The sequence below is a fragment of the Geodermatophilus sp. SYSU D00867 genome (assembly GCF_054050315.1).
On sequence record NZ_JBJGZC010000028.1, the window covers coordinates 1 to 57,671 of the forward strand.

The following is a 57,671-nucleotide window of genomic DNA, read 5'->3' on the forward strand; positions in this document are numbered from 1 at the left end:
GACGCCGCAGGCCGCGACGTCGACCACCGCCTCCCCCGGCCCCGGATCGGGCACCAGGACCGTCTCGACGCTGACCGGTTCTCCCTTGCCGCGGGCGACGACGCCCCTCACCTCGTAGGCCATGCCGATGGTTCCTCTCGGGATGTGCGAAGCGGACGCGGTGGTTCCTGCTGTGCGGGTCGCGGGCGATCGGGGGAGTGGCGGGACATCCGCCCCCGGTCGCCCCTTGACCCCGCGCAGCGCCGACCCTACGGTGTTGCACGACTGATATACCAGTCCTCAGCGTCATTTCCTTACAGGAGGGACCCGGCATGGTCGTCCAGGTCGACGCAGCGCCCCAGGCCCCGACCGTTCCCGACTGCGTGCTCGACCGGTCGCTTGCGGACACCGACCCGCAGGTCCACCAGGCCGTCTCCGCGGAGCTGGTCCGGCAGCAGACCACGCTGGAGATGATCGCCAGCGAGAACTTCGCGCCGGTGGCGGTCATGCAGGCCCAGGGCTCGGTGCTGACCAACAAGTACGCCGAGGGCTATCCGGGCCGGCGCTACTACGGCGGCTGCGAGCACGTGGACGTCGTCGAGCAGCTGGCCCTCGACCGGCTGAAGGCGCTGTTCGCCGCCGAGTACGCCAACGTGCAGCCGCACTCGGGCGCCCAGGCCAACGCCGCGGCGATGGCGGCCCTGCTGCACCCCGGCGACACCATCCTCGGGCTGGACCTGGCGCACGGCGGTCACCTGACGCACGGCATGAAGCTCAACTTCTCCGGCAAGCTCTACGACGTCGCCGCCTACCACGTGCGGCCCGACGACCACCGCGTGGACATGGCCGAGGTCGACCGGCTGGCCCACGAGCGCCGACCCAGACTGATCATCGCCGGCTGGTCGGCCTACCCACGGCAGCTCGACTTCGCCGCGTTCCGCCGGATCGCCGACGAGGTCGGCGCCTACCTGATGGTCGACATGGCCCACTTCGCCGGCCTGGTCGCCGCCGGACTGCACCCCTCGCCCGTCCCGCACGCCCACGTCGTCACCTCGACCACCCACAAGACCCTCGGCGGGCCGCGGGGCGGCGTCATCCTGGCCACCGCAGAGCTGTCCAAGAAGTTCAACTCCTCCGTCTTCCCCGGCCAGCAGGGCGGCCCGCTGGAGCACGTGATCGCCGCCAAGGCCGTCGCCTTCAAGCTGGCCGGGGAGCCCGCGTTCCGCGAGCGGCAGGAGCGCACCCTCGCCGGCGCCCGGATCCTGGCCGACCGGCTGCTGGCCGCCGACTCCCGCGCGGCGGGCATCGGCGTGGTCAGCGGCGGTACCGACGTCCACCTGGTCCTCGTGGACCTGCGCGAGTCGGAGCTCGACGGCCGCCAGGCCGAGGACCGGCTGCACTCCATCGGGATCACCGTCAACCGCAACGCGGTGCCCTTCGACCCCCGCCCGCCGATGGTCAGCTCCGGGGTGCGCATCGGCACGCCGGCGCTGGCGGCGCGCGGCTTCACCCTCGACGACTTCGCCGAGGTCGCCGACGTGATCGCCGCCGCGCTGCGGCCCTCGGTCGGCGAGGCCGAGCTCGCCGGGCTCCGCGGGCGGGTCACCCGGCTGGCCGACCGTCACCCGCTCTACCCCGACCTGACGGAGGTCCCCCGATGAGCCCCCGCACCCCCGGCGCCGACCTGCCGGAGCACCCGGACTTCCTGTGGCGGGACCCCGAGCCGAAGCGCTCCTACGACGTGGTGGTCATCGGCGGCGGCGGGCACGGCCTGGCCACGGCGCACTACCTCGCCGAGAACCACGGCATCACGAACGTCGCGGTGCTGGAGAAGGGGTGGCTGGCGGGCGGCAACATGGCCCGCAACACCACGATCATCCGCTCGAACTACCTGTGGGACGAGAGCTCGGCCATCTACGAGCACGCGCTGAAGCTGTGGGAGGGGCTCGAGGAGGACCTCGGCTACCCGATCCTGTTCAGCCAGCGCGGCGTGCTCAACCTCGCCCACACCCTGCAGGACGTCCGCGACAGCGTGCGCCGGGTCGAGGCCAACAAGCTCAACGGCGTCGACGCGGAGTGGCTGGAGCCCGACGAGGTCCGCAAGATCTGCCCGGTCGTCAACACGTCGGGCGACATCCGCTACCCCGTCCTGGGCGCGACGTACCAGCCGCGCGCCGGCATCGCCAAGCACGACTACGTGGCCTGGGGTTTCGCCCGCCGGGCCCACCGGGCCGGCATCGACCTCATCCAGGACTGCGAGGTCACCGGGTTCGCCACCGACGGCGACCGGGTCACCGGGGTGCAGACCACCCGCGGCACCATCGCCGCCGGCAGGGTCGCCCTCTGCGCGGCCGGCCACACCTCCGTGCTCACGGACATGCTCGGCATCCGGGTCCCGCTGCAGAGCCACCCGCTGCAGGCGCTGGTCTCCGAGCTGCTCGAGCCGGTGCACCCCACCGTGGTCATGTCCAACGCCGTCCACGTGTACGTCTCCCAGGCGCACAAGGGCGAGCTCGTCATGGGCGCCGGCGTGGACTCCTACAACGGCTACGGCCAGCGCGGCGCCTTCCACGTCATCGAGCGCCAGATGGCCGCCGCCGTCGAACTCTTCCCGGTGTTCGCGCGGGCACACCTGCTGCGCACCTGGGGCGGCATCGTCGACGTCAGCCCGGACGCCTCACCGATCGTGGGCCGGACCCCCTACGACAACCTCTACCTCAACTGCGGCTGGGGCACCGGCGGGTTCAAGGCCACCCCCGGCATCGGCTGGGCCCTGGCGCACACCATCGCCCACGACGAGCCCCACCCCACCGTGGCGCCGTTCACCCTCCACCGGTTCGTCACCGGCGCGCTCGTCGACGAGCACGGCGCGGCCGCCGTCGCCCACTGACCCCGGGGAGCCCTCCGTGCAACTCATCGAATGCCCGTGGTGCGGCCCCCGCGAGGAGGTCGAGTTCCGCTACGGCGGCCAGGCCCACGTCCCGTACCCGGACGCCCCCGGCGCGCTCTCCGACGAGCAGTGGGCGCACTACGTCTTCTTCCGCGACAACCCCAAGGGCCGCTTCGCCGAGCGCTGGCACCACAGCGCCGGCTGCCGGCGCTGGTTCAACGCGATCCGCGACACCGCCACCTACCGCTTCGAGCGCGTCTACCGCCTCGATGACCCGAAGCCGGTGACCCCGTGACCAGTCCCTTCCGCACCGCCGAGGGGGGGCGCATCGACCGCGCCACCACCCTCGAGTTCACCTTCGACGGGCAGACCCTCACCGGCCACCCCGGCGACACGCTGGCCTCGGCACTGCTCGCCTCCGGCCGGCACCAGGTCGCCACGAGCACCACGTTCGGCCGCCCGCGGGGCATCGCCGCGGCCTGGGCCGAGGACCCCGGTGGCCTCGTGCAGATCGAGGAGCCCTTCCCCGAGCCCATGCTGCTGGCCACGACCGTCGAGCTCCACGACGGACTGGTCGCCCACGGCCTGCCGGGGCAGGGTCGCCTCGCCGAGGTCCCCGACTCCGCCCGCTACGACGCCGTCCACCACCACGTGGACGTCCTCGTCGTGGGGGCCGGGCCCGCGGGTCTCGCCGCCGCGCTCACCGCCGCCCGGGCGGGGGCCCGTGTGGCGCTGGTCGACGAGCAGTCCGAGGCCGGCGGCTCGCTGCTGTCGGGCACCGACCGCCTCGACGGGGTCCCGGCGCCGGAGTGGGTGGCGGACGCGGTCGCGGAGCTGGCCGCGCACCCGGAGGTGCTGCACCTGCAGCGCACCACCGCGTTCGGCGGCTACGACGACGGCTTCGTCCTGGCGCTGGAGCGGCGCACCGACCACCTCGGCGCCGCCGCGCCCCGGCGCATCTCCCGCCAGCGGGTGTGGCGCCTGCGCGCGCGCTCCGTCGTCATCGCCACCGGAGCGCACGAGCGCCCGGTCGTCTTCGCCGACAACGACCGACCGGGCACCATGCTCGCCGGCGCCGCCCGGACCTTCCTGCACCGCTACGGCGTGCTGCCCGGCCGTGAGGCCGTCGTGTTCACCACCAACGACAGCGCCTACGACGCCGCCCTCGACCTGTCCCGCGCCGGCGTGCGGGTGCAGGCGGTGGTCGACGCGCGGCCGGAGGGCTCCCCGCAGCGGCGTGCGGAGTGCGAGCGTGCCGGCATCCGCGTCCTCCCCGGGGCCGTCGTCACCGGCACGCGGGGGGGCGGGCGGGTCACGCACGCCCTCGTCGCCCCCTTCGTGGACGGGCAGGTGGGGGCCGCCACCGCGATCGCCTGCGACCTCCTGCTGGTCAGCGGCGGCTGGAACCCGGCGGTGCACCTGTTCAGCCAGGCCCGCGGCCGGCTGCGCTACGACGAGACCCTCGGCGCGTTCGTCCCCGGGGAGGACCTCGACGGCCTGTCGGTGGCCGGCTCGGCCGCCGGCGTGTTCGACCTGGCGGGGTGCCTGGCCGACGGGCAGCGGGTAGCCCGCGCGGCACTGGCCGCCCTGGCGATCGCGCCGGCGGGGGAGGACCGGCTGCCCAGCGCCCCGGAGTCCGTCGTCCCGGCGGCGTCCCTGGTGCTGTGGCGGGTGCCGGACACCTCCGGCGCCGAGGGCACCACCTCGTTCGTCGACCTGCAGCGCGACGCGACGGTCGCCGACATCGCCCGCGCGGTCGGCGCCGGGCTGCGCTCCATCGAGCACGTCAAGCGCTACACGACCATCGGGACGGCGCACGACCAGGGCAAGACCTCCGGCGTCCTCGCCTCCGGGATCACCGCCGAGCTGCTCGGCATCCCGGTGCAGGACACCGGGACCACCACCTTCCGGCCGCCCTACACCCCGGTCGCCTTCGCCGCACTGGCCGGGCGCGACCGCGGCCGGCTCTTCGACCCCGAGCGGGTCACCGCCCTGCACGAGTGGCACGTGGCGGCCGGGGCCGTCTTCGAGGACGTCGGCCAGTGGAAGCGCCCGCGCTACTACCCGCGGCCCGGCGAGGACATCGAGGCCGCGGTCCTGCGCGAGTGCGCCGCGGCCCGCACCGGTGTCGGGATCCTCGACGGCTCGACCCTCGGCAAGATCGACGTCCAGGGTCCCGACGCCGCGGTCCTGCTGGACCGGCTCTACACGAACCTGATCAGCAGCCTGAAGGTCGGCTCGGTCCGGTACGGCGTCATGTGCGGCGTGGACGGCATGGTCATCGACGACGGCACGGTGCTGCGCCTGGCCGAGGACCGCTTCCTCGTCCTCACCACCACCGGCGGAGCGGCGAAGGTCCTCGACTGGATGGAGGAGTGGGTCCAGACCGAGTGGCCGGACCTGCGGGTGCACTGCACCTCGGTCACCGAGCAGTGGGTCACCTTCCCCGTCGTCGGCCCCCGTTCCCGCGACGTCGTCGGTGCGGTCTTCCCCGGCGTGGACGTCTCCAACGAGGCCTTCCCGTTCATGACCTGGCGGGACACCACCCTCGACGGGGTGCCGGTCCGGCTGGCCCGGATCAGCTTCTCCGGCGAGCTCGCCTTCGAGGTCTACGTGAACTCCTGGTACGCGGTCGCGGTCTGGCAGCGGCTGCTCCAGGCCGGCCGGCCGTACGGGATCACCCCGTACGGCACGGAGACCATGCACGTCCTGCGCGCGGAGAAGGGCTACCCGATCATCGGGCAGGACACCGACGGCACCGTCACCCCGCACGACCTGGGCATGGCGTGGGCGGTGTCGAAGAAGAAGCCCGACTTCATCGGCAAGCGTTCCTTCGCCCGCCAGGCCAACGCCGATCCGCTGCGCAAGCAGCTGGTCGGGCTGCTGCCCGTCGACCGGCAGACCGTGCTGCCCGAGGGCTCGCAGATCGTGGAGTTCCGCGCCGACGGCCGGCTGCCGCCCCCGCCGGTCCCGATGCTGGGGCACGTCACGTCCAGCTACCGCAGTGCCGAGCTCGCCCGCCCCTTCGCCCTCGCCCTGGTCAGGGGCGGCCGGTCGCGCATCGGCGACACCGTCCACGTCCCCGTCAACGGCACCCTCGTCCCGGTCGAGGTCACCGGCTCGGTGCTGGTCGATCCCGAAGGAGCCCGTCGCGATGGCTGAGCTGCTGCGCACCCACCCGCTCACGGCCTGGAACACCGCGTTCGAGCGCCTGCCCGACACCGTGGCCGTCGCCGTCGAGCCGTTCGTCGCGATGGTCGACGTCCGGCTCGGCGCGGGCGGCGCCGCGGCGGCGGCGGCGCTCGGCGTCGAGCTGCCGGTGGTCCCCAACACCTGGGTGGCGGCCGGCACCGGACGGGCCGTGTGGCTCGGCCCCGACGAGTGGCTGCTCACCAGCACCACCGACGCGCCGGACGAGCTGGAGGCCCGGGTCCGCGCCGCCGTCCTCCCGCTGGGCGGCTCCGCGACCGACGTCTCCGCGCAGCGGATCGGTCTCCGGCTGACGGGCGCGCGAGTGCGCGACGTCCTGGCCAAGGGCTGCTCGATCGACCTGCACCCGCGGGTGTTCGGCCGCGGGCGCAGCGCGCAGACGACGCTCGGCCAGGCCGGGGTCGTGCTGCTGGCCCTCTCCGACGCCGCCGACGACTTCGTCGTCCTCGTCCGGTCCTCCTTCGCCGGCTACCTCGCCGACTGGCTGCTCGACGCGGCCCTCGAGTTCACCCCGACCCCCCACGGCTGACCGGCCCCGTCGGCAGTCCCGGGTCCCACCGGCACGTCAGGAGCGAAGCAATGTCCACCACCCCTCGCGTGGTCGTCATCGGAGCGGGGATCGTCGGTGCCAACCTGGCCGACGAGCTGACCGCCCGTGGCTGGGACCGCGTCACCGTCGTCGACCAGGGGCCCCTGCCGCTGACCGGGGGCTCCACGTCGCACGCGCCGGGGCTGGTCTTCCAGACCAACGCCTCGAAGACCATGACGGCGTTCGCCAGCTACACGGTGGAGAAGCTCAAGGACATCGACGTCGACGGTGCCTGGTGCTTCAACCAGGTCGGCGGCCTGGAGGTCGCCACCACGCCGGAGCGGCTCGCCGACCTGCACCGCAAGCAGGGCTGGGCCACCTCCTGGGGCGTCGAGGCGCAGGTGGTCGACGTCGACGAGTGCGTGCGGCTGCACCCGCTGGTCGACCGCGACCGCATCCTCGGCGGCCTGCACGTCCCCAGCGACGGCCTGGCCAAGGCGTCGCGGGCGGTCGTCGCGCTGGCCCGCCGCGCCGAGGCGCGGGGCGCCCGCTTCCAGGGCTCGACCCGGGTGACCGGCATCGAGCAGACCGGTGGCCGGGTGACCGGCGTCCGCACCCCGGACGGCGTCATCCCCGCCGACGTCGTGGTCTCCTGCGCCGGTTTCTGGGGGCAGGAGCTCGGCGCGATGGTCGGGATGAGCGTGCCGCTGCTGCCGCTGGCCCACCAGTTCGTCTGGACCGGCCAGGTGCCCGGCCTGGTCGGCCGCAACGACGAGCTGAGCGAGGCGAGCCTGCCGATCCTGCGCCACCAGGACCAGGACCTCTACTACCGGGAGCGCGCCGACCGCCTCGGCATCGGCTCCTACGCGCACCGGCCGATGCCGGTCGACCTGGGGGAGCTGCCGCAGGGGGACGGCGTCCGGGAGTCGTCGATGCCCTCGATGCTGCCCTTCACGGAGGAGGACTTCGCCGCCGCGTGGGAGGAGAGCCGGCTGCTGCTGCCCTCGCTGCGGTCCTCGAAGATCGACTCCGGCTTCAACGGGGTCTTCTCCTTCACCCCGGACGGCGGCCCGCTGATCGGGGAGTCACGGGACGTGGCGGGCTTCTGGATCGCCGAGGCGGTCTGGGTGACGCACTCGGCCGGCGTCGCCCGGTCGGTGGCCCAGCTGCTGGTCGACGGCCGGAGCGAGGTGGACCTGCACGGCTGTGACGTGCACCGCTTCGAGGACGTCCAGCTCACGCCCGAGTACGTCAGCGAGACCTCGCAGCAGAACTTCGTCGAGGTCTACGACGTCATCCACCCGCTGCAGCCCCGGCTGTCCCCGCGCGACCTGCGGGTCAGCCCCTTCCACGCCCGGCAGCAGGAGCTCGGCGCGGTCTTCCTCGAGGCCGCCGGCTGGGAGCGGCCGCACTGGTACGAGGCCAACGCGCACCTGGTCGACGAGCTGCCCGCGGAGTGGGTGCCGCCGGAGCGCGACGCGTGGGCCGGGCGGTTCTGGTCCCCGATCGCAGCCGCGGAGGCGTGGCGGACCCGCACCGCCGTGGCGCTGTACGACATGACCCCCCTCAAGCGGCTCGAGGTCAGCGGCCCCGGCGCCCTCGACCTCCTGCAGCGGCTCACGACCGGGGAGATGGACAAGTCCGTCGGGTCGGTGACCTACACGCTCGCCCTCGACGAGGCCGGCGGCATCCGCAGCGACCTCACCGTCGCCCGGCTCGGCGCGCAGCTCTTCCAGGTCGGCGCCAACGGCCCCCTCGACCACGACCTCCTGCTGCGCGAGGCGCCGGACGACGGCAGCGTGCAGGTCCGGGACGTCACCGGCGGCACCTGCTGCATCGGGCTGTGGGGCCCGCGGGCCCGCGACCTGGTGCAGCGGGTCTGTGCCGACGACCTCAGCAACGACGGGCTGAGGTACTTCCGCGCCAAGCGGGTCCGGATCGGGGGAGTGCCGGTGACGGCGATGCGGCTGTCCTACGTCGGGGAGCTCGGCTGGGAGCTCTACACCAGCGCCGACCACGGACAGCGGCTGTGGGACGTGCTGTGGCGGGCCGGCCAGGACCTCGACGTCGTCGCCGCGGGCCGGGCGGCGTTCAGCAGCCTGCGGCTGGAGAAGGGCTACCGCGCGTGGGGCCACGACATGACCACCGAGCACGACCCCTACGAGGCCGGTCTCGGGTTCGCGGTGCGCAAGCAGAAGACCGCCGACTTCGTCGGACGGCAGGCCCTCGCCGGGAGGGGCGACGACACGGTGAGCCGCCGGCTGTCCTGCCTGACGGTCGACGACGGCCGCAGCGTCGTCCTCGGCCACGAGCCGGTGTTCGTCGACGGCCGCCCGGCGGGCTACGTGACGAGCGCGGCCTTCGGGCACACCGTCGGCCGGCCGGTCGCCTACGCCTGGCTGCCGGCCTCCGCGACCGTCGGCACGAGCGTCGACATCGAGTACTTCGGGGCCCGCATCCGCGCGACCGTCGCCGCCGAACCGCTGGTCGACCCCGGGATGTCCCGGATCCGGGGCTGAAGCTGGACCCGCCCGTGCGCACCGGCACCCTCCAGACGTTCCTGGAGCAGCCCGCCCCCGCGGTACCGGGCGGGGTCGTCCCGGTGGTCGAGGCCCTCGCCCGGCAGGTCACCGTGCCGCTGTCGGTGGACACCGCGCGGCCCGAGGTGGGGCCCTCCTCGCCGCACGCGCTGCTGCGTGCCTCGACGCCGGCGTCCACCTCGAGCACGTCCGGGTCGACCCGGGTTCGGGTTCGGCGAGACGTCGGCACACGACGTGGCGTTGCTCGCGTCGCTGGGTGCGTCCACCGGCCTCGGTGTGCCGGTCGTGGTGGGCCTGTCCCGCGAGCCGGTGCTCGGCCGGCTGACCGGACGGAGTGCGGGGGACCGGCTGCCCGGCTCCCTGGCCGCGGCCCTCGTCGCGGTCCGGCGCGGCGCGTCGGTGGTGCGCGTGCACGACGCCGCCGCGCGCGACATCGTGGCCGTCCGGGACGCCGTCCGCACGGGGGTGACGGTTCCCTGACCGGTCCTGTCAGATCACCTCGCGGATCGCCTTCTCGAAGCCGAGGACGTGCTCACGGGCGAGGTCGTCGGCCCGGTCGGCGTCGCCGGCGGCGATCGCCCGGAGCAGCTCCACGTGTTCCCGGACGTGCGCGTCGACCGTGGGCAGCCGATCGAGGAAGAGGCAGAAGATCCGGGTGGCCAGGTTGTCGTAGCGGATCAGGACGTCCTCCAGGTGCGGGTTGCCCGCGGCCCGGTAGATCGCCCGGTGCACCGCCAGGTCCCAGCGCATCAGCTCGGTCCGGTCGACCCGGGTGACGTCCAGCTGCGCGATGTGTGCGGCCAGCTCCTCCAGGTCGGGCTGCCTCGTCCGGGGAGCGCGTTCGGCGGCCCGGCGGGCGGCCAGCGGCTCCAGTTGGGCGCGGATGTCGGAGATGTGCGCCAGGTCGGAGATGTCCATGCCCGAGGCGAACGTGCCGCGCCGCGGGTAGGACACCACCAGTCGGTCGCCCTCCAGCCGCTTCAGCGCCTCGCGGACCGGCGTCCGGCCCACGTCCAGGTCCTTGGCCAGCTCGTCGTCGTCGATCGGGTCGCCCGGGCGGATGTCGAGCATGATCAGCCGGTCCCGGATCGCCACATAGGCCCTGTCCGCCAGGGACGTGGCGGCCGACGGGTCGAGATCCAGGGGAGCGAGGGCCACCAGGAGATCGTACGGCTTGGTGGCCACCGGCTCTTGCCTCGTGAGAGGGATCGACATACCGTCAGCGTACATTTGATATACCAACTGTGTACCTGCCTCCGCAGTTGGTCGTCATCCCGGCAGCGGAAGAGGGAGGCACGGGTGACCACCAGCGCCTTCGACCTGTTCAAGGTGGGGATCGGTCCGTCCAGCTCCCACACCGTCGGTCCCATGCGGGCCGCTGCGACCTTCGTCGCGCGGCTGTCCGAGCAGGGGCTGCTCGGACGGGTGGCCGGCGTCCGGTGCGAGTTGTTCGGCTCGCTCGGCGCCACCGGGCACGGCCACGGCAGCGTCCGGGCCGTCGTCCTCGGTCTGGAGGGCGAGCAGCCCGACGTCGTCGATCCCGTCGCGGCCGGGCCGCGGGTGGAGGCCGTCCGCCGCGAGGGGAAGCTCCGGCTGGCCGGCGAACACCCGATCGCCTTCTCGGTGGACGACGACGTCATGCTGCACCGGCGCAGGCGCCTGGCGTTCCACAGCAACGGGATGCTCTTCACGGCCCTCGACCCCGCCGGGGGAGAACTCTCCCGCCGCGAGTACTACTCGGTGGGCGGCGGCTTCGTCCTCGACGAGGACGAGGCCGGCGACCCGGTGGTCGTCGAGGACCGCACGCCGGTGCGCCACCCCTTCCGCACCGGCAGGGAGCTGCTGGCGCACACCCGGGAGACCGGACTGCGGATCAGCGACGTGATGCTGGCCAACGAGCTCGCCTGGCGCACCGAGGCCGAGGTCCGCGCCGGCCTGCTGCACATCTGGTCGGTGATGCAGGAGTGCGTGGAGCGCGGCACCCGGACCACCGGCGTCCTGCCCGGTGGCCTGAAGGTCCGCCGGCGCGCGGCCGCACTGCGCACCCAGCTGGAGGACCACCCGGACGAGGACGACCCGATGCGTGCCGTGGAGTGGGTGACCCTCCACGCCCTGGCGGTCAACGAGGAGAACGCCGCCGGCGGGCGGGTGGTCACCGCGCCGACCAACGGTGCCGCCGGCATCGTCCCGGCGGTCCTGCACTACTACCGCGACTTCGTCGACTCCTGCTCGGAGGACGGTGTCGTGCGGTTCCTGCTCACCGCCGCGGCGATCGGCCTGCTGTTCAAGGAGAACGCCTCCATCTCCGGTGCCGAGGTGGGGTGCCAGGGCGAGGTCGGCTCGGCCTGCTCCATGGCGGCCGCCGGCCTCGCCGAGGTCCTCGGGGGGACGCCGGAGCAGGTGGAGAACGCCGCCGAGATCGGCATCGAGCACAACCTCGGCCTCACCTGCGACCCGGTCGGCGGGCTGGTGCAGATCCCGTGCATCGAGCGCAACGCCGTCGGCGCGGTCAAGGCCGTCACCGCGGCCCGGATGGCCGTGCGCGGGGACGGACGGCACCACGTCCCCCTGGACAAGGCCATCAAGACGATGCGCGAGACCGGCGCGGACATGAAGGACAAGTACAAGGAGACCGCCCGTGGCGGGCTGGCGCTCAACGTCGTCGAGTGCTGAGGAGGCACCCGTGTCCCACCCGTTCACCCTCACGCTGAGCTGCCAGGAGCGCCCGGGCATCGTGCACGCGGTCAGCACGTTCCTGTTCGAGCAGTGCTGCGACATCGTCGAGCACCAGCAGTTCGACGACGCCGTCCGCGGCCAGCTGTTCCTGCGGACGGCGTTCGTCTGCTCGCAGGACACCGACGCCGCCCGGCTGACGGCGGACTTCCGTGCGGTGGCCGACGAGTTCGGCATGTCCTACCAGGTCTCCGGCGACCAGCCGCAGCGCGTGCTCGTCCTGGTCTCCAGGCTGGGCCACTGCCTCAACGACCTGATCTTCCGCTGGCGGGCCGGCAGCCTCGGCGCCGAGCTGGTCGCCGTCGTCTCCAACCACGAGGACCTGCGCCCGATGGCGGAGGCGGCCGGGCTGCCGTTCCACCACGTGCCCGTGACGCCGGGGACCAAGCGGGAGGCCGAGGTGCGACTGCTCGAGCTGGTCGACGAGCACCGCGCCGACCTGGTCGTGCTCGCCCGCTACATGCAGGTCCTCTCCGACGAGGCCTGCGCCGCCCTCCACGGCCGGGCGATCAACATCCACCACTCCTTCCTGCCCGGCTTCAAGGGCGCCAAGCCCTACCACCAGGCCTTCGACCGCGGCGTGAAGCTGGTGGGCGCGACGGCCCACTACGTGACCCCCGACCTCGACGAGGGGCCGATCATCGAGCAGGAGGTCATCCGCATCGACCACACCTACGACCCGCGCGCCCTCGCCACGGTCGGCCAGGACGCCGAGGCCCTGGCACTGTCGCGCGCCGTCCGGTGGCACAGCGAGCAGCGGGTGCTCCTCAACGGGCACAGCACCGTCGTCTTCCGCTGACCCGGCCGCGAGAGCTCTGGTGCCGACCGCGACGGCGGGCGTGCCGTCGCCCGCGCTCGACCGCGTCCACCGGCACCTGTACGAGGAGCTCGGGCCGCAGCGTGGTCCGGCGGGTGAGGGGGCTCGCCCGCCCCCGGGCCCTGCTCAGGGCACTGCTCACTCGATGGTCATCGCCCGGCGGCGGACGCGCTCGTCGTAGCGGTCGCGCTCGCCGCTGAGGGGCCTGCCGAGGTACTCGCCCAGCGTGACGCCGGCAGCGAGGGCGAGCCCGACGGCGCCGGCCCCGACGAGGGCGCCGAGCCCGTCGTCGATCCGTGCCTCGACGACGATGGTGAACAGGCCGTGGTAGACCGCCAGCCCGGGCAGCAGCGGGACGATGCCGCAGACGGCGACGAGCTGCGGTGGGACCCGGAGCCGCTCGGTCAGCGCCTCACCGCACGACCCCAGGACGACGGCCGCGACCCCGGCGGCCAGCGCGGGACCGGCGCCCAGCTCGCCGGCTGCCCAGAACGTCGCCCAGGCCAGCGCTCCGGCCACCGCGGCCAGACCGACGGCGCGCGGCCGGGCATGGGTGGCCAGGGCCCAGAACCCGGCGATCCCGGCCGACGCGGCCAGCGCGACGGCGAACGGCACGGGAGCGGGAGAGGTGTCGATGACGGTCAGCGGGAGCTGGGCGCGCTGGGCCAGATCGAGGACGCCGGCGATGCCCACGACGATGCCGGCGGTCAGGGTCACCACTTCGAAGGCCCGCGCCCCGGCGGTCACCGGGAAGCCGCTGATGGCGTCCTGGGCCGCGCTGACCAGGGACAACCCGGCGAGCAGCACGACGATGCCGGCGGCGACGACCAGGGAGGTCTGCACGTCGACGTCCCAGGTGAGCAGGAGAACGGCGACCCCGGTAGCCAGCGCGGCCCCGGCCACCTGCTGGAAGAACAGCGGCAGGCTCCGCCGGTTGAGCGCGCGCATCACCTGCTCGACCAGAGCGGTGGTCAGCGCCGCGAGGAGGGCCTCCCGCCAGCCGCCGCCGAGGACCAGCCCGAAGCACCCGGCGACGCCGGCCCAGCCCAGCGCGGTCACGCTCCGGCGGTAGGTGGCGGGCGCCGAGACCACCCGGTCCAGCCGGCGGTGCGCCTCCTCGACGTCGAGGTCGCCGGCGCCGACCGCACGGGCCAGGTCGGTGATGCCCTGCAGGCGGGTGTAGTCGAGCCGGCTCGTCTGCACGATCCGCATCGCGGTGAGAGGTACCGCGTTCTCGCGGTCATAGCTGACCGTGATCGACGTGAAGGTGATGTCGATCTGGCAGCTGGTGAGCCCGTAGGCGGCAGCGACCCGCAGCACCGTCGCGGTCGCGTCGGCCGCTGAGGCCCCGACGGCCAGCATCGACGCCCCGATGCGCAGCGCCAGCCCCAGCGCGGCGTGCGCGGTGAGGTCGTCCATCCGGCTCGCCTGGGCCCGCAGGCCGATCGGCGCGGTCGGCGGGCTGGTCCCCGCGATCGCGCGCCAGGCCCGCTGCGGGATGCGTGCGTACGGCATGGAGCGGTTCGGAGGCCAGGTGGGCACGCCTCCACGGTATGTGCGGCCGACGCGCCGACCGGCCACCACGCGACGGCCGGCCCATGACGGGTACGACGGGGCTCGGCGCGACCGACTCGCGACCGACGAACGGCGCTCGGGAGCCGACGACAGCCCGCCACCTCCGTTGAGGAGCGACCCCTCTCAGCTGCACGTTCGATGCTGACCACCATCCGCCACCCCGCACGGGATCGACTCGCAGGACCATGCGGTTCGAGCCCGACCCCGTGAGGCCGAGCTCTGGTTCGGCACTCGCGTGGACCTGCACTGCCGGCTCGAGGTGATCGCCCGGACCGAGCCCGCCGGTGGGGGGCATCGGGCCGCGCCGGCCGAGCAGCAGCCGTGGGGACCGGACATACGGGCGCAGCGCGCGTACCCGCAGGTAGCGGCCCACGGCCTGGGCGGTCTTCGCGCCGAACGGCACGACCCGCGGACGGGAGCCCCTGTCGGTGACGCGGGCCGGCTCCCGGTCCGGGTCGACGTCGGTCAGGTCCGGCCCACACGGCTCCGACACCCGTACGCCGGTGTCGAGCAGCAGCCGCGGCACCACCTCGTCGCGGCGACCGAGGAACACCGCGCGGTCGAAGACGCCCGCAGCGGGCGGTGAACGGGTGCTATGAACTCTCCGCCGCGGTTGGAGCCAGCGGAGCCACCTGGACGTTGACGTAGATGTCATGGCCGCTGATCTCGACCACCGTGTCGGCCGGGAAGCCAAGCAGCTCGACCCGGTAGTGCCACTGACGATTGCCGGAGTCGTGCCACGGGCTGACGAATACGATGTCCGGCACGTCCGAATCCAACGGAGCCGAGACCTGCGCTTCGCCGGCACCCCTTGGCGCCGGCGCTGACCGGGCAGTCCACGGCGTCGGCACTGGAGTCGCCGCCCAGCTGCTGGTGACCGCCGGGGACAACCCCAGCGGCTGCGCTCCGAGGCCGCCTGCGCCCAACTCTGCGACCCTGCGCCACTACAGGGCAGCAGTGGCCGCACCATCCGCCATCGGCTCGACCGCGGCGGGGACCGGCACGCCGACTGCGCCCTGCACATCATCGCTCTGGTCCGGCTGTCGCCTCACCAACCGACTCAGGGCTATGCGACATGCCGACGAGCCGATGGCCTGAGCGACCTCGAGATCATCCGCTGCCTCGAGCGCTACATCGCCCGGAGAATGCACCACGTCCTCGTCGCTTGACGAGGGAGTAGGAGCATGTCGGTCGGACAGACCGTCGCTCGTCTCTGGCGCTGCCGATCGAGGTCGTCGCTTCCTGACCACGACGTCGAGCGCGGAGCAGGTCCGGTGGCTCGTGGACGCACGGACCGTGCAGGACGGCATCCAACGGTGTCCTGGATGGCTGCTGGGCTCTGTCCGGTTGTCGAAGGGTGCCCGCGCTGCAATCACAGTGGTGTTGAGAACCGAACGGCCGTCGGAGACGCCCCCTCGGCTGCCAGGGCTGGACCGGTGCCTCAGGTGCTGCTCGGGTCCGCTGGGCCCGATCGATGGCAGGGCAACGTAGCAGCGAGGCCACAGCGGGAGGTCCTGGTCGTGAGGCAACGGACGACGGCCACACGGTGTGGGCCACAGGACGGCTCGACCCCGTCCCGGGCAAGAGATGTCCGCTCACCGCACCAGCGGGCACCCCGGCCCAACCGGTCTTGACGGCCGTAGGACCTTCGGTAAGGCATCGGGGAGCTGTTGCTCGTTCTCCTTGCTCGAAGCTCCGCCCGGCCGCGACCCTGGATCGAGCCTGGCTTCCAGGGTCGGTCAACGGTGTGAAGGTGGGGGCGGATGGTCGACTTCTTGCGAGTCACGGTGCACGACCGGGTGGGGTGGATCGAGTACGACCGCCCGCCGGTCAACGCCTTCCACTGGGAGATGCTCCGCGAGGTGCCGGAGGCCCTGGAGCGACACCTTACGGACCCCACCGTCCGGGTGGTGGTGATCGGCAGCGCCCTCGACACCCACTTCAGCGTCGGCGCGGACCTGCGGGTCTTCGCCGACATGGACGACGGAGGCATGCGTCGCTGGGTGGACGTGTGCCACGATCTGGTCCGCAGGATGCGCGCGTCGCCGAAACCGCTGCTGGCGGCCGTGCACGGCACCGCGGTCGGGGGCGGCCTGGAGATGGCGCTGCACTGCGACATCCGCTTCGCCGCGCGTACCGCCCGGCTCGGGCAGCCGGAGATCGGCATCGGGTTCATCCCGCCGGTCGGCGCGACGCAGGCGCTGGCCCGCCTGCTGGGCCGGCCTCAGGCGCTGCGGTTCCTCTACGACGGCACCCTGCTGAGCGCAGAGGAGGCCTCCGCCATCGGCCTCGTGGACGTCGTGGTGGCTGACGAGCGGCTCCGCGAGGAGGTGCAGGGCTACGCCGAGGGGCTGGCCCGGAAGCCGGCGCGGGCGCTGGCGGCGATCCGGCGCTGCATCACCGAGGGCTTCGACCTGCCCTTCGAGGCGGGCCTGGCCATCGAGCGGGAGGAGGCGGTGGCGCTCGGCGCGACGGCGGACTTCCGCGAGGGACTGGCCGCCTTCCTCGGCAGACGACCACCGGTCTGGTCGGACTGACCTGGGAGCTGATCCGCTCCGGAGCCCTGGGCGCGCGACGGGGAGCCGTTCGCGTCTGCGACCGACGCGCGAGTTGGACGAATCCGGCTCTGTCGCGGTGAGGCGACGAAGCCCCGCGACCAGCTTTCGACCAACGAACCCCTCTCGACGCCCGACGATGACCAACGTCAAGCGACGGCGTGACCGGTCGCTCACCCGAACGTTCATCGCCGATCTACCGCTGCCGACGACCCCTAGATCAACTAGCCGGACAAGCCGTCGACGACTGGGGTGGCCCGTCGCTCCGCTCAAGCGGGGTCCAGGTGTGCCGATGGAACCAAGCGCAAGGAGCCTCCTCGAGGCGACCCCGCGCGAGAGGCAACGGATGCGCCTGGCGATGATCGGCACCTTGACAGCCGGTGTTCTCCTGCTGTCCGCCTGTACTGAGGCGGCTCCATCCGCCGCTCCGACAGCGACCCCGACCACGCCTACGTGGGCGCTGTTCGAGGGCCCGTCGGGTCTGGAGGTCGAAGCAGAACAGGAGGCGCGGGCAACCCTGGAGGAGCAGCGACGAGCGGCTGAAGACCAGCAGCAACAGGCGGAGGCGGCAGCAGCGGCCGCCCGGGCTGTCGCGGCGGAGGCGGCGGCCGGTGAGGAGGCGACCGTCGTCGAGGAGGAGTGCATCGGCTACGGGTGCAGCCCGGAGCAGGACGCTGAGATCAACGACCTGGAGGTGCGGTGTTCCGACGGCACGGCCACGGTCGAGGAGTGCTTCGGACCCGGCGCGGATGCCAACGGCAACGGCATCGCGGACGTCAACGAGTAGTCCGCCGACTCACCGTCGATCGCCCAGGCTGAGGCGCCGGTGGGCCTCAGCCTGGGCCCGCTCTACGGCGGTCGAGGCGGCGTAGCGGGACAGCATGTCGTCGCTGCGCCAGCCGGCCAGCATCACCAGGTCCCGCTCCCGTCCTCCTCCGGCCAGCCGCCGGTGGGCGAAGGTGTGCCGGAACCGGTGTGGGTGGACGTCGGCGACCCCGGCCTGCGCGGCGCGGGTGTGCAGCACGTCGCGGGCCCCGTCTCGGCCGTGCGACGGCGCGGGCATGGCAGCGCAGCAGGCCGCCGAGGTCGGGACCGGTCGGCGACGGGAGGAGCGCCGCCCCTCCGGCTTCCGTCGCCACGGCGCCGGCCTCGTCGTTGGCGGCGTCGTGGTGTCCTCGTACGACGAGAACGTCTGCACGAGGACGAACGCCGGCACGAGTGCGACGAGGATGCATACCGGGGCCAACAGGTCGGTCAGCGGGATGCCCTCGGCTCAGGCCCCTGCCACCGGTGGTGCGGTGGGGTCGGCCGCCTCGGTCGTGACTTCCCGGAGCACGTAGTCCTCGATGGTCTCCAGGTCGTGGGTGGAGCGTTTCACGATCGTGAGCAGGTCGCTCATCTTGCTGACCTCCTCGATCTGCTCCTTGATGAACCACTGCATGAACTGGTCGGAGGCGAAGTCGTTCTCCCGCCGCGCGATCCCGATCAGCGCGCCGATCTGCTCGGTGACCCGCTTCTCCTGCTCCAGCGCCAGGGCGACCGGCGCGACGACGTCGGGGAACTCGTTGACCGGGGCCGCGACGGCGGGGATGCGCACCGGCGCGTCGGAGTCGAGCAGGTAGCGGACCATCATCATGGCGTGCTGCCGCTCCTCGAGCGCCTGGTCGAAGAAGAGCTGCGCCGTCCGGGGCATGGTCAGCTGGTCGAAGTACACCGCGCAGGAGACGTACTGCTGGTGCGCGGCGAACTCGTTGCCGATCTGCGTGTTCAGCAGCTCGACGAAGGCGGGGGCGGCCATCGGGACTCCCGGACGTGTGCGGTGGCGGTCACCGGACGTTAACCGGTGACCCTCCGGTGCCCGTGGATCACCCGCAAAGGGAAGGCTAGCCTCACCGGGTGGCCAAGTCGGCGGGCATGCCCAAGAAGAAGTGTTGCCAGGACAGGCCGCGCTGCAAGCGGTGTCCCCTCCGCGCCCTCGCCGAGGGGACGCTCCCGCCGGGCTACACGGTCAAGAAGCGCCGCCTGGTCAAGCTGGACAAGGCCGACAAGGTGCTCGCCAAGAGCAGTCGGAAGGCTGCCTGATCCCTCCCTCCCCACCGCGCCGCCGGGCGGCGGTCAGCCGGCCTTGCGTGGTCACGGGCCCGTGTCAGCGCTGATGCGGGCCGCGGCCGCCGGGATCCAGTCGTGACTGGCATCGAGTCCCTCGGCGGTAGCTGCGGCGCGCAGGGTCGCTGCCGCCGTCTCGGGTGGCTGGCCCATCGCTCGATCTCTTGCCAGTTCGTACACGGCGAGCGCCTTCAGGCGCTGCTCGAGCGGTAGGCCCGCCAGCAGGCTTCTCCAGTCGTCCTCCACCCGTGAGGTCGTGCCCCCTGACACGCGGACCATGCCGGTCGTTCAGTCGGGATCACTCGGGAGGAGGGGAGCCGATGGTCGCGTCCTCGGGAGCGCTGACGGCCTTCACCATCGACCGGGTCAGCAGGCCGGCCGCGACGGCCGCGGCAGCCGCGATCGCGGACCGGAGCAGACGGTCTCTGAGATCCATGGCGACCTCCGGAGGGAGAGGTGTGCGACGGAGCGACGGGGGAGTACGCGAGCAGCACCGGAGGACGGGGGGTGCCTGTCGAGTGAGCGTTGCGCTTCGCTTGCGTCGAGCGCCGGATCACTCGTTTGCACTGGCAGGCCGCCTGGCGCGGCTGGGCTGGACCCGCATCGGCTCGCCCGGCATCTTCGGGTAGTCCGGCGGATAGGGCAGGTCGCCCAGGCCCTGGTCCGCGGCCTGGCGCTCGGCCAGCTCGAGCAGCGGCTCGATGGAGTAGGCGTGCCCGGCCAGCCCGGCGTGCTTGTCACCGACCGCGCGGAAGCGCTCCGGCATGGTGAGCACGGTGAAGTCGGACGGCGAGACGTCGGGCAGCTCGTCCCAGTCCAGCGGCGCGCTCACCGGCGCGTGCGGCTTGGGCCGGATGGAGTACGCCGAGGCGATCGTGCGGTCCCGGGCCATCTGGTTGTAGTCGATGAAGATCTTCTCGCCGCGCTCCTCCTTCCACCACGACATCGTCACGCGGTCGGGCAGCCGGCGCTCCAGCTCGCGGCCGAACGCGATCACCGCACGGCGCACGTCGGTGAACGTCCACCACGGCTGGATGGGCACGTACACGTGCACCCCGCGGCCGCCGGAGGTCTTCGGCCAGCCCTCCATGCCGAGCTCGTGCAGCAGCTCCCGCACGTGCGGCGCAACCCACACGGCGTCGGCGAAGTCGGTGCCCGGCTGCGGGTCCAGGTCGATGCGGATCTGGTTCGGTGACTCGACGTCGGTCTTGTCCACCGGCCACGGGTGGAAGGTGAGCGTGCCGAGGTTCGCGCACCACGCGACGACGGCGACCGAGTCCGGCGCGATCTCGTCCGCGGTCCGCCCGCTGGGGAAGGTGATGTGCGCCGTCGGCACCCAGTCGGGCGCGTTCTTGGGCACCCGCTTCTGGTAGAAGGCGTCGCCGGTGTTGTCCATCCGGGTCGACAGCCGCGCGCCCTCGAAGACGCCGCCGGGCCAGCGCTCCAGCGTCGTCGGCCGGTCCCGCAGGGCGAACAGGATGCCCTCGCCGACGCTGACGAAGTACTCGACGACGTCGATCTTGCGGATGCCGCGCTCGGCGAAGTACGGCTTCTCCGGGTTGGAGACCCGCACCTCGTGCCCGTCGACGGTCAGCGTGACCGCGTCCCTGCTGCTCGCCATCTGCTCAGCTCCCCGGTCCGGGGCGGCTCAGGCCGGGCACGTCAGCCCGTCCTGCGGCGCCGTGAGGTCGATCAGGTAGGCGTTGACCGCCGCGGTGACGCAGTCGGTCTTCGGGTAGGCGGTGTGCCCCTGGCCCTGCCAGACCAGCAGCGTGCCGGCGGTGAGGTCCTCGGCCATGTCCTCGGCGCCGGGCAGCGGTGTCACCGGGTCCCCGGAGGTGCCGACGACGAGGATCGGCGCGCTGCCCTCGGCGTCCCGCTCGGGCAGCGGCGTGCGCGCGGCGTCCCACACGCCGCAGGTGTAGAGGCTGGAGGCGACCTTGGCGCCGAACAGCGGGTACCGCTGCGACCACTCCTGGGCCAGTTGCAGCACCTCCTCCTCGGAGAACGTCTCGTCCTCGGGGGTGTCGGCGCAGCTGATCGCGAAGTCGGCGTCGAGCCGGTTGGTGTACGTGCCGTCCTGGAGCCGGCCGGCGGAGGGGTCGGCGATCGAGAAGAGGCCAGCCGAGTCGCCGTTGCGCGCGGCGGCCAGCGCCTGCGAGAGCTGCGGCCACGACCCGGTGTCGTAGAGGGCCGCGGTGACGGCGGTGAGGACGACGCCCGGAGTCGCGGTGCGGGTCTCCCCGGGCCGGCTGCTCGGGATGGGCGTCGTGGCCGCCACGGTCAGCAGGTCCTGCACGAACGTCCGGGGGTCGCCCCCGATCGGGCACCCGGACACCAGGCCCACGCAGTTGGCGGCGAACGCGTCGAACGCGGCCTCCAGCCCCGCGGCCTGCGCCTCCGCGTCGGCCTGCGGGTCGGCGTCGGGGTCGACCGCGGCGTCGAGCACCATCGCGCGCACGTTCTCCGGGAACAGCTCGGCGTAGGTGGAGCCGAGCGTGGTGCCGTAGGAGTAGCCGAGGTAGGTCAGCTGCTCGTCGCCCAGCGACTCGCGCAGCAGGTCCATGTCGCGCGCGGTGGCGACGGTGTTGAAGGTGCCGAGCGCGTCGCCGTACTCCTCGGCGCAGGCGTCGGCCGCCTCGTCCTTGAGCGCGAGGACGTCGTCCATCTGCTGCTGGTCGGTCGGCCGCGGCTCCGCGGCGGTCATGCGGTCCTTGAGCTCGGCGGGGATGCACTCCACCGGCGTGGACAGGCCGACGCCGCGCGGGTCGAATCCGACCACGTCGAAGCGGCGCAGCACGTCCTCGGGCAGCGACAGCGCCAGGCTCAGCCCGAGGTCGGCCCCCGAGACGCCGGGGCCGCCCGGGTTCACCAGCAGCGAGCCGATCCGGTCGCTCTGCCCGGCCAGCGTCGCGCGCACGAGGAACAGCGGCAGCGTCGCGCCCTCGGGTTCGTCGTGGTCGATGGGCACCTCGGTGCGGCCGCACTCGAAGGCGAGGTCGCGCTCGCTGCCGGGCGTGCCGGCCACCAGCTCGGTGATCTGCGCGTCGCAGTCGGTCCAGGTGATCGGCGCGGCCTCCGGCTCGGCCGGTGTCGAGGAGGCGGCCGACGAGGAGTCCGCCGACGACGCGTCCGGGTCCGAGAAGGAGCTGCAGCCGGCGACCGCCACGAGCAGTCCGGTCGAGGCGGCGAGCAGGCCGCGGCGCAGACGCATGGTCACGACGGTAGGAGGCGCGGCAGGCCGGCCGCCCCGCAGGTGCCGGTCACCCGTTGAACACCTCGGCCAGGTCGTAGCGGACCGGGACCTCGAGCTGGTCGTAGGTGCAGCTGCGCGGTTCCCGGTCGGGCCGCCAGCGGAGGAACTGCCCGGTGTGCCGCAGTCGCCGTCCCTCGAGCTGGTCGTACTTGATCTCGACGACGAGCTCGGGCCGCAGCGGCACCCAGGACAGGTCCTTCTTCGCGTTCCACCGGCTCTGCGCGCCGGGCATCCGGTGCTCGCCGTTCTCCTGGACCTCGGCGTTCGCCCAGTCCTGCCACGGGTGCCCGTCGAGTGCCTGGGCCCGGTAGGGCGCCAGCTCCTCGACCAGCTCGGCCCGCCGCGCCATGGGGAACGACGCCGCGACGCCGACGTGCTGCAGCCCGCCGTCGTCGTAGAGGCCGAGCAGCAGCGAGCCCACGACCGGCCCGCTCTTGTGCCAGCGGAACCCGGCGACCACGCAGTCGGCGGTGCGCACGTGTTTCACCTTGGTCATCAGCCGCTGGTCGGGGCCGTAGGGCAGGTCGGCGTCCTTGGCGACGACGCCGTCGAGGCCCGCGCCCTCGAACTCGTCGAACCAGCGCTGCGCGATCGCCGCGTCCCGGGTGACCGCGGTGACGTGCACCCGCTCGTGCCGGCGGTCCAGCACCTCGCGCAGCCGCTGCCGGCGCTGCGCGAACGGCGTCTCCATCAGCGACTCGTCCCCGAGGGCCAGCAGGTCGAAGGCGACGAAGTGCGCCGGCGTCTGCTCGGCGAGCAGGTCCACCCGCGACTTGGCGGGGTGGATGCGCTGCAGCAGCGACTCGAAGTGCAGCCGGTCGCCCTGCGGCACGACGATCTCGCCGTCGACGACGCAGCGCTCGGGCAGGGCCTCCTTGACCGCGGCCACGACCTCGGGGAAGTAGCGGGTCAGCGGGCGCTCGTTGCGGCTGCCGAGCTCCACCTCGTCACCGTCGCGGAAGACGATGCAGCGGAAGCCGTCCCACTTGGGCTCGTAGAACAGCCCGTCCCCGGTCGGGAGCTTCGTCGTGGCCTTGGCCAGCATCGGCTTGACCGGCGGGAGCACGGGCAGGTCCATGCAGGTCAGTCAACCAGCGGCCTCCCGCACCGGCAGACCACCGTCGACCGGACGGGTGGCGGCGGGGACGCCGGTGCGGGGTGATCAGGCGCGGGGGAGAGGAGGTGCGGGCGGTCCGGCCAGCCGGACCGGCCGCACGGGCAGCGGCAACGAGGGGTGCGCCGCGGCCCAGCCGGCCATCGTGGGGTCGTCGAGGAGCGCCACGTCCACGGGTGCCATGACGACTGTCCGCGCGGAGTCCGCGTCGACCTCTCCCGCGCCCGGCGAGGGAGCGACGGTGTCCTCGGCCGAGGGTCGGCCGGGAGCGGCGGCCAGGACGCCGCAGACGAGCACGACGAGCAGGCCGACCCCCTTGGGGGAGTGCAGGACCGCGGCCGCACGTCCCAGTCCGGGCACGCTGAACCACAGTTCCCCGCGCACCGCGTCGGCGGGCACGGGGTCGAGGTCCGGCGCGTCGTTGGCGTCGCCCTGGGTGACGAGGACCGGCGTCCCGCCCTGGTCGTCGACCGCGACGACCCGGTGCGTGACCAGCTCAGGGGCGTCGGGGGTGCGCTGGAAGGTCACCACGTCGCCGACCGCCAGGTCCGCGGGGTCGACGGGACGGGTGAAGACCATGGCCCCGACCGGGAGCCCGGGCCGCATCGAGCCGGTGAGCACCGCCAGCGCCTGGCCGCCGGTCACCACCGGGTAGACGGCCACCGCCAGCGCCGACCCTGTCCCGGCGAGCAGCACCAGCCCGAGGACCCACGCCACCGCCTGCCGCAGCCGGCGCACCACCGGAGCACGGGCCGCGGTCGGCGATGCGGGGGCAGGGGTCGGCACGCTGCCATCCTCGGCAGTCCCTGGGGCGGCCGGCATCATCGATTTCGACGATGTGCGGGCCCGTCGATGACGAGAGCCTCCCTCCGTGCGCTGCCGCCCTGCCGTCCTCGTCGCCGCCTCGGCGCTGGGATGCCTGTTGCTGCCGGTCGCGCCCGCCACGGCCGACGGCCTCCTGGCACCCGGTGGCAGCACGACCACGGTCCTCCGGCTCGATCCGGCGTGGGCGGAGGCCGCCGACCGGCTCGACGTCTCGGTCACCGGCCTGCGCCAGCGCGAGAACGACTGCCTCGATCCCGAGGTCGGCGCCGGTGACACGACCTGCACCGAGGCGGAGGGTGACCTGGCGGGCTTCCTCGACGTGACGGTCGCGCCCGGACGCCTCGACGACGGCGACTGCGCGGTCGCGCCCGGGACCTCGCCGGTCCCGCTGGCGCTGACGGGGCGGGGATCGAGCCGCTTCGCCGTCGACGGGGTCGAGTGCCTGCGCCTGGTGATGGCCTTTCGCGAGGACGCGCTGGACGACCGGGCTCAGTCCGACACCCTCGCGTTCGACTTCGCGATCGTCGCCGAGGGGCTCGAGGTCCCCGTCGGCGGCGGGACTCCGAGCGGCAGTCCCGACGGCTCGACCAACGGCAACGGGGCGGCCGGCTCCAGCGCTGCGGGCAACGGGTCGCCCAACGGCAACGGCGCCCGCGGCAACGGCAACGGCAACGGCAACGGCAACGGGTCGGCCAACGGCAACGGGTCGGCCAACGGCAACGGGTCGGCCAACGGCAACGGGTCGCCCAACGGCATCGGTGCCCGCGGCAACGGCGGGACCGCCGGCGCAGCAGTCGGTGGAGTCGCGGCCGGTGGGGTCACAGCCGATGGAACCGCAGCCGAGCGGGCCGCGGGCGCCGCGGACGAGGAGACGGCCGGTGAGGTCGTCGGCCGGGTGGACGCCTCGGTGTCGCTCGACGAGAACGGGACGCAGGTGCAGACCCAGGCCGCCGGGTCGTCGGTCGTCGGCACCGCGCTGGTGTGGGGTGGGGGGTTCCTCACGGCCGTCGCGCTGGGCTGGTGGCTGCTGCTCGGACTGCGGCGGAGACGACGGGAGCGGAGCGCGTGAGGCGGCGGACACCGTGGCTGCTCGGGGGCGTGCTGGCCGGGACCGTGGTCCTCGGCGCCAGTGGCACGTTCGCGGTCCTCAGTGACAGCGAGGAGGCGGTCGCCACGGCCGGTGCGGCCTCCCTGCGCCTCGACGTGGAAGCGCCCGCCCTCCTCCAGCTCGGTCCGCAGCGGACGCCACAGGAGGTGCGGGCGACCGTGACCGGCGGGGTCCCGGCGGTCCTCCAGGTGTCGCTCGCGCCCACTGCCGGGGACTGCGCGGACCTGCCCGCCCGGCTCACCGTCACCGGGCCCGAGGGCACCCGGTCCAGGGACGTCTGCCGCCTCGCCGGCGACCCGCTCGAGGTGGCGCACCTCGGCCCGGAGCACCCCACCGCGGAGCTGTCCGTGTCCGTGGCCGGGACCGGGACGCCGCCGCCGGGCCTGCGCCAGGTCACCTGGCCGGACGGGTTGGTGCTCACGCTCGTGCAGGACCCCGCCGGGTTCAGCGACGAGCGGCGGCTGGACGTCCACGTGGTGCTGCCCCCCGGTCAGCTGTCCGGGAACGCGAACGGGAACGACGGCAGCCCCGGCGGCGGGAACGGCGGCAGGAACGGCAGGGACTGACCGGACGCCCGGGCGGCGGGCGTCGCGCCGGGCCTCAGCGGGAGGACAGCGGCGCGTCCAGCCAGCCCGCGCGGCGGGCCAGCGCGACGGCCTGCAACTGCGAGGACACCGCCAACTTCGCCAGCACCGCGCGGATCTGGGTCCGCACCGTCGCCTCGCTCACGTGCGCCGCCGTCGCGATCGCGGCCGCGGGCGTCCCGGCGGCCAGGGCGCGCAGCACCTCGTCCTCCCGTGGCGTGAGGCTGCGGAACGGGGCCAGCCTGGCCGTCTCCTCCGCCCGCGCCCGCCGGGCGGCGGCCAGCAGGTCCTGCCGGCGGCCCTCGCCGAGCACCCGCTCACCGGCCCGCACCGCGGTGACGACCGCGACGAGGTCGTCGAGGTCGGTGTCCTTGGCGACGACGGTCACCGCCCCCCGCTCGAGCGCCGCGCCCCAGGTCGCGTCACCCACCTCCCCGGTCACGACGACGACCCGGCACCCGCCCGCGGTGACCGGTGCGACGAGGTCGAGGCCGTCGATCGGGAGACCGTCGGGATCGGTGCCCAGGCGGAGGTCGAGCAGCACGGTCGCCGGTGCGGCCGCCGCGCACGCCGCCACGACAGCTGCCGCCGTCGTCGGGTGCACCCGTTCCGCGGGGATGCCGGCGGCGCGCAGGCCCACGCGGACCGCCGCAGCGAACAGCGCGTGGTCGTCGACGAGGAGGACCGGGCCCTCCGGGACGCCGGTCACCGGGCACCCGTGGGCAGCGGCTCGGCCCCCGACCGCGGGGCGGGCACCAGCCGCGCCACCGGGACGGGGAGCGACGTGGCCGGCAGGGTGACCTCGAACCGTGCACCGGCGGGGCCGTCTGCCAGGACGAGGTCGCCGCCGTGCCGGCGGGCCAGGTCACGGGAGATGGTGAGACCCAGCCCCTCGCCGGGGCTGCCCGCACGCCGGGTGCCGGCCTCGAAGACCCCGGCCCGCTGGGCGGCGTCCAGGCCGGGACCGTCGTCGTCGACGACCACCCGGAGCTCGGTGCCGGTGCGCGAGACCGTGACCCGGCACAGGGCGCCAGGCGCGTGTTCGAGGGCGTTGCCCAGCAGGTTGCCCACGATGACGGCCAGGGCATCGCCGTCGGCGGCCACCGGGGCGCACCCTGACGGCGCCCAGCTGACCCGCAGGCCGCGCTCGCGGTGGGCCACGACGAGCGCGCGGAGCACGGCGTCGACCTCGACGGGACGGACGGTGGGTGTCCGGTCGGGCAGCCGCAGCATCCGCTCCAGCCGGCGCAGTTCGACGGCGACCGACTCCTCGAGGTCGGCCCGGTCGGCTCCCGTCGCGTACCGGGCGGCGGAGTTGCCGGCGCGGACACCGGCCACCGCTGCCCGGGCGTCGTGCAGGCACGCGCGAGCCTGCTGCAGCTGGTGCTCGTGGCCGGCCAGCTGCCCGACGAGCCCGGCCACGTAGCGCTCCTGCCCGGCCAGCGCGTCGGTGAGCCGGACCAGGGCGGTCCCGGCGCAGAGCAGCCCGACCGCGACCAGCCCGAGGTCACCGGTGACGGTGGCGATGCCGGCCAGGCCCGGTGCGAGTGCGGGCACGACCTGGACCGGCGTGAGCACGGCGACGACCGCGGCCACTCCGGTGAGGGTGCGCGCCGAGACACCCGCCGCGACCGCCCGCCGCCGCCAGGCCGCGACACAGACCGCCGTCCACAGCGCGGCGGCCGCGGCAGCGCTCCCGAGCAGGCCCGGCACCCGCCCGTCGGGGACCACGGTCACCACGACCGCGCCGGCCAGCCCCACCACGGTCGCGACTGCGGTGGTCCGCCGCGCCCGCCGGCCGTCGGCGAAGGCCCGCAGGGTCACGCCGGCCGCCGCCAGCACGACCGCGAGACTCATGAGGGGGGCGAGGACGGCGGGCGCCAGCAGGCCCCCGTCGACGAGCAGGTCCTCCACCACCACCACGGCGGGGACCCGCAGGCCCAGCAGGGCAAGGCCGGTGCCCACCCGGCCGCTGTCGGACGTGCCGGTGACCCGCCACCGGAGCAGGAAGCAGCCACCGGCCGCGCACAGCGCGAGCGCGCCGAGCACCACCAGCGCCGTGTGCCGGGCCTCGGGCCGCAGCAGGACGAGTGCGCCGGCGGCCGCGGCGAGCGCGGTCGCCCGTCCGGCGGTCAGGACCCGGCGCGTGCGGTGCGCCCCCGCGGCGACGATGCCGCTGTTCCCAGTGCTCACAGGTCCCCCCGTGGTCGTCAGCCCGGGCAGGAGACCACGGGGGACCACGTCGGACGACGGACGACAGGGGGCCGAGGGGGACGTGCGCCGGACGGGTCCGGTGTGACGGACGAGTCGCCGCGGCCGCGCATCGTCAGAACTGACGATGCCCCCCGCCGGGGCCTGGCCGGAACCTCGTTGTCGACCGCCGGACCGTGAGCCGGCCGGACGACCGTCGATCGACGGGGACACCGACAGGGAGACCGAACCACCATGAAGAAGATCGCCCTCGCCGCTGCCGCCATGGGCGGGGCCGCGCTCGTCGCCTTCGGCGCCGGCGGCACCTTCGCCGCCTTCCAGGACAGCGAGCAGGCGACGTCGGCCGCCGGTGCCGGCACGCTGGACCTCGTCCTCGACGCCGCCCCCACGCAGACCGCGCCGAAGCCGCTCGCCCTCAACCCGGGGCAGTCCACGACCCAGGCCTTCTGGATCGCCAACACGGGGTCCCTGCCCGGCATGCTGTCGGCCGACGCGGTCGTTCAGCAGAACGCCGAGAACGACTGCACCGAGCCGGAGCGGCAGGTCGATGGCTCCTGCGGGACCACCACCGGTGGCGAGTTCACCAGCCTGGCCCAGGCCACCCTGCTGTACAACGCTGCCGGCACCGCCGAGGCCTGCAAGGCCGCCACCACCGGCACCCCGATCGCGCCGAGCCGCTCCATCGACTCCTGGGTCGCCGACCCGGCCGTGGTGACCGAGGTGGCCGCCGGTGCGAAGGCGTGCGTCCTGGTCCAGGTCACGCTGCCCCCCACCGCCGGCAACGTCGTCCAGGGGGACACCGCCGAGTACCGCATCGACTTCTCCCTCGTGCAGAAGACCCAGCAGGCCACCGCGCCCGCGGTCTGACACGCGTTCCACCGCGAGGGCGGTCCGGGAGTCCCCGGGCCGCCCTCGCGGCGTTCAGGAGCCGACCGCGTAGCGGGTGAACAGGACGCCGTCCTCCTCGAGCACCTGCACCAGCCGCGGGCGGACGACGTCGCGCAGCGCCCGGTCCAGCAGCCGCGCCTGGCCGCCGACCAGCGCGGGGGAGACGGTGAGGTCCAGCTCGTCGACGACGCCGGCGTCCAGCGCCGCCGACAGCAGCGCCGGCCCGCCCTCGCACAGCACCTGCTCGAACCCGCGCCCGGCGAGCCGGTCGACCGCCAGCGGCAGGTCCACGTCGTCGTCCCCGCACACCAGCACGTCCACCCCGGCGTCGGCCAGCGCGGCCCGTCGGCCGGCGTCGGCCGCGGCGCACGTCACCAGCAGCGTCGGGGGCCGGGCCAGCCGGTCCCCGGGCGCGAGCGAGGCCCGGCGCGACACCACCGCGATCGGCAGCTCCGGCGGCCGGCCGAGCGCGGCGCGCCGCCGCCCGACCGGCGAGCCCGCCGCCACCGGGCGGTAGCCCTCGCCGGCCGCCGTCCCGTGCCCGACCAGGACGACGTCGGCCAGCGCGCGCAACGTCGAGAACACCCGCCGGTCGCCGGGCGAGCCGAGCCCGGCGCTCACGCCGTCCACGGTGACCGCGCCGTCGAGCGAGGCGACGAAGTCGACGCGGAACGAGCGCCCCGGCGGCAGGGCGTAGGCGTCGGCCAGGTCGTCGTCGGTCAGGTCCGCCCCGCCGGGGGAGGGGAGCAGCCGGCGCATCAGGCGGTGACGACGGCCGCGCTCTCGGCCGGGACCGTCACCGTCGCGCCGTCCACGGACGGCTCGTCGGCGGTCGCGAACAGCACCCCGGTGGCCGGCCGGTCCAGCTCCACCTGCTGCGCCTGTCCGGACAGGTTGGCCACCACCCGCAGTGGGCCGCGGTGCAGCACGAGCACGCGGTCGTCGTCGTCCCAGCCGACCTCGACCGCCGACAGGTCCGGGTCGACCAGGTCCGGGTGCTGCCGGCGCAGCGCCAGCAGCGTCCGGTGCACCTCCAGCAGCCGCGCGTGCGGCTCGCGCGAGGGCTCGGACCAGTCCAGCTTCGAGCGGCGGAAGGTCTCCGGGTCCTGCGGGTCGGGCACCTCGTCGGCGTCCCAGCCGTGCTCGGCGAACTCGTTCTTGCGGCCCTCGGCCGTCGCGCGGCCGATGTCCGGGTCGGTGTGGCTGGTGAAGAACTGCCACGGCGTCGAGGCCCCCCACTCCTCGCCCATGAACAGCATCGGCGTGAACGGACCGGTCAGCACGAGGGTCGCGCCGACGGCGAGCAGGCCGGGGGACAGCGTCGCCGAGACGCGGTCGCCGATGGCGCGGTTGCCGATCTGGTCGTGGTCCTGCAGGTAGCCGAGGAACTTCCAGCCCGGCAGCCGCGCGGTGTCCACCGGCCGGCCGTGCGAGCGGCGGCGGAAGCTGGACCACGTGCCGTCGTGGAAGAAGGCGCCGGTGAGGGTCTTGGCCAGCCCGGCGAGCCCGGCCTCGGCGAAGTCGCCGTAGTAGCCCTGCCCCTCCCCGGTGAGCGTCGCGTGCAGCGCGTGGTGGAAGTCGTCGCTCCACTGGGCGTGGATGCCGGTGCCGCCGGCCACCCGGGGGGTGACCACCCGGGGGTCGTTCAGGTCGCTCTCGGCGATGAGCGTCAGCGGCCGGCCGACGGCGACCGAGAGCCGGTCGACCTCCTGCGCCATCTCCTCGAGCACGTGTGTGGCGCGCTCGTCGACCAGCGCGTGGACGGCGTCCAGCCGCAGCCCGTCGACGTGCATGTCGCGCAGCCACATCAGGGCGTTGTCGAGGATGTAGCGGCGGACCTTGTCGGAGTCCGGCCCGGACAGGTTGACCGACTCGCCCCAGGTGTTCGCGCCGCCCTCCGAGAAGATCGGCATGAACAGGGGCAGGTAGTTCCCCGACGGGCCCAGGTGGTTGTAGACGACGTCCTGGATGACGCCGATCCCGCGCTGGTGGCAGGCGTCGACGAACCGCTGGTAGGCCGCGGGGCCGCCGTAGCTCTCCTGCACCGTGTACCAGAGGACGCCGTCGTAGCCCCAGTTGTGCGTGCCGTCGAAGCCGTTGACCGGCAGCAGCTCGACGAAGTCGACGCCGAGGTCGGCGAGGTGGCCCAGCCGGTCGATGGCCGAGTCGAGGGTGCCCTCGGGCGTGAACGTGCCGACGTGCAGCTCGTAGACGACGCCGCCGGCGAGCGGGCGCCCGGTCCAGGCGGTGTCGCCCCACGCGTACGCCGACGGGTCGAACCGGCGGGACAGGCCGTGCACGCCGTCGGGCTGGCGGCGCGAGCGCGGGTCGGGGCGGGGCGTGTCGTCGTCGCCGAGCAGGTAGCCGTAGTCGGACTCCGGGCCGGCCTCGACCTCGGCCCGCCACCAGCCGTCGTCGTCGCGGCTCATGTCGTGCACCGTGCCGTCGACCTGCAGGCGCACACGCTCGGGCACGGGCGCCCAGACGGCGAACTCGACGGGTGCGGACATGCGGGGGCCTCCCAGCGGTAGTGCGGCTGACCGGTCCCTCTTGCCCGCTGCGGGCGCGGTCAACCGCGAGCGGCAGCCGGGGGAGCGGGTCCCCCGGCTGCCGCCCCGGGTCACGGCAGCTGCAGGACCTGCCCGACGTGGATGACGTCCGGGTCGCTGACGGTGCCGCTGTTGGCCGACCAGAGGGCCTTCCAGCCGCCCTCGACGCCCTGGTCCCGGGCGATCGTGCCCAGCGTGTCGCCGGACCGGACGGTGTACGGGCCGCCGGAGGCCCCGGCGGCGGACTCCCCGGCCCGGGCGGCCGTGTCCGGCTCGGCCGGCGCGGGCGCGGCGGCGGGCTCGGCGGCCGGCGAGCCGGCCGCCGGGGCGCCCGGGTCCAGGCCCTTGCCGCAGGTGGGCCAGGCGCCCGGGCCCTGGACGTCGAGCGTGCGCTCTGCGACGGCGATCTGCTGCGCCTTGGTGGCCAGGTCGGCGCGCGCGGCGTACTCGGTGCCGCCGAAGGCCGCCCAGGTGGACTGGCTGAACTGCAGGCCGCCGTAGTAGCCGTTGCCGGTGTTGATGCTCCAGTTGCCGCTGGACTCGCACTGGGCGACGGCGTCCCAGTCGTTGGGAGCGGCGGCCGAGGCCGGGCCGGCGGTGACGCCGATCGCGGCCGCGGCCACGCCGGTCGTCACGAGGGCACGGCGGAGCAGGGACGTGGACGTGCGCATGGGGGATCTCCGATCCGCCGCCTGCGAGGTGAGCTGTCGGGTTCGGAGCGATCGGTGCCCCGGCCGCACGGCGTGCGGCTTCACCCCGAGGCGCTGCGTCCGGTCCCCCCGTGACCGCGGTGCAGGCGCCGAAGTGGGTCCCCCACCCCCGTCCTGGCTGTGCTCGAGGAACGGAGCCCGGCGGACGGGGTTCGGCGGACCGGCTCCGGCACGCGACAGTCGGTTGGCCCGCGTGCGGTCGCAAAGGTAACGGGAGCATCACGAGACGGCACACCGGCACCACCCGTCACGGCGTGTCGCCCGGCCCGTGCCGGGCGGCGCGCACGAGATCGCCGGCAGGGGCCGCAGGTCACGGCGGCGCCGGCAGGCGCCGCCGTGACCTCCGTCTCAGTCCCGGACGAGCAGGGCCACCGGCAGCCGGGCCAGCAGCTCGCCGACGGGCGCTCCGCCGGCGTCGGAGACGACCCGCGTGCCGGTGAGCACGTCGCGCCACGCACCGGTCGGCAGCGTCAGCGCGGTGTCGCCCCAGCCGGTGGCGGCCAGCGCCACCGGCAGCCGGGTCGCCACGGTCACCGCGCCGCCCTGCTCCCCGGACCCACGGTCGAAGGCGACGACGTGCTGCGCGGCGGACCCGGTGGCCGCCACGGGGGTGTAGCCGGTGAACAGCTCCGGGGAGTCCCGCCGCAGCCGCAGCGCCCGCGACACGACGAGCAGCTTGGCCGCGCCGGTGTCGTCGACCTCCGGCACCTCCCCGCCGTCGAGCCGGGCCAGCAGCGCGCGCCGCTCGTCGTAGTCGACCGGGCGGCGGTTGTCGGGGTCGACGAGCGAGTGGTCCCACAGCTCGGTGCCCTGGTAGACGTCCGGGACGCCGGGCATCGTCAGCTGCAGCAGCTTCTGCGCCAGCCCGTTGGACCGGCCCGCCGGGCCGATCCGCGCGACGAAGGCCTCGATCTCGCGGTTCGTGGCCTCGTCGTCGTAGGCGGCGTCGACCATCGCGTGCAGCTGCGCCTCGAACGCCTCGTCGACGTCGGTCCACGTCGTCGACTGCCCGGCCTCCCGGGCCGCCTTCTCCGCGTAGGCGTGCGCCCGCTCGCGGGACAGCGGCCACGCGCCGACCAGGTTCTGCCACACCAGGTGCGCCAGCGGCCGGTCGGGCAGCGGGTGGCGGGACAGCCAGCCGCGGACCAGGTCCGCCCACTCCGTCGGCACCTCGGCGAGGACGGCCAGGCGCGCCCGGGTGTCCTCGCTGCGCTTGGTGTCGTGCGTGGTGAGCGTCGTCATCGACTCCGGCTTGCGCTCCAGCCGCCGCGCCTGCGCCTCGTGGAACTCCTCCGGGGTGCTGCCGAAGCGCGCCGGGTCGCCGCCGACCTCGTTGAGCACCACGAACCGCGCCCACCGGTAGTAGGCGCTGTCCTCGACGCCCTTGGCCATCACCGGGCCGCTGGTCTGCTCGAACCGGGTGGCCGCCTCGGTGCCGGCCTGCGCCAGGACCGGGTGCAGCGCGTCGACCGCGGCGACCAGGTCGGGACGGCGGTCGCGGACGTCGCCCACGGCGGCGTCGAGGTGCTCGCGGCCGTCGGGCAGGTAGGTGCGGTAGACGGAGAAGGAGGCCAGCAGCTCGGCCAGCGCCTCCTTCTCCGTCTCCACGTCGACGCCCGGCAGCTCGCCGATGACGCGCACCAGCCGGGCGACCTCCGAGCCGAGGATCCCGTCGGTCACCTCGCGCTTGCAGTCGTGCACCAGCTGCCCGTAGTCGACCGCCCGGCCGGACAGCTCGGTGTCCAGCGCGGTCAGCGCCGCCTCGCCGGCCGGGTCGACCAGGACGTCGTCGACCTCGGCCAGCGCGTCGTAGCCGGTGGTGCCGGCCGCCCGCCAGCTCTCCGGCAGGTCCTCACCGGGCTCGAGGATCTTCTCGACCACCGTCCACCGGCCGCCCGACGCCTCGGCCAGCCGGTCCAGGTACTCCTTGGGGTCGGCCAGGCCGTCGGGGTGGTCGATGCGCAGCCCGTCGACGGCGCCGTCGGCCACCAGCCGCAGCACCAGCTCGTGGGTGGCCCGGAAGACCTCCGGGTCCTCCACGCGCAGCCCGGCGAGGGTGTTGATGGCGAAGAAGCGCCGGTAGTTGAGGTCGGCGTCCGCGCGCCGCCAGTCGACCAGCTCGTAGTGCTGCCGGTCGTGCACCTCCTGCGGGGTGCCCTCGCCGGTGCCGGGCGCGATCGGGAAGCGGTTGTCGTAGTAGCGGAGCTCGCCGTCGACGACCTCGAGCTTCTCGACGTCGTCGGCCGACCCCAGCACCGGGATGCGGATGCGCCCGCCGCCGAAGTCCCAGTCGACGTCGAACGCCGACGCGTGCGCGCTGTCGCGCCCGTGCTGCAGCACGTCCCACCACCACGGCGCCTCGGCCGGGTCGGCCACGCCCATGTGGTTGGGCACCAGGTCGAGCACCAGGCCCAGCCCGTGCTCGTGCAGCGCGGCGACGAACCGGTCGAAGCCCTCCTGCCCGCCCCGCGGCTCGTCGACGTGCGCGTGGTCGACAGTGTCGTAGCCGTGCGTGCTGCCCGCGGCCGAGCGCAGCAGCGGGGAGGAGTAGGCGTGCGTGACACCCAGGTCGGCGAGGTAGCCGGCCACGGCCGCGGCGTCGTCGAGGGTGAACTCGGCGGTCACCTGCAGCCGGTAGGTCGCCGCGGGGGTGGCCCGCCGGCGCTCGAGGTCGTCGTCGGCCTGGCTCACGGGGCCGCCTGCAGCACGACGGTGGCGCGGGCGGCCACGGTCACGACGTCGCCGGCCTTCACCTGCACCGGCTCGACCTCGCCCAGCTCCGCGGTGTCGACGACGACCGTCCAGCCCTCGGCGTACTCCGACGGCGGCACGGTGAAGTCGATCGGCTCGTGGTGGGCGTTGAACGCCAGGTAGAAGCAGTCGTCGAGGACGTCCTCGCCGCGCTCGTCGGTCTCCCGGATGCCGTGGCCGTTGAGGTACATGGCCAGCGACTTGGCGAAGCCCGCGTCCCAGTCCTCGTCGCTCATCAGCTCGCCGGACGGGGTGAACCAGGCGACGTCCTGCACCGGGTCGCCCTCCTCGCGGCGCACCGGGCGGCCGTGGAAGAACCGGCGGCGGCGGAAGGTCGGGTGCTCGGTGCGCAGCCGGGTGACCAGCTTGGTGAACTCCAGCAGCCCCTCGTCGACCGACTCCCAGTCGATCCAGGTCAGCTCGGAGTCCTGGCAGTAGCCGTTGTTGTTGCCCTGCTGCGTGCGGCCGAGCTCGTCGCCGTGCAGCAGCATCGGCACGCCCTGGCTGAGCATCAGCGAGGCGATGAAGTTGCGCCGCTGCCGGGCGCGCAGCTCGAGCACCTCGGGGTCGTCGGTCGGCCCCTCGACGCCGCAGTTCCAGCTGCGGTTGTGGCTCTCGCCGTCGTTGTTGTCCTCGCCGTTGGCCTCGTTGTGCTTCTCGTTGTAGGAGACGAGGTCGTTGAGGGTGAACCCGTCGTGCGCGGTGACGAAGTTGATGCTCGCCACCGGCCGGCGCCCGGAGTGCTTGTAGAGGTCGGCCGAGCCGGAGATGCGGCTGGCGAACTCGCCGATGGTGGCGTCCTCGCCGCGCCAGAAGTCGCGGACGGTGTCGCGGTACTTCCCGTTCCACTCGGTCCACAGCGCCGGGAAGTTGCCCACCTGGTAGCCGCCGTCGCCGACGTCCCACGGCTCGGCGATGAGCTTCACCTGGCTGACCACCGGGTCCTGGTGCACCAGGTCGAAGAACGCCGACAGCCGGTCCACCTCGTGGAACTGGCGGGCCAGCGTGGAGGCGAGGTCGAACCGGAACCCGTCGACGTGCATCTCGGTGACCCAGTAGCGCAGCGAGTCCATGATCAGCTGCAGCGACTGCGGGTGCCGGACGTTGAGCGAGTTCCCCGTGCCCGTGGTGTCCATGTAGTACTGCTCGTCGCCCTCGACCAGCCGGTAGTAGGCCCGGTTGTCGATGCCCTTGAACGACAGCGTCGGGCCGTTGTGGTTGCCCTCGGCCGTGTGGTTGTAGACGACGTCGAGGATGACCTCGATGCCCGCCTCGTGCAGGGTCCGGACCATGCCCTTGAACTCCTGCACCTGCTGGCCGTCGGTGGCCTGGGCGTACTCGTTGTGCGGCGCGAAGAAGCCGATCGTGTTGTAGCCCCAGTAGTTGCGCAGGCCCTTCTGCAGCAGCGTGTCGTCCTGCACGAACTGGTGCACCGGCATGAGCTCGATCGCGGTGATGCCCAGCGACTGGAGGTGCTCGATCACCGCCGGGTGGGCGATGCCGGCGTAGGTCCCGCGCAGCTCCTCGGGGATCCGCGGGTGGGTCATGGTCAGGCCCTTGACGTGGGCCTCGTAGATGACCGTCTTGTTGTAGGGGGTCTTCGGCGGGCGGTCGACGCCCCAGTCGAAGTACGGGTTGATGACGACGGACTTCGGCATGTGCGGCGCCGAGTCGTCGTCGTTGCGCTCGCCGCTGCCGAACCGGTAGCCGAAGCAGGCCTCGTCCCAGTCGATCGCGCCGTCGATCGCCTTGGCGTAGGGGTCGAGCAGCAGCTTGTTCGGGTTGCAGCGCTGCCCGTTCTCCGGGTCGTACGGGCCGTGCACGCGGTAGCCGTAGCGCTGCCCGGGCTGGATGCCGGGCAGGAACGCGTGCCAGACGTAGCCGTCCATCTCCGGGAGCCGGATGCGCTCCTCGTTGCCCTGCTCGTCGAACAGGCACAGCTCGACCTTCTCGGCGACCTCGCTGAAAAGGGCGAAGTTGGTCCCGGTGCCGTCGTACGTGGCACCCAGCGGATAGGCGTTTCCAGGCCACACCTGGGTCATCGACGTGTTTCCTCCTGCGCGGGCGCCCCTCGGTGGTCCAGGGCGCGGTGGCCCCCCGCCGCGGCCGTCGGAGGGGGGTCGGGGCACACGGGTGCCCGCGGGCTCCTTAGCCCCAACCGGGCGGCTCCACACCTGACGCGGCGGACATCACGGCGGCGGCCCGGCAGGGGGCCCGGGGACGACGACGCCCTCCGCGGCGGAGGCCGCGGAGGGCGTCGTGTGCGGGTCCGGCGCCCCGGCGCGGGGCCGGGCACACCAGGTACCGAGGCGCGGGGCGCCGGGGTCCGACCTCGTCCGGGCATCCCGGGTGGCACTGGTCCCCGGCGCGGCACCGCGCCTGCAGGAGGGCACGCTAGCGGGTCCGGGGGCCGAGCACGAGCACGAGGGCGACGCGTCCGCAAGCGACACGCCCCGTCGGTCCCGTGATCACCACCCGTCACTCGCGGCGTCCTGTCACCGGGCGGTCGTACCGTCGTCCCCGTGCGCGCGACCTCCGACATCCGGCCCACCCAGGGGCGTTTCCGCGTCGTCAGCGAGTTTCAGCCCTCGGGCGACCAGCCGGCGGCGATCAAGGCCCTCGCGGAGCGGGTCAACTCCGGCGAGACGGACACCGTGCTCCTCGGCGCCACCGGCACCGGGAAGTCGGCCACCACGGCGTGGCTGATCGAGCAGGTCCAGCGGCCCACCCTGGTGATGGCCCCGAACAAGACCCTCGCCGCGCAGCTGGCCAACGAGTTCCGCGAGCTGCTGCCGGACAACGCCGTCGAGTACTTCGTGTCGTACTACGACTACTACCAGCCCGAGGCCTACGTCCCGCAGACCGACACCTACATCGAGAAGGACTCCTCGGTCAACGAGGAGGTCGAGCGGCTGCGGCACTCGGCGACCAACAGCCTGCTCACCCGGCGGGACGTGGTCGTGGTCTCCACCGTCTCGTGCATCTACGGCCTGGGCACCCCGGAGGAGTACGTCGACCGGGCGCTGCGCATCCGGGTGGGGGAGGAGCGCGACCGCGACGACCTGCTGCGCACGCTGGTCACCGAGCAGTACACCCGCAACGACCTCGCGTTCACCCGCGGCACCTTCCGCGTGCGCGGCGACACGATCGAGGTCTTCCCGGTGTACGAGGAGCTCGCGGTCCGGATCGAGATGTTCGGCGACGAGGTGGAGCGGCTGTACTACCTGCACCCGCTCACCGGCGAGGTCGTGCGCGAGGTCCAGGAGCTGTTCGTCTTCCCGGCCAGCCACTACGTCGCCGGCCCGGAGCGGATGGAGCGGGCGATCCGCACCATCGAGGCCGAGCTCGAGGAGCGGCTGGCCGAGCTGGAGAAGCAGGGCAAGCTGCTGGAGGCGCAGCGGCTGCGCATGCGCACCACCTACGACATCGAGATGATCCGCCAGGTCGGCTTCTGCTCCGGCATCGAGAACTACAGCCGGCACATCGACGGGCGGGCGCCGGGCAGCGCGGGTGCCTGCCTCATCGACTACTTCCCCGACGACTTCCTGCTCGTGATCGACGAGTCGCACGTGACCGTGCCGCAGATCGGCGGCATGTACGAGGGCGACATGAGCCGCAAGCGCACGCTGGTCGAGCACGGCTTCCGGCTGCCCTCGGCGATGGACAACCGCCCGCTGAAGTGGGAGGAGTTCACCGACCGGATCGGGCAGACGGTCTACCTGTCGGCCACCCCGGGCCCCTACGAGCTCGGCCGCACCGGCGGCGAGTTCGTCGAGCAGGTCATCCGCCCCACCGGCCTGGTCGACCCGGAGGTCGTGGTCAAGCCGACCAAGGGCCAGATCGACGACCTGGTCGGCGAGATCCGCGAGCGCACCGAGAAGGACGAGCGCGTCCTGGTCACCACGCTCACCAAGAAGATGGCCGAGGACCTCACCGACTACCTGCTCGAGCTCGGCATCAAGGTCCGCTACCTGCACTCGGAGGTCGACACGCTGCGCCGGGTGGAGCTGCTGCGCGAGCTGCGGCAGGGCGAGTACGACGTGCTGGTCGGCATCAACCTGCTGCGCGAGGGCCTCGACCTGCCCGAGGTGTCGCTGGTGGCGATCCTCGACGCCGACAAGGAGGGCTTCCTCCGGTCGACCACCTCGCTGATCCAGACCATCGGCCGCGCGGCGCGCAACGTGTCCGGCGAGGTGCACATGTACGCCGACAAGGTCACCCCGTCGATGGCGCAGGCGATCGACGAGACCAACCGGCGCCGCGAGAAGCAGATCGCCTACAACACCGCCAACGGCATCGACCCCCAGCCGCTGCGCAAGAAGATCGTCGACATCCTCGACGGCATCTACCGCGAGTCCGAGGACGCCGAGGCCGCCACCGAGCTGATCGGCGGGTCGGGCCGGCAGCAGTCGCGGGGGAAGGCGCCGGTGCCGGGGCTGTCGTCGAAGGGCCGGTCCAAGGCCGGCGCGATCGACGTCCAGGGTCTGCCGCGCGCCGAGCTGGCCGACCTCATCACGCAGATGAACGAGCAGATGCTGGCCGCCGCCCGGGAGCTGCAGTTCGAGGTGGCCGCCCGGCTGCGTGACGAGCTCGCCGAGCTCAAGAAGGAGCTGCGCCAGTTCGACGCCGCCCACGCCTAGCCAGCGGCGGCCGGCGCGGCGGTGAGCTGACCCCGGTCGACGGGGAGAGGGGCGTCCGGGAACCCCGGGCGCCCCTCGTCCGTTCTGCCCTGTGACTCCGCCGGGTGCGCTGCGCCGTGCCCGCGGAGCCGTGGAGGGGAGTATCCCGCCCGCGGTGGCGTCGTCAGCACGGGTACGCGTACCCCGGCGCCACCGGCCGGCCGCCGTCGCGGCCGGTGGGAGAGACCTCCGGTGCTGACTGTTGCCAGTGGACCGGAGGTAACCACTTTGGACGTCCCCTTCTTCGTCTGGGCGATCACGATCGCCGCGATCGTGGCCATGATCGTCTTCGACTTCGTCGGCCACGTGCGGACGCCGCACGCCCCGTCGTTGAAGGAGGCGGCGACCTGGTCGGCGGTCTACGTCGCCATCGCGGTGCTGTTCGGCATCGGCGTGTGGGTCTTCGCCGGCGGGACGTACGGCGGGGAGTACTTCGCCGGCTACATCACCGAGAAGAGCCTGTCGGTCGACAACCTCTTCGTCTTCGTCCTGATCATGGCCAGCTTCGCGGTGCCCCGGGAGCTGCAGCAGAAGGTGCTGCTGTTCGGCATCGCGTTCGCCCTGGTCCTGCGGACCGTCTTCATCTTCCTCGGCGCCGCGGCGATCGAGAACTTCAGCTGGGTCTTCTACCTGTTCGGCGCGTTCCTCATCTACACCGCCGTCGCCCAGGCGCGGGCCGGCGGGGACGAGGACGAGGAGTTCAAGGAGAACGGCTTCCTGCGGCTGGTCCGCCGGGTGATCCCGACGACGTCGGACTACCACGGCGACCGGATGACCACCCGGCTGGACGGCAAGCGCCACATCACCCCGCTGGCCATCGCGCTGGTCGCCATCGGCAGCGCCGACATCCTCTTCGCCGTCGACTCGATCCCGGCGATCTTCGGGCTGACCGAGGAGACCTTCCTCGTCTTCACCGCCAACGCCTTCTCGCTGCTGGGCCTGCGGCAGCTGTTCTTCCTCATCGACGGCCTGCTCGACCGACTGGTGTACCTGCACTACGGCCTGGCGGTCATCCTCGGCTTCATCGGGATCAAGCTGCTGATCCACGCGCTGCACGAGAACGAGCTGCCGTTCATCAACGGCGGCGAGCACGTCACGGCCATCCCGGAGATCCCGACCTGGCTGTCGCTGTCGGTCATCGTCGTCACCCTGCTGGTCACCACGGTCGCGAGCCTGGCCCGCAGCCGCCGCGACGCCCGCGAGGCCGTGCCGCACGCCGAGGCCGGGCGGGGAGCCGCCGCGGTCGCCGGGGAGACCGGCGTGCCGACGGTGCAGCACGAGCCGGGTGAGCGCCCCGCCGCGGCGCCGGCGCAGCGCACGGACGGCCGCTCCGGGTGACGCGCGGGTGACCACCGGGAGGACGGCAGGCCGACGACGCCGGTGTGCCTGTTGCTCCCGGTGATCGTGCGGCACGATCCAGGACACGTCCGCTCCGCTGGGTGCCCGACCGGCACCCCGCGCAGCGGTGCCGGGGGACGCGCCGGGCACACCGCCCGCGTCCCCCGGCGGCGCCGGTCCATCCGGTGTCCGGTGCAGCGGCGACCGCCGCTGCGCTCCCCGACGGTGACATGGGAGTCCAACTGATGGGTGTCAGCCTCTCCAAGGGCGGGAACGTCTCGCTGACCAAGGAGGCGCCGGGCCTGACCGCGGTGAACGTCGGCCTCGGCTGGGACGTCAACACGTTCTCCGGGGGCGACTTCGACCTCGACGCGTCGGCGATCATGCTCGACGCCAACGGCAAGGTCACCCCCGACGACTCGGGCTTCGTCTTCTTCAACAACCTCCGCAGCCCGGACGGCTCGGTCGTCCACGTCGGTGACAACCTCACCGGCCAGGGCGAGGGCGACGACGAGGTCATCCAGGTGAACCTGGCCGGCGTGCCGCCGACCTGCGACAAGATCGTCTTCCCGGTGTCCATCTACGACGCCGACAACCGCAAGCAGAACTTCGGTGCGGTCCGCAACGCGTTCATCCGCGTGGTCAACCAGGCCAACGGCCAGGAGATCGCCCGCTACGACCTCACCGAGGACGCCTCGGTCGAGACCGCCATGGTCTTCGGCGAGCTCTACCGCAACGGCGCCGACTGGAAGTTCCGCGCCGTCGGCCAGGGCTACGCCTCCGGCCTGCGCGGCATCGCCCAGGACTTCGGCGTCAACGTCGGCTGATCCCCGCCGGGCCCGGACGCCCGTCCGGGCCCGGCACCCCCGGCGGTGGGGGGGCCCCGCCCGCCGGGGTCCCGCCCTGCCCGTACCCGCCCCCGCGAAGCACCAGCCCCCGAGAAGCCGGAGGTCCCCGTCGTCATGCCCGACCGCACCCGCCCCGTGACCGCCGCCGCCGGGTCCGTCTGAGCGGCACCGGAGTGGTCCACGTCCTCACCCGGGGCGGCAACGTCGGGCTGGCCCAGGCCGGCCTGACCGGCCCCGTCGTCGTCACGCTCACCTGGACGCCGGCCCCCGGCGTCGACGCCGACCTGTCGGCGTTCCTCACCACCGCGGCGGGCCGGGTCCGCAGCGACGACGACTTCGTCTTCTACAACCAGCCCAGCGGCGCCGGCGGCGCGGTGCGCCACCTCGGCAAGACCGCCCGCGGCGGCGCCACCGTCGACCAGGTCCGCATCGACCCGGCCGCGCTGCCCGCCGACGTCGAGAAGGTCGTCATCGGCGCCTCCCTCGACGGCGCGGGCACCTTCGGCGGGTTGTCCGGGCTCGCCGTCGAGGTGGCCGCCGACGGCGCCCCGGCGCCCGCGATCCGCTGCGAGCTCGCCGCCGGCCCCGAGACCGCACTGGTGTTCGCCGAGGTCTACCGCCGCGGCGCGGAGTGGAAGGTGCGCGCCGTCGGGCAGGGCTTCACCACCGGCCTGGCCGGGATGGCCACCGACGTCGGCGTGAGCGTCGACGACGAGCCCGCCCCCGCGGCCGCCGCCCCTGCAGCGCCCGCCGCGGCCCCGCCGCCGGCCGCTCCTCCGGTCAGCATGGAGAAGAAGCGGCTGGTCGACCTCGAGAAGAAGCTGTCGTCCTCGGCCCCGCAGATGCTCTCGCTGGTCAAGACCGCCGGCGTCAGCCTGGAGAAGCGCGGCCTCGGCGAGCACACCGCCCGGGTCGCGCTGGTCCTCGACATCTCCGGCTCGATGGCCGAGCTCTACCGCACCGGCGCCGTGCAGCGGCTGGCCGAGCGGGTCCTCGCCCTCGGCCTGCGCTTCGACGACGACGGCGTCGTCGACGTCTTCTTGTTCGGCAAGGACGTGCACCAGCCCCCGGGCCTGCGCCTGGAGGGCCACCAGCAGTACATCGCCGACCTCACCCGGCAGTACCGGCTGGAGTACGACACCCGCTACGGCGCGGCGATGGCCGCCGTGCGCAAGGCCTACTTCGGCGACAGCCGCGACCGGGTGGAGCCGCAGCCGGCGCAGGTGCCGGTCTACGTCATGTTCCTGACCGACGGCGCGCCCAGCGACAAGTCGGTCGCGACCAAGCAGCTCAAGGCGGCGTCCTTCGAGCCGGTGTTCTGGCAGTTCATGGGCATCGGCCCGGAGCGGCAGTTCAGCTACCTGCAGCGCCTGGACGACCTCGAGGGCCGCTACACCGACAACGCCGACTTCTTCGCGGTCAGCGAGGGCGACCTCATGGGCCGGCGGCCGATCAGCGACGACGCGCTGTTCGACCGGCTCATGACCGAGTACCCCGACTGGCTGCGCCGGGCGCGCGCCCAGGGCCTGCTCCGGTGACCGCCCAGCAGGAGGGACCGACCGTGCGTCACTTCTCCCACCTGACCGACGGCGAGCGCGAGCAGCTGTTCGCCGTCCCCCCGGGCGAGGTCGGCCCGGCGACGCCGCGCGGCATGCTCGCGCTGGCCCTGGGCGCCACGCTCTACAGCCCGGGCACGCGGCCGGCGCTGGACGCCGACGCCGCCCGCGCGGCCGCGGTCGGCGCCACGAGCATGGTCTGGTGCCTCGAGGACGCCATCCCGCACGCGGCCGTCCCCGACGCCGAGGCCAACGTCGTCGCCGCGCTGCAGCGGGTCGACCGGCGCGCCGCCGAGGGGGAGCAGCCGGCGCTGCCGCTGCTGTTCGTGCGGGTGCGCACGCCCGAGCAGATCCGCGCGGTGGCCCGCGCCGCCGGGCCGGCGCTGGCGCGGCTGACCGGGTTCAGCCTGCCCAAGGCCACCGGCGCCACGCTCGCGCCGATGCTCGCGGCGGTCGAGGAGGTCGCCGCCGTGCTGGGGCAGCCGCTGTACGGCATGCCGATCCTGGAGACGCCCGACCTCGCCTGGCGGGAGACCCGCGCCGAGGCGCTCGGCGCGCTGGCCGCGGTGGTCGAGGCGCACCGCGAGTCCGTGCTGTGCCTGCGGGTGGGTGGCACCGACCTGTCCGGGCTGTTCGGCCTGCGCCGCGACCGCGACACCACGATCTGGGACGTCGCCGTCGTCCGGGACTGCCTGGCCGACGTGGTCAACACCTTCACCCGCGGCGGCGAGCACGTGGTCACCGGCGCGGTCTGGGAGCACATCCCGGGCCCCCGGCTGTTCAAGCCGCAGCTGCGCCAGACGCCGTTCAGCGACCAGCACGAGGGCGGTCTGCGGCAGCGGATGATCGCCGGCGACCTCGACGGGCTGATCCGCGAGGTCACCCTCGACAAGGCCAACGGCGTGCTGGGCAAGACCGTCATCCACCCGGCGCACGTCTCGGTGGTCAACGCGCTGCTCACCGTCTCCCGCTCGGAGTACGACGACGCCCTCGAGATCCTCATGGCCCGCGGGCAGGGCGGCATCGCGGTGTCCGGGAACGGGCGGATGAACGAGATCGGCCCGCACGCGCTGTGGGCGGAGCTGATCAGCCGCCGCGCCGCGGTCTACGGCGTCGTCGCCGACGAGGCCGCGCTGGTCGACCTGCTGTCCGCGGGGCAGCGGCGGCTGGCCGAGGTGTTCGCCGGCGGGGAGGCGCAGCGCGCGTGACCGCGACCCTCCCCGGTGCCGTCGGCCTCGACGGCACCGTCTCCCGCCTGCTCGACGTCACCGCCGCCGACCCCGCCCGCTTCGCGGACCTGTGCGGCCTGGCGCTGCGGGACAACCCGCGCCGGGCGCACCTGGTCGTCTCCCGCGTGCTCGGCAAGCACGTGCCGGTCGCACCGGCCGCCGTCCTCGGTGCCGGGGCCGCGGTGGGCGACGCCGTCGCCGCGGTCCTGGACGGCGAGGCACCCGGCCTGGTCATCGGCTACTGCGAGACGGCGACCGGCCTCGGTCACGCCGCCGCCGACCGGCTCGGCGCGGCCTACCTGCACACCACCCGCCGCGTGCACCCGGGCGTGCCGGTGGCCGCCGCGTTCGAGGAGGAGCACTCGCACGCGGTCGCGCACGCCCTGCAGCCGGCCGGGCCGGTGACGCTGGACGCGCCCGGCCCGCTGGTGCTGGTCGACGACGAGCTCACCTCCGGCCGCACCGCGCTCAACACCGTCGCCGAGCTGCACGCCCGCTGGCCGCGCGAGCACTACGTCGTCGCCACGCTGCTCGACGCGCGCACCCCGGCCGCCCGCGCCACGTTCGCCGAGCGCGCGCAGGCCCTGGGCGTGCGGGTCGACGTCGCCGCCGTCCTCACCACGGAGCTCGCCCTGCCCGCCGACGTCCTCGACCGGGCCGCGGCCGCCCGCGCCGCCCTGCCTGGCCCGGCGCCGGTCCCGGCCGGTGCGCCCGGCGCCGTCCGGACGCACGCCGGCCTGTGGCCGGCCGGCGTCCCGACCACGGCCCGCCACGGCCTGACCCCCGCCGGCAGCGCCCGGCTCGCCGCCGCCGCCGACGCCGTCGCGGCCGCGCTCGCGCCGGAGCTGGCCGGCAGCCGCGGGGTGCTGGTGCTGGGCACCGAGGAGCTCATGCACGCGCCCACCGTGGTCGCGGCACGCCTGGCCGGGCGGCTGCCCGGCGTCCCCGTCACCACCCAGTCGACCACCCGGAGCCCCGTGCACGCCGCCGACGACCCCGGCTACGCCCTGCGCCGCAGCCTGTCCTTCCCCGCGCCCGACGAGCCCGCCCGCGTCTCCCGCGTGCACAACCTGGCCGACCCCGCCGCCGTCCCCGCGGACGGCCGCTGGGCCGACCAGCGCGCCGACGACGTGGTCGTGGTCGTGGACGCCGCGGCGGAGGACTGCGCGCCGATGGTGCAGGCGCTGCGCCCGTTCGCCACCCGCGCCGTGCACCTGGTGACGGTGCCGCTCGCGGAGCCGGCCCCGTGACCGCCGTGCAGCCGGGCCTCGCGCCCGCCGTCCCCGGCCGGTTCGGCTCCTACGCGCCCGAGGAGGTGACCTGGCTGCTCACCGACCTGTCGTCGGTCGCGCTGGAGCGCGGCACCGAGGACCGCGAGGAGGCGATCCAGTCGGGCACCCACTACTCGGAGATGCTGCCGGTCGAGTACCAGCCCGACGACGACTACCTGGCGCTGTTCACCGCCGCGCTGGAGCAGTCGGCCGGGCGGCTCGCCGACGCCGTCGCCCGGGTCGGCGAGCTGGTCTGGGACGCCGCCGCCGCGCACGGGCAGACGCCGGTGCTGGTGTCGCTGGCCCGCGCCGGGACGCCGATCGGCGTGCTGCTGCGCCGCTGGTTCCTCGCCTCCCGCGGCGTCGCGGTGCCGCACTACACCGTCTCGATCATCCGCGGCCGCGGCATCGACCAGGTCGCGACGGCGCACGTGCTCGCCCGGCACCCGGCGTCGGCGGTGCGCTTCGTCGACGGCTGGACCGGCAAGGGCGCGATCCAGCGGCAGCTCACCGAGGCCGTCGCCGGCTGGCGGGCCGCGCACCCGGAGGACGCCGCCCTCGACGACCGGCTCGCCGTCCTCGCCGACCCGGGCCTGTGCACCGAGCTGTACGGCACCCGCGACGACTTCCTCATCCCGAGCGCCTGCCTCAACAGCACGGTGTCCGGGCTGGTGTCGCGGACGGTGCTGCGCGACGACCTCATCGGCCCCGGCATGTTCCACGGCGCGAAGTACTACGCCGAGCTCGCCGGCGCCGACGTCTCCGCGCTGTTCGTCGACACCGTCGCGGCCGCGTTCCCGGCGCGGCCGCCGGCCGACGACGTCCCCGCGGCCGACCGCCGGCCGACCTGGGCCGGGTGGGCGGCGGTGGAGCGGATCGCCGCCGAGCACGGCATCGCCGACGTCAACCTGGTCAAGCCCGGGGTGGGGGAGACGACGCGGGTGCTGCTGCGCCGGGTGCCCTGGCAGGTGCTGGTCCGCCCCGACCGCGCCGAGGACCTGCGGCACGTCGCCGCGCTGGCCCGGGCCCGCGGCGTGCCGCTGGTCGAGGTGCCGGACCTGCCGTACTCCTGCGTCGGCCTGATCCGGCCGGTGGGCCGGTGACCGCGGTCCTCACGGCGACGCTGGCCGCCGTCGACCTCGACCGCACGCTCATCTACTCGGCGGCCGCGGCGGGGACGACCGAGGGGCTGGAGGTCGTCGAGCACCTCGACGGCGCCCCGCTGTCGCACGCGACGCCGGCGTCGTGGCGGCTGCTCGCCGAGCTGGCCGGGCGGGCGCTGCTGGTCCCGGTCACCACCCGCACCGTGGCGCAGTACGGGCGGGTGCGGCTGCCCGTCGTCCCGCGGTACGCGCTGTGCGCCAACGGCGGGGTGCTGCTCGCCGACGGCGTCCGCGACCCGGGGTGGGACGACTGGGCGGCGGCGACCGCCGCGCAGGCCGCGCCGCTGCCGGAGCTGCTCGGCCTGCTCGAGGCGGTGGCCGGGCAACCGTGGGTGCGCACCGTGCGCGCCGCCGAGGGGCTGTTCTGCTACCTGGTCGCGCACGCCCGCGAGGCGATCCCGCAGGACTGGCTCGACGGGACCGGCGCGGCCGTCGCCGCCGCCGGGGCGACGCTGTCGGTGCAGGGCCGCAAGGTGTACGTCGTCCCCGCCGGGCTGTCCAAGGCCGCCGGGCTGCTCCGGCTGCGCCGGCTGCTGGCGGGGGGCGGGCCCGCGCCGCGGCTGCTGTGCGCCGGCGACAGCCTGCTCGACGCGCCGATGCTGCTCGCCGCCGACGCCGCCGTCCGCCCCGCGCACGGAGAGCTGCACGAGCAGGGCTGGACCGGCGCGCGGGTCGCGGTGACCGCGGCCAGCGGCGCCGCCGCGGGCGAGGAGATCGTCCGCTGGCTGCTCGACCGGGCGGGCTAGTCCGCCCGCGCGGTCCGCACCAGCCGGTCCAGGCCGTCCTCGATCGACTGCGCCTCGCGCAGCACCGCGCCCCAGTCCGGGCGGCGGCCCCGGGCCGCCTCCTCCAGCGGCGGCAGCCGCCGGGCGAGGTCCTCGAAGGTGCGGCGGAAGCGGCGGGCCCGCTCCTCGGGCAGCCCGCCGAGGAACCGGCGGGCGTCGACGACGGCGCGCTGCACCTCGCCGAGCAGCGACCCGGGGTCGGCGGCGACGGCGTCGAGCCGCTGCAGCCGCCCGGTCGCGGCGCGCACCTCGTCGTCGACCCGGCCGGCGGCCGCCCGCACCCGGGCCAGCAGCGCGGCGGCCGCGGGCACGTCGAGGACCGGCGCGCCGAGCGCCCCCTCCAGCGCCGTCAGCGCCTCGTCGGCCTCGGCGAGCGCCTCGGCGGCCCGCTGCGGCGCGCGCTCGACGTCGGACCACGCGGTCAGCGGGTAGCGGCGGCGCAGCTCGCTCATCACCGGCGCCAGGCGCTCGTGCCGGGTGCCCAGCGCCTCGCGGCGGGTGCGGACGGAGGCGGCGCCGCGGCGGACCTCCGCGGCCCGCTCCGGCAGCGCCCGCGCCCGCGCGGCCGCCGCCTCGGCCTCCCGGCGGCCCTTCTCGGCGGCGTCCAGCGCGGGCGCGGCGCGCCGGGCGGCCAGGTCGGCGGCGGCACCGGCGGCGAGGCGCTCGGCGTCGGCGAGGACGCCGTCCAGGCCGGGGTCGGCCAGCCCGGCGGCGCCGGCGGCGTCCAGTGCCGCGCGGGCGGTCGCCACGGCGTCGCGGGTCGCGGACACCGCGCGGGCGGCCGCGGCGCGGGCGCGGGAGGCGGCGGCGAGGACCTCGCCGTACTGGTCGCGGAAGCGCTGGACCTGGCCGTGCACCTCGCGCAGCGCGGCGGCCGCGGCGCCCAGCTCCGTGGCGGCGGCGCGGGCCGCGCCCGGCTCGGCGTCCGCCGCGGGGTCGTGGCCGGAGAGCGCCTGCAGGTAGTGTCCGATGACGGCGTCCGCGTGGGTGGAGAGGTCCCGCCAGTCGCGGGTCAAGGAGTCGGGGGCGGGGATGCGGTGGTGAGCCCGTCGCCCACCCGCGGGCGGACCCGCCTCCTCCGCGGCGGCGACCGCGTCCGGGAGGTCGGCCAGCGCGGCGTCCAGCTCCAGCATCGCCGCGGCCGCGGCCTCCCGCGCCGCCGCGGCCTCCCGCCGGGGGGCGTCGCGGTCGCGCCGCCACCAGGAGGTGCCGCCGGGTGCGCTCACGACCGCTTCCCCTCGCCGTGGCCCGCGTCCGGCGGGGCGGTCCGGCACCTGCGCGGTCCGGAGGCCCGTGGATACCACGCCGGGACCGCGCACGTGGGCACGGGCGGCCGGCGCCGCCCGGTCCGCTGAACGCCCCGCTCCCGCCGCCCCGCCGCGGGCCGGCGGGAACCGGGACCCGCCGGGGTCCGTTGGACCACCGGCCCGCCTCCCGCCCGATCCGGCCCGCTCGTCCCTGTCGTCGTCGTCGCCTGACCCCCCGGGCGGCGGAGAGGAACACCTGATGCTCCGCTACTTCGGCTTCTCCGTCGGTCTGACGGTGGCCGCGCTCGTCACCGCCGTGTTCTTCGGCGGGCCGGCGGCCCTGCTGGCCGTCGCCGTCCTCGGCGTGCTCGAGGTCTGCCTGTCCTTCGACAACGCCGTGGTCAACGCCAAGGTGCTGCGCCGCATGAGCCCGCTGTGGCGGAAGCTGTTCCTCTACGTCGGCATCTTCATCGCCGTGTTCGGCATGCGGCTGCTGCTGCCGATCGTCCTGGTCTCGGTGACGGCGCAGCTGTCCATCCCCGAGGTGTGGGACCTGGCGCTGTCGGACCAGGAGGCCTACGCCGAGAACGTCGAGGCCGCGGCCGAGGCGATCTACACCTTCGGCGGGATCTTCCTGCTGATGATCTTCCTGAACTTCCTCTTCGACGAGGAGCGGGAGATCCACTGGCTGTCGTGGCTGGAGCGGCCGCTGGCCAAGGCCGGCAAGCTGCCCTACCTCGCCATCGTCATCGCCCTGGCGGTCATCTACGTCGGCTCGCAGATCGCCGACGACGACAAGTACGCCACGGTGCTCATGTCCGGGCTCGCGGGCCTGTTCACCTACCTGCTCATCGGCGGGCTCAACGAGCTCATGGAGGCCCCGGAGACCGACGACGAGGACGACGACGTCACCCCGACCGGGCAGACGGCGGGCAACGGTGCCGGTGGCACCGCCACCAAGGCGGTCGCGGGCGCCGGTGCCGCCGCGTTCCTCTACCTCGAGGTGCTCGACGCGTCGTTCTCCTTCGACGGCGTCATCGGCGCGTTCGCGATCAGCAGCGACATCTTCATCATCGCGCTGGGCCTGGGCATCGGCGCCTTCTGGGTGCGGTCGCTGACCATCTACATGGTCGACAAGGGCACCCTCGACGAGTACCGCTACCTGGAGCACGGCGCGATGTGGGCCATCGGCTTCCTCGCCGCGATCATGATCCTCGAGCTGCGGTTCCACATCAGCGAGTACGTCACCGGCCTGACCGGCCTGCTGTTCATCGTCGCCGCCGTGATCAGCAGCATCGTCGTCTCGCGGCGTGAGCGCGCCGAGGTCGCGGCCGCCGACCGGCCGGGCGAGCGCGACGAGGTGCCCGCCGGCCAGAGCTGACCGCAGGTCACCCAGCGGCCCCGGGGCGCCCGCCCCGGGGCCGCCGCGCGTCGCGGCGGGTGGCCTACCGCGGGGCGGGGGAGCCGGATACGGTCCGCCCGGTTCCCGTCCCCGCACCGAGAGGTCCGTCGTTGGCACAGCTCACCGCCCAGAAACGCGTCCTGCACGCCGACCTGCACGGGGACCGCATCCGGGCCGCCAGCGGCTCGATGGTCGCCTTCGAGGGCAACGTCGACTTCAAGAGCTCCGGGATGGGCGGGGGCGGCGGCATGCGCGCCGCCCTCAAGCGGGCCGTCGCCGGCGAGAGCATCTCGCTGATGGACTGCACCGGGCACGGCCGCGTGTACCTCGCCAAGGACGCGATGGACGTGCTCGTCGTCGACCTCGCCGGCGACACGCTCACCGTGGAGAGCGAGCACATCCTCGCCCACACCGAGCACCTGCGCCTCGACGTCCAGTTCTCCGGCCTGCGCGGCGTGACCAGCGGCCAGGGCCTGGCCACCACGACCGTCACCGGGCAGGGCCAGGTCGCGATCGTGTCCGAGGGCCCGGTCATGGCGCTGGAGGTCGCGCCCGGCACGGACCTGGTGGTCGACCCCGACGCCTACGTCGGCTCCCGCGGCCAGCTGTCGATGAACCTGGTCAGCGGCGTCTCGTGGAAGTCCCTCGTCGGTGAGGGCTCCGGCGAGCCCTTCTCCCTCCGCTTCACCGGGCACGGCCTGGTGCTCGTCCAGTCCTCGGAGCGCTGAGCCGTGCCGTTCGAGACCGTCAACAGCAAGGTCGTGCGCGCGCACGTCGGCCCGGCCGACCCGGTGCTCGCCCGCCGCGGCGCGATGCTTGGCTACTCCGGGCAGGTCACCTTCCGCCCGGTGCACGGCCAGGGCCGCGGCATCGGCGGCATGGTCGGCGCGGCGATGTCGGGGGAGTCCAACCCGATGATGGCCACCGAGGGCAGCGGCCAGGTGCTCTACGGCTACAAGGGCATGCACGTCACCGTCCTCGAGCTCGACGGCGGCGCCCCGCTGGTCTGCGAGGCCGACCGGCTGCTCGCGCACGACGCGAACCTGCAGACCAGCGTGCAGTTCCTCGGCTCCGGCGGGCTGAGGTCCGCGATCGGCGGCGCCATGACCGGGCAGGGCCTGTTCACCACCAACGTCCACGGCCGCGGGTCGGTCGCGCTGCTCGCCCACGGCGGCGCCTTCCCCCTGCAGCTGGGCGGGCAGCAGGTCGGCGTCGACCCGCAGGCCTACGTCGGCCACGTCGGCCAGCTCTCCGTGGACCTCGCGGCCAAGGTGGGCCTCCGCGACGTGGTCGGCCGCGGCTCCGGCGAGGCCTTCCAGTTGAAGATCAGCGGCCACGGCACGGTGTACGTGCAGGCCAGCGAGCAGAAGTTCTGAGGACGGCGACCATGACCTACCCGCCGAACACCCCCTACGGCGGCGGCAACCCCTACGGCGGCCAGCCCCAGCCCGGGTACGGCCCGCCCCCGCAGCCCGGCTACGGACAGCCGGGGTACGGCCAGCCCGGGTACGGGCAGCCGCCCCACGGCGGCCAGCCGCAGCCCGGGTACGGGCAGCCGCCGCAGCCCGGCTACGGGCAGCCCCCGCCGCCCGGGTACGGCCAGCCCCCCGCCGGGCCGCCGGCCGGCGTGCCGAGCACGCTGACCGCGCAGTCGCTGCCCGACGACGACAACGTCAACCCCTACGTGTTCTGCATCGCGCTGAACGGCGAGTGGTTCATGAGCAAGGGCGCGATGCTCGCGTACTACGGCAACGTCCAGTTCGACGCCGTCAGCGAGTACTCCTCGGTGCAGGCGTGGGTGGCCCACCGGTTCTCCAGCCCGGTCTACGTGCAGGACTGGGTGGTCGCCCGGGGCCACGGCAAGGTGCTCATCGGGGACCGCGGGTTCGACCTGAACTCCTACGACCTCGACGACGGCAACCTGACGATCAAGGCGAGCAACCTCTGCGCGTTCTCCAAGGACCTGGAGCTCAAGCAGTCGATCGTCCCGGGCTTCGTCACCCTCATCGGGACGGGGAAGTTCATCGCCTCGTCCAACGGGCCGGTGATCTTCGTCGAGCCGCCGTTCCGGGCCGACCCCGAGGCGCTGCTCGGCTGGGCCGACTGCCCGGCGCCGTCGGTGCACCACGACGCCCAGTGGATGACGCAGAGCTTCCTCGGCGCGCTCACCGGTGCGCTCGGCCGCGCCTCGGGGGAGGAGCGGCAGTACGACTTCACCGGCAAGGGCACGATCCTGCTGCAGTCCTCCGAGATCGCGCGGGAGGACCCGGCGGTGCTGCGGCTGGTCGAGTCGCAGACCCAGCTGCTCACCGACAGCCAGGCCGGCTCGCTCGGCCAGCGGCTGGTCGCCCGCGCCCAGCAGCAGCACTGAGCGCTCCCCGGCCGGGGACCCGCGCGGGACCCCGGCCGGGGGTGACGACTGCACTACGCTCGGTGGGCCATGCGGCCCGCCGACCTCGCCCTGCTGCGGACGCCGGGGACGCCGGCCGTCTCGCCGGACGGGCGCATGGCCGTGGTCGCGGTCAGCCGCCCCCACCTGGACGCCGACGAGTACCGCGCCCAGCTGTGGGCCGTCCCCACCGACGGCTCCGCGCCGGCCCGCCCGCTGACCTCCGGCGCCCGCGACTCCGCCCCGGCGTTCTCCCCGGACGGCCGCTGGCTGGCCTACCTGTCGGCCGCACCCGGCGGGCACCCCCAGCTGCACCTGCTGCCCACCGCGGGCGGCGCCCCGCGCCGGCTCACCGACGCGCCGCTGGGCGCCGGCGCCCCGGTGTGGTCACCGGACTCCCGCCGGCTGGCCTGGGTGGCCCGCGTGCCCGAGGAGGGCCGCTACGGCACCGCCGACGACGTGCCGCCGGAGGCCGAGCCGCCGCGGCTGGTCACCCGGCTGCGCCACCGGGTCGACGACGTCGGGTACACCGCCGACCGCCCCAGCTGCGTGTTCGTCCTCGACCTGCCCGCCGACCCGCTCGACGACACCGGCGACCCGCCCGAGGCCCGGCAGCTCACCGACGGCCGCGGCGAGGACACCGACGTCGCCTGGTCGCCCGACGGCGGCACGCTCGCGTTCGTCTCCGCGCGGCACGCCCGAGCCGACCGCGACTGCGTCCGCGACGTCTGGCTGGTCCCGGTCGGCGGCGGCGAGCCGCGCCGGGTCACCCGCGGCCGCGGCGAGTGCCGGCTGCCGGCGTTCGACCCGGCCGGGACGTGGATCTACGTCACCGCCCGCCCGGACCTGGGCCCCGACGGGCTCGACGTCGCCGGGCGCGGGCTGACGCTGTGCCGGGTGCCGGCCGCCGGCGGCCCGCTGGAGGCCGTGCTCGACCCGCGGGACACCCACCGCGGCGACGAGACGCCGGCGACGGTGCTCAGCGGCGGAGCGGCGCTGGTCGGCGTCGAGCGGCGCGGCTCGGTGGCGCTGCTGCGGGTGCCCCTCGACGGCGGCGCGCCCGAGACGCTGGTCGAGGGGCCGTTCACCGTGCGCGGGGTCGCGGCCGGGGGCGGGGTCGTCGTCGCCACCGTGGCGCACGACCGGTCGGCGGGGGAGCTGGTGGCGATTACGCCCGGCCGGCGCCGGCTGCTCACCGGCTTCGGCGCCGCGCTCGGCGCCACCGGCCGGCTGCACCGCGGCACCGAGCGCACCGCCACGGCCCCCGACGGCGCCCCGGTGCACGGCTGGGTGACGACGCCGGAGGGCCCGGGCCCGCACCCGGTGCTGCTGCTGGTGCACGGCGGGCCGTTCACCCAGTACGGCTGGTCGCTGCTGGACGAGACGCAGGTGTACGTGTCGGCGGGCTACGCGGTCGTGCAGTGCAACCCGCGCGGCTCGTCCGGCTACGGGGAGGAGCACGCCCGCGCCGTCGTCGGGGCCTGGGGCGACCGGGACGCCGCCGACGTGCTGGCCTTCCTCGACGCCGCGCTGGCCGACCCGGCGCTGGACGCGGAGCGGGTCGGCGTCCACGGCGGCTCGTACGGCGGCTTCCTCACCGCGCTGCTGCTCACCCGCACCGACCGGTTCGCCGCCGCCGTCGTGGAGCGGGCGGTGACCGACCCGGCGTCGTTCGCCGGCTCCAGCGACATCGGCTGGTGGTACGCCGACGCGTACATGGGCACCGACCCGGTGAGCCCGCTGGCGCAGGCGGCGTCGATCCGCACGCCGACCCTCGTCGTCCACTCCGAGCGGGACGAGCGCTGCCCGGTGGAGCAGGGCCGGCGGCTGTTCGTCGCGCTGCAGCGGCAGGGCGTGCCCAGCGCGCTGCTGCTGTTCCCCGGCGAGGGCCACGAGCTGTCCCGCTCCGGCCGGCCCCGGCACCGGCTGGCCCGCTTCGAGCACCTGCTCGCCTGGTGGGACCGCTGGCTGCCGGGAGGCGGTCAGGCCGGCGGCAGCCGCGCCCCCTCGTCGGACACCACCAGCCGGCCGTCCACCCGGGTCGCCCGGAACACCGCGACGTGCCCGGGGGCCGCCGGGACCGGCAGCCCGCCGTCGATCTCGTAGCGCGAGTTGGTGACCTTGCGGCGGGTGCCGGCCGGGTCGTCGGGGCCCACCGGCGGCGCGTCCGGCCGCAGCACGACGACCACCTCGGTGCAGCCCGGGGGCCAGTCCCAGCGCAGCCGGTCGCCCCGCAGCACGACGCCGGTGACCGGCGGCAGGGAGGCGGCGGGGGGCCGCGGCCGGGCGTCCCCGCCGCGCGCCTCGGGTGCCGCGACGCCCAGCCGGGAGGCGACGACGACGTAGCCGGCGACCTCGCCGTACCCGCCGTCCTCCAGGGTGGTGACCGTGGTCGTGCCCACCACCTGGCGGGTGCCGTCCGGGCGCACCCGCAGCACCCGGTACTCGACCGGCCCGGGGGAGGCGGACGCCGTCCAGCGCACCTCGCGGGCGCCGCCGGGGGCCGGGGCGACGACGACGTCCGTGGCCGGCGCGACGCCCAGCGCGGCGAGCTCGGCCCGGGCGGCGGGGTGGTCGGCGACGGCGTCGAGGGCGGCCAGCAGCGCGTCCTCCCGGTCCCGGCCGGTGCAGGCCGGGGCGAGGACGGCGTCGGCCAGCGCCAGCGCCTCCCGCGACCGCCGGAGCAGCTCGGCGGCGTCCTCCCCGCCCGGGCCCGGGACGTCGGCGGCCGTGGCGACCAGCTGCTCGAGCGCGGCGGCGGCCGCCGCGTGGCGCCGGGCGGCGAGGGCCGGGCCCACGCCGCGCCAGGCGGCGCCGGCGCGGGCGGCGACCTCGGCCGCCTCGTCGCGCACGGCACGGATCGGCGGGAGGAGCTCGCCGGCCGCGGACAGCGCTGCATCGGCGTGCCGGCGGGCGGCGGCGGGCCGCCCGTCCCGCAGCGCGGCGCGGGCCGCGGACACCTCCGCCTGCCACTCGGCGCGGCCGGGCACGCGGGCCGGCGGCGGCGCGGGCACGTCCCCCATGGCGCCCGCCTCGCGGGCCAGCCCGGTGACGACGGCGGCCGCGCGCTGCGGGTCGAGGCCGGCGGCCTGCGCCTCCTGCAGGAGCAGGTACGCGTCGGCGGGGGTGAGCCGGTCCTCGACGAGCACGGCCGCCGTGACGCGAGGGCGCAGCGCGGCGCGGACGTCGTCGGCGAGGGCGTCGAGGTAGACGGCGGGGTCGCCGTCGACGAGCAGCGTGCCGGCGGCGGCGAGCAGGTCGTCGACGAGCGCCCGCCGCCGGTCGGGGCGGCGCTGCCGGTTGACCACGAGCAGGGCGTCGCGGCGCCGGCGGACCGTCTCGCGGTCGGCGGTCGAGGGCAGCTCCAGCAGGGCGTGCAGGCTGGGCACGCGGGCGCCCTCGATCCGGCCGAGCTCCTCGAGGCCGTCGCGGACCTGCCGCAGCACCACCGCGGCGTCGGCCGGTTCCGCGGGCGCCGCCGGGGCCTCGGCGCCGAGCAGCCGGTGCCCGCGCAGCCGGGCCTCGAAGGCGGCGTCGTCGAGCCCGGCCGCGGCGGCCATCCCGCGCAGGCCGGCGACCTTGTCGGCCGGCACCCCGCCGAAGCGCTCGACCAGCCGCTCCAGCGCGGCGTCGAGCGCCGCGAAGCGGGCGGCCTCCCGCCGCTCCCGCTCGGCGCGGGTCTGCCCGGCCAGCCACTGCCGCCCGCCCGGGGTGCGCAGCTGCGCGGCGAGCGCGTCGTGGGACCGCAGCAGCGCGGTCACCAGCCCGCGGTACTTGGGGTGGTCGCGCTGCTTCTGCCAGAACGCCCAGACGTCGTCGACCCGGCGGGCGACCTCGTCGTCGGTCAGCGATCCCGCGGCCTCCAGCGGGAGGTCGTAGACCTCGAAGGGGTCGGTCGCATCGGGGCCGCCGCGGCGCTCGATGGCGGCGAGGACCCGCTTGCGGTAGCCGTTGCCGTCGAAGGGAGGCAGCACGGGTCAGTCCTGCCGGCGGCGGACCCGGCCGACCTGCGCGCGCTCGCGGGCGACGTCGGCCTGGCTCAGCGCCGCGCCGGTCCCCACGCGCACGGTGAGCGGCCGGTCGGCCAGCCCCTCGTGCAGCGCGGTCAGCTCGAGGATGCCGTCGAAGCCCATCCGCAGCACGACCTTGATCTCGGTGCCGGCGGGGTACCCGGGCGGGATGTCCTCGATGGAGGCCTCGGCGAGCAGCTTGGCGTCCTCGGGGCGGGCGGACTCGGCGCCGCCGCCCTGCTCGACCACCCGGATGGTGACCACCCGCTGGTCGTCGTGGACGGTGCCGAACGAGCGGCGCACGGCCACCGGCAGCCGGTCGTCGCGGTGCACGAGGAAGACCGCCGACGGCTCGCCGAACCGGTCCAGCGCCAGGACGCCGAAGCCGCGGGAGACGGTGTTGAGGACCTGGATCTCCACCGTGCGCCGCACCTGCGCCGCGGACAGGCCCACGGCGTCGCCGAGGCGGGCACAGGCGGCGTCGACGTCGGCGGGGGCGGCGTACTCCAGCGGCGTGCCGTCGCGCAGCTGCCCGCGGGTGACCAGGTCGGCGGTGAGCAGCCGCTCCAGCTGCTTCTTGCGGCCGTAGACGGCGGCGCCCCTGGCGACGGCGAGGTCGGGGTCGTGCACCTCAGCGGGCACGCCGAGCTCGGCGGTCAGCCGCCGCGCGACGGCGGGCATCCGGGTCGAGCCGCCGACCAGCAGCACCCGGTCGATCCGCTCGACGCCGCGGGCGCGGGCCGCCGCGACCGCCGCGCGGGTCAGCTCCATCGTGCGGTCGAGCAGGCCCGCGGTGAGCCGCTCGAACTCCGCGCGGGTCACCG

48 protein-coding genes, 1 pseudogene and 1 riboswitch (1 of these 50 running past the window's edge) are annotated in these 57,671 nt (G+C 74.6%); of the genes and pseudogenes, 29 read left to right on the forward strand and 20 right to left on the reverse strand.

All coding sequences use genetic code 11. The annotated features are described in order from the left end of the window. Positions 1-311: 311 nt before the first annotated feature. The 7 genes from ACI8AK_RS20755 (at position 312) to ACI8AK_RS20785 (ending at position 9,628) form a co-directional block, all read left to right on the forward strand. A complete protein-coding gene (locus tag ACI8AK_RS20755) occupies positions 312-1,640 on the forward strand; it encodes a serine hydroxymethyltransferase (RefSeq protein WP_456957805.1) in 1,329 nt (442 codons plus the stop codon). Further along, positions 1,637-2,869: a sarcosine oxidase subunit beta family protein gene (locus tag ACI8AK_RS20760; protein WP_456957807.1), complete on the forward strand. Its 1,233-nt coding sequence runs from the start codon at positions 1,637-1,639 to the stop codon at positions 2,867-2,869. Before ACI8AK_RS20755 ends, ACI8AK_RS20760 begins: the two co-directional genes overlap by 4 nt. A gap of 16 nt (positions 2,870-2,885) precedes the next feature. Continuing rightward, the gene (locus ACI8AK_RS20765; RefSeq protein WP_387993616.1) at positions 2,886-3,164 is read left to right on the forward strand and encodes a sarcosine oxidase subunit delta; all 279 of its coding nucleotides are present in this window, start codon (positions 2,886-2,888) and stop codon (positions 3,162-3,164) included. Continuing rightward, positions 3,161-6,031, forward strand: a complete 2,871-nt coding sequence (locus tag ACI8AK_RS20770) for a 2Fe-2S iron-sulfur cluster-binding protein (RefSeq protein ID WP_456957809.1) — start codon at positions 3,161-3,163, stop codon at positions 6,029-6,031. Before ACI8AK_RS20765 ends, ACI8AK_RS20770 begins: the two co-directional genes overlap by 4 nt. After that, positions 6,024-6,608, forward strand: a complete 585-nt coding sequence (locus tag ACI8AK_RS20775; protein ID WP_456903559.1) for a sarcosine oxidase subunit gamma — start codon at positions 6,024-6,026, stop codon at positions 6,606-6,608. Before ACI8AK_RS20770 ends, ACI8AK_RS20775 begins: the two co-directional genes overlap by 8 nt. A 50-nt stretch (positions 6,609-6,658) precedes the next feature. Further along, positions 6,659-9,127, forward strand: a complete 2,469-nt coding sequence (locus ACI8AK_RS20780) for a GcvT family protein (RefSeq protein ID WP_456957811.1) — start codon at positions 6,659-6,661, stop codon at positions 9,125-9,127. 255 nt (positions 9,128-9,382) lie between these two features. Beyond that, on the forward strand, positions 9,383-9,628 hold the full coding sequence (locus ACI8AK_RS20785; RefSeq protein WP_456957813.1) for a dihydropteroate synthase: 246 nt from the start codon (positions 9,383-9,385) through the stop codon (positions 9,626-9,628). A gap of 9 nt (positions 9,629-9,637) precedes the next feature. On the opposite strand, the gene ACI8AK_RS20790 is transcribed toward ACI8AK_RS20785, so the two are convergent. Continuing rightward, on the reverse strand, positions 9,638-10,306 hold the full coding sequence (locus tag ACI8AK_RS20790; protein ID WP_387993602.1) for a GntR family transcriptional regulator: 669 nt from the start codon (positions 10,304-10,306) through the stop codon (positions 9,638-9,640). A gap of 141 nt (positions 10,307-10,447) precedes the next feature. Here ACI8AK_RS20790 and ACI8AK_RS20795 point away from each other — a divergent pair, with 141 nt between their 5' ends. Both ACI8AK_RS20795 and purU read left to right on the forward strand, forming a co-directional pair. Next, positions 10,448-11,821, forward strand: coding sequence for an L-serine ammonia-lyase (locus ACI8AK_RS20795; protein WP_456957814.1), 1,374 nt, complete (start codon positions 10,448-10,450; stop codon positions 11,819-11,821). Positions 11,822-11,831: 10 nt separating this feature from the next. After that, entirely contained in the window at positions 11,832-12,680 is an 849-nt protein-coding gene (gene purU, locus ACI8AK_RS20800) for a formyltetrahydrofolate deformylase (RefSeq protein ID WP_456957816.1), read from the forward strand. A gap of 156 nt (positions 12,681-12,836) precedes the next feature. Here purU and ACI8AK_RS20805 read toward each other — a convergent pair whose 3' ends face one another. Both ACI8AK_RS20805 and ACI8AK_RS20810 read right to left on the reverse strand, forming a co-directional pair. Further along, entirely contained in the window at positions 12,837-14,240 is a 1,404-nt protein-coding gene (locus ACI8AK_RS20805) for a threonine/serine exporter family protein (RefSeq protein WP_387993595.1), read from the reverse strand. 626 nt (positions 14,241-14,866) lie between these two features. After that, on the reverse strand, positions 14,867-15,040 hold the full coding sequence (locus ACI8AK_RS20810) for a hypothetical protein (protein ID WP_456957818.1): 174 nt from the start codon (positions 15,038-15,040) through the stop codon (positions 14,867-14,869). A 129-nt stretch (positions 15,041-15,169) separates the two neighbouring features. On the opposite strand from ACI8AK_RS20810, the pseudogene ACI8AK_RS20815 reads away from it, so the two are divergent. The 3 genes and pseudogenes from ACI8AK_RS20815 to ACI8AK_RS20825 all read left to right on the forward strand — a co-directional run. Beyond that, a pseudogene (locus ACI8AK_RS20815) lies at positions 15,170-15,442 on the forward strand (IS110 family transposase); the annotation flags it as partial. Between the two features lie 594 nt (positions 15,443-16,036). Further along, positions 16,037-16,810, forward strand: coding sequence for an enoyl-CoA hydratase/isomerase family protein (locus ACI8AK_RS20820; RefSeq protein ID WP_387993589.1), 774 nt, complete (start codon positions 16,037-16,039; stop codon positions 16,808-16,810). 376 nt (positions 16,811-17,186) lie between these two features. Then, positions 17,187-17,615 (forward strand): hypothetical protein, encoded by a 429-nt coding sequence (locus ACI8AK_RS20825; RefSeq protein WP_456957820.1) that lies wholly within the window; start codon positions 17,187-17,189, stop codon positions 17,613-17,615. Positions 17,616-17,624: 9 nt separating this feature from the next. On the opposite strand, the gene ACI8AK_RS20830 is transcribed toward ACI8AK_RS20825, so the two are convergent. Continuing rightward, positions 17,625-17,852: a tyrosine-type recombinase/integrase gene (locus ACI8AK_RS20830; RefSeq protein ID WP_456903563.1), complete on the reverse strand. Its 228-nt coding sequence runs from the start codon at positions 17,850-17,852 to the stop codon at positions 17,625-17,627. Between the two features lie 249 nt (positions 17,853-18,101). Then, complete coding sequence (locus tag ACI8AK_RS20835; protein WP_387993581.1) at positions 18,102-18,626, reverse strand: ferritin; 525 nt, start codon at positions 18,624-18,626, stop codon at positions 18,102-18,104. 116 nt (positions 18,627-18,742) lie between these two features. Between ACI8AK_RS20835 and ACI8AK_RS20840 the strand changes: the two genes are divergently transcribed. After that, a complete protein-coding gene (locus ACI8AK_RS20840; protein ID WP_387993578.1) occupies positions 18,743-18,910 on the forward strand; it encodes a hypothetical protein in 168 nt (55 codons plus the stop codon). A gap of 51 nt (positions 18,911-18,961) precedes the next feature. Here the strand turns inward: ACI8AK_RS20840 and ACI8AK_RS20845 are convergent, their stop codons facing one another. From ACI8AK_RS20845 to ACI8AK_RS20870, 6 genes are all read right to left on the reverse strand, one after another. Continuing rightward, entirely contained in the window at positions 18,962-19,180 is a 219-nt protein-coding gene (locus ACI8AK_RS20845) for a hypothetical protein (protein ID WP_387993576.1), read from the reverse strand. A gap of 52 nt (positions 19,181-19,232) precedes the next feature. Next, positions 19,233-19,370, reverse strand: a complete 138-nt coding sequence (locus ACI8AK_RS20850) for a hypothetical protein (protein WP_387993574.1) — start codon at positions 19,368-19,370, stop codon at positions 19,233-19,235. Positions 19,371-19,487: 117 nt separating this feature from the next. Next, positions 19,488-20,555, reverse strand: coding sequence for a DNA polymerase domain-containing protein (locus ACI8AK_RS20855; RefSeq protein WP_456957821.1), 1,068 nt, complete (start codon positions 20,553-20,555; stop codon positions 19,488-19,490). 27 nt (positions 20,556-20,582) lie between these two features. Then, positions 20,583-22,148 (reverse strand): alpha/beta hydrolase, encoded by a 1,566-nt coding sequence (locus ACI8AK_RS20860; RefSeq protein ID WP_456957823.1) that lies wholly within the window; start codon positions 22,146-22,148, stop codon positions 20,583-20,585. A gap of 49 nt (positions 22,149-22,197) precedes the next feature. Continuing rightward, the gene (locus ACI8AK_RS20865; protein WP_456903566.1) at positions 22,198-23,268 is read right to left on the reverse strand and encodes an ATP-dependent DNA ligase; all 1,071 of its coding nucleotides are present in this window, start codon (positions 23,266-23,268) and stop codon (positions 22,198-22,200) included. An 84-nt stretch (positions 23,269-23,352) separates the two neighbouring features. Further along, positions 23,353-24,090 carry a signal peptidase I gene (locus ACI8AK_RS20870; protein ID WP_387993562.1) on the reverse strand — a complete coding sequence of 246 codons (738 nt, stop codon included), beginning with the start codon at positions 24,088-24,090 and terminating at the stop codon, positions 23,353-23,355. An 85-nt stretch (positions 24,091-24,175) separates the two neighbouring features. Here ACI8AK_RS20870 and ACI8AK_RS20875 point away from each other — a divergent pair, with 85 nt between their 5' ends. Further along, positions 24,176-25,198: a hypothetical protein gene (locus ACI8AK_RS20875; RefSeq protein ID WP_387993559.1), complete on the forward strand. Its 1,023-nt coding sequence runs from the start codon at positions 24,176-24,178 to the stop codon at positions 25,196-25,198. After that, positions 25,195-25,803, forward strand: a complete 609-nt coding sequence (locus tag ACI8AK_RS20880; protein ID WP_387993556.1) for a hypothetical protein — start codon at positions 25,195-25,197, stop codon at positions 25,801-25,803. Before ACI8AK_RS20875 ends, ACI8AK_RS20880 begins: the two co-directional genes overlap by 4 nt. Positions 25,804-25,837: 34 nt before the next feature. On the opposite strand, the gene ACI8AK_RS20885 is transcribed toward ACI8AK_RS20880, so the two are convergent. Together ACI8AK_RS20885 and ACI8AK_RS20890 are read right to left on the reverse strand one after the other, a co-directional pair. After that, positions 25,838-26,530, reverse strand: coding sequence for a LuxR C-terminal-related transcriptional regulator (locus tag ACI8AK_RS20885; protein WP_387993553.1), 693 nt, complete (start codon positions 26,528-26,530; stop codon positions 25,838-25,840). Continuing rightward, entirely contained in the window at positions 26,527-28,014 is a 1,488-nt protein-coding gene (locus tag ACI8AK_RS20890) for a sensor histidine kinase (protein WP_387993551.1), read from the reverse strand. Before ACI8AK_RS20890 ends, ACI8AK_RS20885 begins: the two co-directional genes overlap by 4 nt. 252 nt (positions 28,015-28,266) lie before the next feature. On the opposite strand from ACI8AK_RS20890, the gene ACI8AK_RS20895 reads away from it, so the two are divergent. Then, complete coding sequence (locus ACI8AK_RS20895; RefSeq protein WP_456957825.1) at positions 28,267-28,899, forward strand: TasA family protein; 633 nt, start codon at positions 28,267-28,269, stop codon at positions 28,897-28,899. A gap of 54 nt (positions 28,900-28,953) precedes the next feature. On the opposite strand, the gene ACI8AK_RS20900 is transcribed toward ACI8AK_RS20895, so the two are convergent. The 5 genes from ACI8AK_RS20900 to glgX all read right to left on the reverse strand — a co-directional run bounded on the left by ACI8AK_RS20900 (position 28,954) and on the right by glgX (position 36,972). Further along, complete coding sequence (locus tag ACI8AK_RS20900; RefSeq protein ID WP_456957827.1) at positions 28,954-29,679, reverse strand: dihydrofolate reductase family protein; 726 nt, start codon at positions 29,677-29,679, stop codon at positions 28,954-28,956. Continuing rightward, on the reverse strand, positions 29,679-31,430 hold the full coding sequence (gene treZ, locus ACI8AK_RS20905) for a malto-oligosyltrehalose trehalohydrolase (protein ID WP_456957829.1): 1,752 nt from the start codon (positions 31,428-31,430) through the stop codon (positions 29,679-29,681). The genes ACI8AK_RS20900 and treZ overlap by 1 nt, the downstream gene beginning before the upstream one ends. 110 nt (positions 31,431-31,540) lie before the next feature. Then, positions 31,541-32,140: a transglycosylase family protein gene (locus ACI8AK_RS20910; protein ID WP_456957831.1), complete on the reverse strand. Its 600-nt coding sequence runs from the start codon at positions 32,138-32,140 to the stop codon at positions 31,541-31,543. A 3-nt stretch (positions 32,141-32,143) separates the two neighbouring features. Further along, a riboswitch (cyclic di-AMP (ydaO/yuaA leader) is annotated at positions 32,144-32,278 on the reverse strand. Positions 32,279-32,527: 249 nt separating this feature from the next. Beyond that, positions 32,528-34,870, reverse strand: coding sequence for a malto-oligosyltrehalose synthase (gene treY, locus ACI8AK_RS20915; RefSeq protein ID WP_456903570.1), 2,343 nt, complete (start codon positions 34,868-34,870; stop codon positions 32,528-32,530). Then, positions 34,867-36,972 (reverse strand): glycogen debranching protein GlgX, encoded by a 2,106-nt coding sequence (gene glgX, locus ACI8AK_RS20920; RefSeq protein WP_456957833.1) that lies wholly within the window; start codon positions 36,970-36,972, stop codon positions 34,867-34,869. Before glgX ends, treY begins: the two co-directional genes overlap by 4 nt. A gap of 480 nt (positions 36,973-37,452) precedes the next feature. Between glgX and uvrB the strand changes: the two genes are divergently transcribed. From uvrB to ACI8AK_RS20960, 8 genes are all read left to right on the forward strand, one after another. Next, positions 37,453-39,570, forward strand: coding sequence for an excinuclease ABC subunit UvrB (uvrB, locus tag ACI8AK_RS20925; RefSeq protein ID WP_387993532.1), 2,118 nt, complete (start codon positions 37,453-37,455; stop codon positions 39,568-39,570). A gap of 267 nt (positions 39,571-39,837) precedes the next feature. Beyond that, a complete protein-coding gene (locus ACI8AK_RS20930) occupies positions 39,838-40,947 on the forward strand; it encodes a TerC family protein (protein ID WP_387993529.1) in 1,110 nt (369 codons plus the stop codon). A gap of 230 nt (positions 40,948-41,177) precedes the next feature. Continuing rightward, positions 41,178-41,774 carry a TerD family protein gene (locus ACI8AK_RS20935; protein WP_456903571.1) on the forward strand — a complete coding sequence of 199 codons (597 nt, stop codon included), beginning with the start codon at positions 41,178-41,180 and terminating at the stop codon, positions 41,772-41,774. 194 nt (positions 41,775-41,968) lie between these two features. Continuing rightward, the gene (locus tag ACI8AK_RS20940) at positions 41,969-43,333 is read left to right on the forward strand and encodes a VWA domain-containing protein (protein WP_387993526.1); all 1,365 of its coding nucleotides are present in this window, start codon (positions 41,969-41,971) and stop codon (positions 43,331-43,333) included. Positions 43,334-43,356: 23 nt separating this feature from the next. Then, positions 43,357-44,559: an HpcH/HpaI aldolase/citrate lyase family protein gene (locus ACI8AK_RS20945; RefSeq protein WP_456957835.1), complete on the forward strand. Its 1,203-nt coding sequence runs from the start codon at positions 43,357-43,359 to the stop codon at positions 44,557-44,559. Beyond that, positions 44,556-45,830, forward strand: coding sequence for a phosphoribosyltransferase domain-containing protein (locus tag ACI8AK_RS20950; protein WP_456957837.1), 1,275 nt, complete (start codon positions 44,556-44,558; stop codon positions 45,828-45,830). Before ACI8AK_RS20945 ends, ACI8AK_RS20950 begins: the two co-directional genes overlap by 4 nt. After that, a complete protein-coding gene (locus ACI8AK_RS20955; RefSeq protein WP_387993517.1) occupies positions 45,827-46,954 on the forward strand; it encodes a cysteine protease StiP family protein in 1,128 nt (375 codons plus the stop codon). The genes ACI8AK_RS20950 and ACI8AK_RS20955 overlap by 4 nt, the downstream gene beginning before the upstream one ends. Continuing rightward, positions 46,951-47,760, forward strand: a complete 810-nt coding sequence (locus tag ACI8AK_RS20960; RefSeq protein WP_387993514.1) for an HAD family hydrolase — start codon at positions 46,951-46,953, stop codon at positions 47,758-47,760. Before ACI8AK_RS20955 ends, ACI8AK_RS20960 begins: the two co-directional genes overlap by 4 nt. Here ACI8AK_RS20960 and ACI8AK_RS20965 read toward each other — a convergent pair. Then, positions 47,757-49,025, reverse strand: coding sequence for a hypothetical protein (locus ACI8AK_RS20965; protein ID WP_456903574.1), 1,269 nt, complete (start codon positions 49,023-49,025; stop codon positions 47,757-47,759). The two genes, ACI8AK_RS20960 and ACI8AK_RS20965, sit on opposite strands and share 4 nt — an antisense overlap. A 280-nt stretch (positions 49,026-49,305) precedes the next feature. On the opposite strand from ACI8AK_RS20965, the gene ACI8AK_RS20970 reads away from it, so the two are divergent. From ACI8AK_RS20970 to ACI8AK_RS20990, 5 genes are all read left to right on the forward strand, one after another. Next, complete coding sequence (locus tag ACI8AK_RS20970) at positions 49,306-50,427, forward strand: DUF475 domain-containing protein (protein ID WP_387994455.1); 1,122 nt, start codon at positions 49,306-49,308, stop codon at positions 50,425-50,427. A 131-nt stretch (positions 50,428-50,558) separates the two neighbouring features. After that, positions 50,559-51,176 carry an AIM24 family protein gene (locus ACI8AK_RS20975; protein ID WP_387994452.1) on the forward strand — a complete coding sequence of 206 codons (618 nt, stop codon included), beginning with the start codon at positions 50,559-50,561 and terminating at the stop codon, positions 51,174-51,176. Positions 51,177-51,179: 3 nt separating this feature from the next. Then, a complete protein-coding gene (locus ACI8AK_RS20980; protein WP_456957839.1) occupies positions 51,180-51,824 on the forward strand; it encodes an AIM24 family protein in 645 nt (214 codons plus the stop codon). Between the two features lie 11 nt (positions 51,825-51,835). Further along, positions 51,836-52,819 carry an AIM24 family protein gene (locus ACI8AK_RS20985; RefSeq protein WP_387994448.1) on the forward strand — a complete coding sequence of 328 codons (984 nt, stop codon included), beginning with the start codon at positions 51,836-51,838 and terminating at the stop codon, positions 52,817-52,819. 69 nt (positions 52,820-52,888) lie between these two features. Beyond that, the gene (locus ACI8AK_RS20990) at positions 52,889-54,943 is read left to right on the forward strand and encodes a prolyl oligopeptidase family serine peptidase (RefSeq protein ID WP_456957841.1); all 2,055 of its coding nucleotides are present in this window, start codon (positions 52,889-52,891) and stop codon (positions 54,941-54,943) included. Positions 54,944-56,814: 1,871 nt separating this feature from the next. On the opposite strand, the gene ACI8AK_RS20995 is transcribed toward ACI8AK_RS20990, so the two are convergent. Next, positions 56,815-57,671: the 3' portion of an Hsp70 family protein gene (locus ACI8AK_RS20995; RefSeq protein WP_456957843.1), read on the reverse strand. It continues 850 nt past the right edge of the window; 857 of the gene's 1,707 nt are visible here — the last part of the coding sequence; its start codon lies off the right edge, out of view; the stop codon is at positions 56,815-56,817.

Excerpts from the sequence above, each read along its gene's own strand:
- ACI8AK_RS20755 (WP_456957805.1), top strand. The coding sequence starts at position 312 with ATGGTCGTCCAGGTCGACGCAGCGCCCCAGGCCCCGACCGTTCCCGAC.
- ACI8AK_RS20760 (WP_456957807.1), top strand. The coding sequence starts at position 1,637 with ATGAGCCCCCGCACCCCCGGCGCCGACCTGCCGGAGCACCCGGACTTC.
- ACI8AK_RS20775 (WP_456903559.1), top strand. The coding sequence starts at position 6,024 with ATGGCTGAGCTGCTGCGCACCCACCCGCTCACGGCCTGGAACACCGCG.
- ACI8AK_RS20780 (WP_456957811.1), top strand. The coding sequence starts at position 6,659 with ATGTCCACCACCCCTCGCGTGGTCGTCATCGGAGCGGGGATCGTCGGT.
- ACI8AK_RS20820 (WP_387993589.1), top strand. The coding sequence starts at position 16,037 with ATGGTCGACTTCTTGCGAGTCACGGTGCACGACCGGGTGGGGTGGATC.
- ACI8AK_RS20825 (WP_456957820.1), top strand. The coding sequence starts at position 17,187 with ATGATCGGCACCTTGACAGCCGGTGTTCTCCTGCTGTCCGCCTGTACT.
- ACI8AK_RS20835 (WP_387993581.1), bottom strand. The coding sequence starts at position 18,626 with ATGGCCGCCCCCGCCTTCGTCGAGCTGCTGAACACGCAGATCGGCAAC.
- ACI8AK_RS20840 (WP_387993578.1), top strand. The coding sequence starts at position 18,743 with ATGCCCAAGAAGAAGTGTTGCCAGGACAGGCCGCGCTGCAAGCGGTGT.
- ACI8AK_RS20850 (WP_387993574.1), bottom strand. The coding sequence starts at position 19,370 with ATGGATCTCAGAGACCGTCTGCTCCGGTCCGCGATCGCGGCTGCCGCG.
- ACI8AK_RS20855 (WP_456957821.1), bottom strand. The coding sequence starts at position 20,555 with ATGGCGAGCAGCAGGGACGCGGTCACGCTGACCGTCGACGGGCACGAG.
- ACI8AK_RS20860 (WP_456957823.1), bottom strand. The coding sequence starts at position 22,148 with ATGCGTCTGCGCCGCGGCCTGCTCGCCGCCTCGACCGGACTGCTCGTG.
- ACI8AK_RS20865 (WP_456903566.1), bottom strand. The coding sequence starts at position 23,268 with ATGGACCTGCCCGTGCTCCCGCCGGTCAAGCCGATGCTGGCCAAGGCC.
- ACI8AK_RS20895 (WP_456957825.1), top strand. The coding sequence starts at position 28,267 with ATGAAGAAGATCGCCCTCGCCGCTGCCGCCATGGGCGGGGCCGCGCTC.
- ACI8AK_RS20900 (WP_456957827.1), bottom strand. The coding sequence starts at position 29,679 with ATGCGCCGGCTGCTCCCCTCCCCCGGCGGGGCGGACCTGACCGACGAC.
- treZ (WP_456957829.1), bottom strand. The coding sequence starts at position 31,430 with ATGTCCGCACCCGTCGAGTTCGCCGTCTGGGCGCCCGTGCCCGAGCGT.
- ACI8AK_RS20910 (WP_456957831.1), bottom strand. The coding sequence starts at position 32,140 with ATGCGCACGTCCACGTCCCTGCTCCGCCGTGCCCTCGTGACGACCGGC.
- glgX (WP_456957833.1), bottom strand. The coding sequence starts at position 36,972 with ATGACCCAGGTGTGGCCTGGAAACGCCTATCCGCTGGGTGCCACGTAC.
- ACI8AK_RS20935 (WP_456903571.1), top strand. The coding sequence starts at position 41,178 with ATGGGAGTCCAACTGATGGGTGTCAGCCTCTCCAAGGGCGGGAACGTC.
- ACI8AK_RS20970 (WP_387994455.1), top strand. The coding sequence starts at position 49,306 with ATGCTCCGCTACTTCGGCTTCTCCGTCGGTCTGACGGTGGCCGCGCTC.
- ACI8AK_RS20985 (WP_387994448.1), top strand. The coding sequence starts at position 51,836 with ATGACCTACCCGCCGAACACCCCCTACGGCGGCGGCAACCCCTACGGC.
- ACI8AK_RS20990 (WP_456957841.1), top strand. The coding sequence starts at position 52,889 with ATGCGGCCCGCCGACCTCGCCCTGCTGCGGACGCCGGGGACGCCGGCC.